General features: G+C 69.3%; 55 protein-coding genes, 2 tRNA genes and 1 pseudogene (1 of these 58 only partly in view). 44 read left to right on the top strand and 14 right to left on the bottom strand.

Annotated features, from left to right (window positions below; genetic code table 11):
• The 5 genes in view from ACLFRB_RS02730 to ACLFRB_RS02710 are tightly spaced (at most 19 nt apart) and all read left to right on the top strand, a layout consistent with a single transcriptional unit that may run on beyond the window.
• Positions 1-3,882, top strand: partial view of a pilus assembly protein gene (locus ACLFRB_RS02730; RefSeq protein WP_411067462.1) — the 3' portion only. 96 nt of this gene lie to the left of the window's left edge; 3,882 of the gene's 3,978 nt are visible here — the last part of the coding sequence; its start codon lies beyond the left edge, outside the window; the stop codon is at positions 3,880-3,882.
• Positions 3,883-4,482, top strand: coding sequence for a prepilin-type N-terminal cleavage/methylation domain-containing protein (locus ACLFRB_RS02725; protein ID WP_411067461.1), 600 nt, complete (start codon positions 3,883-3,885; stop codon positions 4,480-4,482).
• A 19-nt stretch (positions 4,483-4,501) separates the two neighbouring features.
• The gene (locus ACLFRB_RS02720) at positions 4,502-4,951 is read left to right on the top strand and encodes a type II secretion system protein (RefSeq protein WP_411067460.1); all 450 of its coding nucleotides are present in this window, start codon (positions 4,502-4,504) and stop codon (positions 4,949-4,951) included.
• Positions 4,948-5,913, top strand: a complete 966-nt coding sequence (locus ACLFRB_RS02715) for a prepilin-type N-terminal cleavage/methylation domain-containing protein (RefSeq protein ID WP_411067459.1) — start codon at positions 4,948-4,950, stop codon at positions 5,911-5,913. Before ACLFRB_RS02720 ends, ACLFRB_RS02715 begins: the two co-directional genes overlap by 4 nt.
• Positions 5,910-6,467, top strand: coding sequence for a hypothetical protein (locus ACLFRB_RS02710; RefSeq protein WP_411067458.1), 558 nt, complete (start codon positions 5,910-5,912; stop codon positions 6,465-6,467). Before ACLFRB_RS02715 ends, ACLFRB_RS02710 begins: the two co-directional genes overlap by 4 nt.
• Here the strand turns inward: ACLFRB_RS02710 and ACLFRB_RS02705 are convergent.
• The 4 genes from ACLFRB_RS02705 to ACLFRB_RS02690 form a co-directional block, all read right to left on the bottom strand.
• Entirely contained in the window at positions 6,464-7,123 is a 660-nt protein-coding gene (locus tag ACLFRB_RS02705; RefSeq protein WP_411067457.1) for a protein-L-isoaspartate O-methyltransferase family protein, read from the bottom strand. The two genes, ACLFRB_RS02710 and ACLFRB_RS02705, sit on opposite strands and share 4 nt — an antisense overlap.
• 157 nt (positions 7,124-7,280) lie before the next feature.
• A tRNA-Phe gene (locus ACLFRB_RS02700) sits at positions 7,281-7,356 on the bottom strand.
• A 36-nt stretch (positions 7,357-7,392) separates the two neighbouring features.
• Complete coding sequence (gene mutY, locus ACLFRB_RS02695) at positions 7,393-8,433, bottom strand: A/G-specific adenine glycosylase (protein WP_411067456.1); 1,041 nt, start codon at positions 8,431-8,433, stop codon at positions 7,393-7,395.
• A 54-nt stretch (positions 8,434-8,487) separates the two neighbouring features.
• Positions 8,488-8,561 (bottom strand) — tRNA-Gly (locus tag ACLFRB_RS02690).
• 217 nt (positions 8,562-8,778) lie between these two features.
• Here ACLFRB_RS02690 and thiS point away from each other — a divergent pair.
• Together thiS and ACLFRB_RS02680 are read left to right on the top strand one after the other, a co-directional pair.
• Entirely contained in the window at positions 8,779-8,985 is a 207-nt protein-coding gene (thiS, locus tag ACLFRB_RS02685) for a sulfur carrier protein ThiS (RefSeq protein WP_411067455.1), read from the top strand.
• 48 nt (positions 8,986-9,033) lie between these two features.
• Entirely contained in the window at positions 9,034-9,819 is a 786-nt protein-coding gene (locus tag ACLFRB_RS02680; RefSeq protein WP_411067454.1) for a thiazole synthase, read from the top strand.
• Positions 9,820-9,891: 72 nt separating this feature from the next.
• On the opposite strand, the gene ACLFRB_RS02675 is transcribed toward ACLFRB_RS02680, so the two are convergent.
• Positions 9,892-10,197: a hypothetical protein gene (locus ACLFRB_RS02675; protein WP_411067453.1), complete on the bottom strand. Its 306-nt coding sequence runs from the start codon at positions 10,195-10,197 to the stop codon at positions 9,892-9,894.
• A 143-nt stretch (positions 10,198-10,340) separates the two neighbouring features.
• Here ACLFRB_RS02675 and hemF point away from each other — a divergent pair, with 143 nt between their 5' ends.
• A complete protein-coding gene (gene hemF / locus ACLFRB_RS02670; protein ID WP_411067452.1) occupies positions 10,341-11,252 on the top strand; it encodes an oxygen-dependent coproporphyrinogen oxidase in 912 nt (303 codons plus the stop codon).
• Positions 11,253-11,521: 269 nt separating this feature from the next.
• Here hemF and ACLFRB_RS02665 read toward each other — a convergent pair whose 3' ends face one another.
• On the bottom strand, positions 11,522-11,800 hold the full coding sequence (locus ACLFRB_RS02665; protein WP_411067451.1) for an oxidative damage protection protein: 279 nt from the start codon (positions 11,798-11,800) through the stop codon (positions 11,522-11,524).
• Positions 11,801-12,003: 203 nt separating this feature from the next.
• Here ACLFRB_RS02665 and ACLFRB_RS02660 point away from each other — a divergent pair, with 203 nt between their 5' ends.
• Positions 12,004-12,936 (top strand): ATP-binding cassette domain-containing protein, encoded by a 933-nt coding sequence (locus tag ACLFRB_RS02660; RefSeq protein WP_411067450.1) that lies wholly within the window; start codon positions 12,004-12,006, stop codon positions 12,934-12,936.
• Positions 12,933-13,703 carry an ABC transporter permease gene (locus tag ACLFRB_RS02655; protein ID WP_411067449.1) on the top strand — a complete coding sequence of 257 codons (771 nt, stop codon included), beginning with the start codon at positions 12,933-12,935 and terminating at the stop codon, positions 13,701-13,703. Before ACLFRB_RS02660 ends, ACLFRB_RS02655 begins: the two co-directional genes overlap by 4 nt.
• Before the next feature lie 212 nt (positions 13,704-13,915).
• On the opposite strand, the gene ACLFRB_RS02650 is transcribed toward ACLFRB_RS02655, so the two are convergent.
• From ACLFRB_RS02650 to ACLFRB_RS02640, 3 genes are all read right to left on the bottom strand, one after another.
• Entirely contained in the window at positions 13,916-14,431 is a 516-nt protein-coding gene (locus ACLFRB_RS02650) for a hypothetical protein (protein WP_411067448.1), read from the bottom strand.
• A 2-nt stretch (positions 14,432-14,433) separates the two neighbouring features.
• Positions 14,434-15,000: an FMN-binding protein gene (locus ACLFRB_RS02645; RefSeq protein ID WP_411067447.1), complete on the bottom strand. Its 567-nt coding sequence runs from the start codon at positions 14,998-15,000 to the stop codon at positions 14,434-14,436.
• Positions 15,001-15,074: 74 nt separating this feature from the next.
• Positions 15,075-16,367, bottom strand: coding sequence for a hypothetical protein (locus ACLFRB_RS02640; RefSeq protein WP_411067446.1), 1,293 nt, complete (start codon positions 16,365-16,367; stop codon positions 15,075-15,077).
• A gap of 297 nt (positions 16,368-16,664) precedes the next feature.
• On the opposite strand from ACLFRB_RS02640, the gene ACLFRB_RS02635 reads away from it, so the two are divergent.
• The 17 genes from ACLFRB_RS02635 (at position 16,665) to ACLFRB_RS02555 (ending at position 29,837) form a co-directional block, all read left to right on the top strand.
• Positions 16,665-16,919, top strand: coding sequence for a BolA family protein (locus ACLFRB_RS02635; protein ID WP_411067445.1), 255 nt, complete (start codon positions 16,665-16,667; stop codon positions 16,917-16,919).
• 30 nt (positions 16,920-16,949) lie between these two features.
• The gene (gene grxD, locus ACLFRB_RS02630; protein WP_054965605.1) at positions 16,950-17,258 is read left to right on the top strand and encodes a Grx4 family monothiol glutaredoxin; all 309 of its coding nucleotides are present in this window, start codon (positions 16,950-16,952) and stop codon (positions 17,256-17,258) included.
• A 192-nt stretch (positions 17,259-17,450) separates the two neighbouring features.
• The gene (gene murA, locus ACLFRB_RS02625; RefSeq protein ID WP_411067444.1) at positions 17,451-18,707 is read left to right on the top strand and encodes a UDP-N-acetylglucosamine 1-carboxyvinyltransferase; all 1,257 of its coding nucleotides are present in this window, start codon (positions 17,451-17,453) and stop codon (positions 18,705-18,707) included.
• Between the two features lie 183 nt (positions 18,708-18,890).
• Positions 18,891-19,547 carry an ATP phosphoribosyltransferase gene (gene hisG, locus ACLFRB_RS02620; protein ID WP_411067443.1) on the top strand — a complete coding sequence of 219 codons (657 nt, stop codon included), beginning with the start codon at positions 18,891-18,893 and terminating at the stop codon, positions 19,545-19,547.
• A 44-nt stretch (positions 19,548-19,591) separates the two neighbouring features.
• Positions 19,592-20,926, top strand: a complete 1,335-nt coding sequence (hisD, locus tag ACLFRB_RS02615; protein WP_411067442.1) for a histidinol dehydrogenase — start codon at positions 19,592-19,594, stop codon at positions 20,924-20,926.
• Positions 20,923-21,516, top strand: coding sequence for an imidazoleglycerol-phosphate dehydratase HisB (gene hisB, locus ACLFRB_RS02610; RefSeq protein WP_411067441.1), 594 nt, complete (start codon positions 20,923-20,925; stop codon positions 21,514-21,516). Before hisD ends, hisB begins: the two co-directional genes overlap by 4 nt.
• Positions 21,516-22,187: an imidazole glycerol phosphate synthase subunit HisH gene (gene hisH / locus ACLFRB_RS02605; protein ID WP_411067440.1), complete on the top strand. Its 672-nt coding sequence runs from the start codon at positions 21,516-21,518 to the stop codon at positions 22,185-22,187. Before hisB ends, hisH begins: the two co-directional genes overlap by 1 nt.
• On the top strand, positions 22,178-22,915 hold the full coding sequence (gene hisA, locus ACLFRB_RS02600; RefSeq protein ID WP_411067439.1) for a 1-(5-phosphoribosyl)-5-[(5-phosphoribosylamino)methylideneamino]imidazole-4-carboxamide isomerase: 738 nt from the start codon (positions 22,178-22,180) through the stop codon (positions 22,913-22,915). The genes hisH and hisA overlap by 10 nt, the downstream gene beginning before the upstream one ends.
• The gene (gene hisF, locus ACLFRB_RS02595; protein WP_411067438.1) at positions 22,905-23,663 is read left to right on the top strand and encodes an imidazole glycerol phosphate synthase subunit HisF; all 759 of its coding nucleotides are present in this window, start codon (positions 22,905-22,907) and stop codon (positions 23,661-23,663) included. The genes hisA and hisF overlap by 11 nt, the downstream gene beginning before the upstream one ends.
• Positions 23,660-24,382 (top strand): bifunctional phosphoribosyl-AMP cyclohydrolase/phosphoribosyl-ATP diphosphatase HisIE, encoded by a 723-nt coding sequence (gene hisIE, locus ACLFRB_RS02590; RefSeq protein WP_411067437.1) that lies wholly within the window; start codon positions 23,660-23,662, stop codon positions 24,380-24,382. The genes hisF and hisIE overlap by 4 nt, the downstream gene beginning before the upstream one ends.
• A 43-nt stretch (positions 24,383-24,425) precedes the next feature.
• On the top strand, positions 24,426-24,674 hold the full coding sequence (gene tatA, locus ACLFRB_RS02585; RefSeq protein WP_411067436.1) for a twin-arginine translocase TatA/TatE family subunit: 249 nt from the start codon (positions 24,426-24,428) through the stop codon (positions 24,672-24,674).
• A 71-nt stretch (positions 24,675-24,745) separates the two neighbouring features.
• On the top strand, positions 24,746-25,243 hold the full coding sequence (gene tatB, locus ACLFRB_RS02580; protein WP_411067435.1) for a Sec-independent protein translocase protein TatB: 498 nt from the start codon (positions 24,746-24,748) through the stop codon (positions 25,241-25,243).
• Positions 25,236-25,997: a twin-arginine translocase subunit TatC gene (gene tatC, locus ACLFRB_RS02575; RefSeq protein ID WP_411067434.1), complete on the top strand. Its 762-nt coding sequence runs from the start codon at positions 25,236-25,238 to the stop codon at positions 25,995-25,997. Before tatB ends, tatC begins: the two co-directional genes overlap by 8 nt.
• A gap of 293 nt (positions 25,998-26,290) precedes the next feature.
• Entirely contained in the window at positions 26,291-27,052 is a 762-nt protein-coding gene (locus tag ACLFRB_RS02570) for a Nif3-like dinuclear metal center hexameric protein (RefSeq protein WP_411067433.1), read from the top strand.
• Between the two features lie 248 nt (positions 27,053-27,300).
• The gene (gene petA / locus ACLFRB_RS02565; RefSeq protein WP_411067432.1) at positions 27,301-27,891 is read left to right on the top strand and encodes a ubiquinol-cytochrome c reductase iron-sulfur subunit; all 591 of its coding nucleotides are present in this window, start codon (positions 27,301-27,303) and stop codon (positions 27,889-27,891) included.
• A gap of 54 nt (positions 27,892-27,945) precedes the next feature.
• Entirely contained in the window at positions 27,946-29,112 is a 1,167-nt protein-coding gene (locus tag ACLFRB_RS02560; protein ID WP_411067475.1) for a cytochrome b, read from the top strand.
• Complete coding sequence (locus ACLFRB_RS02555) at positions 29,112-29,837, top strand: cytochrome c1 (protein ID WP_411067431.1); 726 nt, start codon at positions 29,112-29,114, stop codon at positions 29,835-29,837. The genes ACLFRB_RS02560 and ACLFRB_RS02555 overlap by 1 nt, the downstream gene beginning before the upstream one ends.
• A gap of 84 nt (positions 29,838-29,921) precedes the next feature.
• Here ACLFRB_RS02555 and ACLFRB_RS02550 read toward each other — a convergent pair whose 3' ends face one another.
• Positions 29,922-31,277: a TrpB-like pyridoxal phosphate-dependent enzyme gene (locus tag ACLFRB_RS02550; protein ID WP_411067430.1), complete on the bottom strand. Its 1,356-nt coding sequence runs from the start codon at positions 31,275-31,277 to the stop codon at positions 29,922-29,924.
• Between the two features lie 119 nt (positions 31,278-31,396).
• On the opposite strand from ACLFRB_RS02550, the gene ACLFRB_RS02545 reads away from it, so the two are divergent.
• The 12 genes from ACLFRB_RS02545 to ACLFRB_RS02490 all read left to right on the top strand — a co-directional run bounded on the left by ACLFRB_RS02545 (position 31,397) and on the right by ACLFRB_RS02490 (position 44,580).
• Positions 31,397-32,725: a YihY/virulence factor BrkB family protein gene (locus ACLFRB_RS02545; RefSeq protein WP_411067429.1), complete on the top strand. Its 1,329-nt coding sequence runs from the start codon at positions 31,397-31,399 to the stop codon at positions 32,723-32,725.
• Positions 32,726-32,764: 39 nt separating this feature from the next.
• Positions 32,765-34,126: a YhjD/YihY/BrkB family envelope integrity protein gene (locus ACLFRB_RS02540; protein ID WP_411067428.1), complete on the top strand. Its 1,362-nt coding sequence runs from the start codon at positions 32,765-32,767 to the stop codon at positions 34,124-34,126.
• 118 nt (positions 34,127-34,244) lie between these two features.
• Entirely contained in the window at positions 34,245-35,105 is an 861-nt protein-coding gene (locus ACLFRB_RS02535) for a CbbQ/NirQ/NorQ/GpvN family protein (protein WP_411067427.1), read from the top strand.
• 192 nt (positions 35,106-35,297) lie between these two features.
• On the top strand, positions 35,298-37,814 hold the full coding sequence (locus ACLFRB_RS02530; protein ID WP_411067426.1) for a nitric oxide reductase activation protein NorD: 2,517 nt from the start codon (positions 35,298-35,300) through the stop codon (positions 37,812-37,814).
• A 102-nt stretch (positions 37,815-37,916) separates the two neighbouring features.
• Positions 37,917-38,162, top strand: a complete 246-nt coding sequence (locus ACLFRB_RS02525) for an FmdB family zinc ribbon protein (RefSeq protein WP_411067425.1) — start codon at positions 37,917-37,919, stop codon at positions 38,160-38,162.
• Positions 38,163-38,211: 49 nt separating this feature from the next.
• Complete coding sequence (locus ACLFRB_RS02520) at positions 38,212-38,712, top strand: hypothetical protein (protein ID WP_411067424.1); 501 nt, start codon at positions 38,212-38,214, stop codon at positions 38,710-38,712.
• Positions 38,713-38,818: 106 nt separating this feature from the next.
• Positions 38,819-41,653, top strand: coding sequence for a monovalent cation/H+ antiporter subunit A (locus ACLFRB_RS02515; protein WP_411067423.1), 2,835 nt, complete (start codon positions 38,819-38,821; stop codon positions 41,651-41,653).
• Entirely contained in the window at positions 41,641-41,976 is a 336-nt protein-coding gene (locus tag ACLFRB_RS02510; protein ID WP_411067422.1) for a Na+/H+ antiporter subunit C, read from the top strand. The genes ACLFRB_RS02515 and ACLFRB_RS02510 overlap by 13 nt, the downstream gene beginning before the upstream one ends.
• The gene (locus ACLFRB_RS02505) at positions 41,973-43,484 is read left to right on the top strand and encodes a monovalent cation/H+ antiporter subunit D (protein WP_411067421.1); all 1,512 of its coding nucleotides are present in this window, start codon (positions 41,973-41,975) and stop codon (positions 43,482-43,484) included. Before ACLFRB_RS02510 ends, ACLFRB_RS02505 begins: the two co-directional genes overlap by 4 nt.
• Entirely contained in the window at positions 43,481-43,978 is a 498-nt protein-coding gene (locus tag ACLFRB_RS02500) for a Na+/H+ antiporter subunit E (protein WP_411067420.1), read from the top strand. Before ACLFRB_RS02505 ends, ACLFRB_RS02500 begins: the two co-directional genes overlap by 4 nt.
• Positions 43,975-44,247 carry a K+/H+ antiporter subunit F gene (locus ACLFRB_RS02495; protein ID WP_054965581.1) on the top strand — a complete coding sequence of 91 codons (273 nt, stop codon included), beginning with the start codon at positions 43,975-43,977 and terminating at the stop codon, positions 44,245-44,247. The genes ACLFRB_RS02500 and ACLFRB_RS02495 overlap by 4 nt, the downstream gene beginning before the upstream one ends.
• 9 nt (positions 44,248-44,256) lie before the next feature.
• Positions 44,257-44,580 carry a Na+/H+ antiporter subunit G gene (locus ACLFRB_RS02490; protein ID WP_411067419.1) on the top strand — a complete coding sequence of 108 codons (324 nt, stop codon included), beginning with the start codon at positions 44,257-44,259 and terminating at the stop codon, positions 44,578-44,580.
• 51 nt (positions 44,581-44,631) lie between these two features.
• On the opposite strand, the gene ACLFRB_RS02485 is transcribed toward ACLFRB_RS02490, so the two are convergent.
• Positions 44,632-46,461, bottom strand: coding sequence for a cation:proton antiporter (locus ACLFRB_RS02485; protein WP_411067418.1), 1,830 nt, complete (start codon positions 46,459-46,461; stop codon positions 44,632-44,634).
• A gap of 342 nt (positions 46,462-46,803) precedes the next feature.
• On the opposite strand from ACLFRB_RS02485, the gene ACLFRB_RS02480 reads away from it, so the two are divergent.
• The 3 genes from ACLFRB_RS02480 (at position 46,804) to ACLFRB_RS02470 (ending at position 49,072) form a co-directional block, all read left to right on the top strand.
• The gene (locus ACLFRB_RS02480) at positions 46,804-47,997 is read left to right on the top strand and encodes a cation:proton antiporter (RefSeq protein ID WP_411067417.1); all 1,194 of its coding nucleotides are present in this window, start codon (positions 46,804-46,806) and stop codon (positions 47,995-47,997) included.
• Between the two features lie 28 nt (positions 47,998-48,025).
• Positions 48,026-48,781, top strand: coding sequence for a sulfate transporter CysZ (gene cysZ, locus ACLFRB_RS02475; protein WP_411067416.1), 756 nt, complete (start codon positions 48,026-48,028; stop codon positions 48,779-48,781).
• Positions 48,782-48,862: 81 nt separating this feature from the next.
• Positions 48,863-49,072 carry a DUF2970 domain-containing protein gene (locus ACLFRB_RS02470; RefSeq protein ID WP_411067415.1) on the top strand — a complete coding sequence of 70 codons (210 nt, stop codon included), beginning with the start codon at positions 48,863-48,865 and terminating at the stop codon, positions 49,070-49,072.
• Between the two features lie 28 nt (positions 49,073-49,100).
• Here the strand turns inward: ACLFRB_RS02470 and ACLFRB_RS02465 are convergent, their stop codons facing one another.
• The 3 genes from ACLFRB_RS02465 to metK all read right to left on the bottom strand — a co-directional run bounded on the left by ACLFRB_RS02465 (position 49,101) and on the right by metK (position 52,952).
• On the bottom strand, positions 49,101-50,609 hold the full coding sequence (locus ACLFRB_RS02465; protein WP_411067414.1) for a glycosyltransferase family 39 protein: 1,509 nt from the start codon (positions 50,607-50,609) through the stop codon (positions 49,101-49,103).
• An 81-nt stretch (positions 50,610-50,690) separates the two neighbouring features.
• Complete coding sequence (locus ACLFRB_RS02460) at positions 50,691-51,713, bottom strand: hydroxyacid dehydrogenase (RefSeq protein WP_411067413.1); 1,023 nt, start codon at positions 51,711-51,713, stop codon at positions 50,691-50,693.
• A gap of 90 nt (positions 51,714-51,803) precedes the next feature.
• Positions 51,804-52,952 carry a methionine adenosyltransferase gene (metK, locus tag ACLFRB_RS02455; protein WP_411067412.1) on the bottom strand — a complete coding sequence of 383 codons (1,149 nt, stop codon included), beginning with the start codon at positions 52,950-52,952 and terminating at the stop codon, positions 51,804-51,806.
• Between the two features lie 144 nt (positions 52,953-53,096).
• Here metK and lexA point away from each other — a divergent pair, with 144 nt between their 5' ends.
• Positions 53,097-53,699 (top strand): transcriptional repressor LexA, encoded by a 603-nt coding sequence (gene lexA, locus ACLFRB_RS02450; RefSeq protein ID WP_411067411.1) that lies wholly within the window; start codon positions 53,097-53,099, stop codon positions 53,697-53,699.
• 10 nt (positions 53,700-53,709) lie between these two features.
• Positions 53,710-53,886, top strand: a pseudogene (locus ACLFRB_RS02445) (DNA polymerase IV); the annotation flags it as partial.

The following is a 53,886-nucleotide window of genomic DNA, read 5'->3' as shown; positions in this document are numbered from 1 at the left end:
AATCCCGCCATCGCCTCCGATCTGAAGCCCAACATCGTGGTGCTGCTCGACACCTCGGAGAGCATGAAGCGGGCCGCCTACGCCGACTACGGTTCCTGTCCGGCGGACAACAAGTACGACTTCTGGGGCTGCTACAGGGACGACGAGCTGGTCAACTCCTACGATTCCAATCAGAAGTATCCCGGCTACGCCGACAACGACTACTGGTACAAGCAGGGGGACAAGGGCTGGGAGGTGGTCGAGAAATGTACGGACAGCGGCCACTGCGACCCCGAAGAGCCCTACTGGCGGGATCACCTCGGCCCGGACAACGACGACAACACCGGGGCCACCACCTGGTATTCGGGCAACTTCCTGAACTTCCTGCTCATGCCCCGCATGGACATGGCGAGGGTGGTTTTAGTCGGAGGCAAGGGTGCCTCCCGGCAAAAGGACACCAATAAGTACGAAACAGAGCACGGCGAGGTCTTCGAGCCTCCCGAATCCGAGGAGCGGACCGGCGTACTGCACGAGGTGGAAACCGACGCCCGCTGGGGGGTTGCCAGCACCAACAAGCAGGACGGCGCCTCCATCGACGAGCCCATCAACAACGACAACCTGACCAATGTGATAAGCGAGGTGCAGAACTGGTCCGCGGGCGGCGACGCCCCCCTGGCGGAGGCGCTGTGGACCGTGGCCGGGTATTACGCCCAGGAGACCGAGGCCAGTGCCATGCCCGGGGACATTTCCGGCGACGGCCCCGAGTACAACAACGGGGACATCCCCACCACGGACAACAAGGATCCCTTCAACTACGACGGCGAATACCCCGAGTGCGCCAACTCCTACGTGCTGCTGATCTCCGACGGCATGCCCAACGCCGACGACAATCTGCCCGATGACCTGACCGCGTACGGGGCCGAGGACCTGGATTACGATCTCGCGGACGACAATTGGGAAACCGGGGATTACGGCCTGGACAACGTGGCCTACTACATGTGGGCCAACGATTTCCGGCCGGAAATGGACGGCAACCAGACCATCCAGACCTTCCCGGTCTACGCGTTCGGCGACAATGAGGACGCCAAGACGATCATGCAGAATTCCGCCGTTAACGGCGCCTTCGAGGATCTGGCGGACAGCGACGGCGAGAAGGACGAGCTCCCGACCTACGTGGAAGGGGACTGCGACCTGGATCCCGATACCAACAACAAGGAAGGGGTTAACTGCGAGGAGTGGGACGAGAACCTCGACGACAGCCCCGACGCCTACTTCCAGGCGGGCAAGGGCACCAACCTGGAGAACCAGATCCGCAAGGCCATCAACGCCATCCTGGAGCGGGTCTCCACCGGCTCCACGGTGGCCACCATCTCCACCCAGACCCGAAGCGGCGGCGTTCTGCTCCAGGCCTACTACCAGCCGCAGAAGACGGTCATCGACCCGGAGGGGGACACCTACAACCTGTCCTGGCGGGGCCACCTGCGCACCCTGTGGACGGACCCCGCGGGGAACGTCCGGGACGACAACAGCCAGGACGATGAGCTGATCCTGGACGACGACCACATCCTGAGCTTCGAGTACGACTCGGAGGGCCGGGAGGTGGAGGTGGTCCACTATCCGGACGATGGCGAGATCGACGGCTCCGAGGCCAAGGACAACATCCCCGACACCTGCGCGGATCCATCGGATAGCTCCCAGGTGACCAAGACCACGAACACCGAGGTGCCGCCGGTGTGGGAGGCGGGGGTGCAGCTGGAGCAGCGTCCGCCCGGCACCGTCAACGACGGGGTGAGCACCAGCTCCCGGGAGATCTACTACAACGACGGCGACCCCGACGACCCGTCCGACGATTATCTACGGGATCTCGATGTGGACTCGGAGGTGGCGGACATCCTTGGGCCCTATTGGCAGGCCGATGACTCCGACTTGGTCCCCTCCGAGCTGATCAAGTTCATCCGGGGCCTGGACAATCCCGATGGAAACACGGAGGACTACCGGGTCCGCCAGGCCGACGACCTGACGGCAACGGACTACGGCGAGGACTCCGGCGAGGACGTGTGGAAGCTGGGGGCCATCATCACCTCCACGCCGCGGGTGCTGCGGCCGGGTCCGGTGTCCAGCTACGCCAACGAAGGGGCAATCGGTTACACCGACTACTACACCTCCGAAGACGTCGAGGATCGGGAACCGATGGTATTCGTCGGCGCCAACGACGGCATGCTGCACGCCTTCTACTCCGGCTCTGTTGAGGGTGCTTCCGACGACGAGGACGTGACGGCCACCCTGGAGGAGGACGGCGGCGCCTCGGCCAAGGAGGCTTGGGGCTTCATCCCGCAGAACGCGCTGCCGTACCTGCGCTGGTACGGGGAAATGGACGCCGAGTGCAACATCCCCACGGTGGACTACCGCTTCCAGCTTGTGGACGCGGCGGTCGCCGGCGAGGCGAGCGATTCCATGGACAACGCGGACGCCTGGCGGACCCTGCTGGTGGGAACCATGGGCTTCGGCGGCCAGGCCATCGAGTGCGATGACGTGGACGGGGACGACGATGCCGATACCCTCAGCTCGTCGGTCTTCGTGCTGGACGTGACCGACCCGGAGGAGCCCGAGCTCCTGTGGGAGCGCAACCTCCAAGACAGCTCCCTCACCCTGAGCACTCCGGCGGTGGTGCGCCGGGGCGATACGAGCACCCAAGGGGACTGGTACCTGGTCCTGGGCAGCGGCCCCCTGGATCCCGAGGCCGAGAGCTTCGTGGATACCCCGCAGCTCTATACCTTCAACCTCCGCTCGGGCGAGCTTGCCCGCACCATCGACCTGACGGATTCGGGAAATTTCCAGGACGACAATCCCGCCGCCAGTTCTGCGGCGGTGGGCGAGCCCCTGCCTTTCGACCCGGATCAGGACAACCTGACCGACGCGGTCTATGTCGGCACCTACGCCGGGCCGGAGGAGGAGAAGGGCCGCCTCTACCGCCTCCATCTGGATGATGAGGTGGAGGAATGGGACCTGACCCTGGCGGCCCAGGTCGGCTCCTCCACCGGCCGGCCCTTCTTCGCCGCGCCGGGGGGCGCCCTGGACCCGGATGGCGACCTGTGGATCTACGGGGGCACGGGCCGGTTCTTCAGCGAGAGCGACCAGACGGACGACCTCAGCCAGTACTTCTTCGGCTTTGTGGACCAGTGCTGGGGTGATGGTTCCGGCAGCGAGGAGGGGGACATCTACGGCGGGGAGAACTGCGCCGGCACGGTCACGGTGCTCGACGATCTGGCCGAGATGGACGACGTGGAGGTCCGGGCGGAGCCGGTTTCCTACGAATGCCGCTGCGGAAGCAGCTTCTTCCAGACCGCGAGCGACGGCGACTCCACCGAGTGCCCCGACAACTCGGAGCTGGTGGTCAAGGAAGCCGAGGCGGTGGAGTACAGCGGCTGCCCCTGGGCGGAGGATTGCGGTACCAACGACCCCTCCGAATTGCGAAACGAGGTGAAGGACCGGGGCGGCTGGTACTGGGAGCTCGCCGAGGGCGAGCGGATCTTCAGCCAGCCCGCGGTTCTCTCCGGCCTGGTGAACGCCGCCGGCTTCACTCCCGCGAGCGACATCTGCACGCCGGGAGGCGAAACTGTCTCCTACGCGGTGGACTACCGCACCGGAACGGCCCCGCCCAAGCCGACGTTCCTGAGCGCCGGGGGAACCTCGGAGAACGAGGACAGCGACAAGGTCACCATCGAGTCCGGGGTGGAGCTGGGCGAGGGTGTGCCGCCGGTGGGCGAGAGCTACGCCGGCTCCGCCGGCGGCCGGGAAGGCGAGATCAACACCCATACCCAGCCCAGCACCGGCGAGATCAAGCAGCTCAGGCAGCAGGTGGAGCAGCTGGAAAAGGGCATCCTCTACCGGCAGGAGCAGTAGGTGCACGGGCAGCGCGGGTTTACCCTGATCGAGCTCCTGGTGGCGCTGGCCATTATCGCCATCCTGGCGGCCATCGCCTGGCCGAGCTATACGGCCTGGCAGCAGCGGGAGGGCCTGACGGAGGGCACCATGTACCTCAAGTCGGCGCTGTCCGCGGCCCGCGCCCGCAGCATCCAGAGCGGCCTGACCTGCGGCTGCCCACCCGGCGTGGCGGAGGCAGGAGATTGCGATGCTTCCGCGGTATCAGGGGAATGCACGAGCCGGCTGTTCGGGGTGGAGCTGGACACAGCGGAAAACCGGGTCCGTCTGGTGCGCCTCTGCGACGACGACGGGGAGATCTGCCAGGGGGAAACCGCCACCGGGGCCAAGGCGGAAGACAACACGTCCGAGGAATGGCATCAGGAATTCAGCCGCTACGTGAGCGTGAACGAAACGAAGACCACCTTGGACGACGCGATCTTCTTTAACAAGGCGGGCCGGGTATCCGGAAACGCCGGCTCCGTTTTCCTGGAGGCGGGCGGCCAGGAGCGCTGCGTGGTGGTGTCCGATTCGGGCCGGATCCGCGAGGGGGTGCCGGATGGCTCCGGAAGCTGCGACTAAAGGGGCAGGCGTACAGTCCATGGGGAAGGAAGGGGGGTTCACCCTGATCGAGGCGCTGCTGGCCATGAGCGTGTTCGCCATCGGGGCCGCCATGCTGTTCCCGGCCATTTTCGCCTGGGTGGACGCCACTTCCCTGTCCCTCCAACGGGACGAGGCCATGCGGGTGCTGACCCGCTCCGAGGATACCCTGACCTACTCCACGGGATCGGTCTGGGATCCTCAGGCGACGGAGTCCCAATACGAAACCGCCCTGGAAACGCTGGATTCGGCCAGCTACTCCACCTGGAAGGAGTTTGCCGCCGCGGATCTGCCCACCAAGTACGAGGTGCAAACGGCGGTGGTGGGCGTCACCGACACCGACGGCAACGTGGCTAGCCGCGTGATGCGCATTCGGGTCCGGTGGGACCGCCCGGGTGGGGGAACGGAATCCGCCTCCCGCCTCCTGCAGCGCAACGGAGAGCTCCTGTGAGTCGTGGTGCCGCTTCCCGTTCCCGGGCCGCCGAGCGGGGCTTCTCGCTGGTGGAGCTGCTGGTGGCCATGGCCGTGGTGGGGCTGCTGCTCGGCGCGGTCTTCCTTACCTTTACCAACTTCCTCACCGAAAGCGCCAACCAGGCCTCCCTGAGCGCCCAGAGCCTTGACGTCCGCACGGGACTGAACCAGGTGCGCCGGGATCTCTCCTCCACCGGGATGGGGATCCCCGACGGGGACATGGACACGGCCGTGGCCGGAACGGCCTCCAGCGTCACCATCCGGTCCACGGGGGTCACGGGCCGGAATGACGACAACGAAAACCCGGCGGGGGCCGTGGCCGTCATACAGTCCGGGCCCAGCGCCAACGGCATCCCGGACGATGCCTCCGGGGTGGTGCTGACTCCGGCCCGGGAGTACGTGGACGATACCGGCAGCACCACCAACAACCGGTTCGATGAGCTCGATGAGCTGGAATTTAGCCTGAAGACCACCAAGCTCTTCTACGTGACCCGCACGAGCCCCAATTTCTACGAGCGGCAGTACCGCCTGGGCGCGGACTGCTCCGAGGCGGGCGGTGACTGCGGGGCGTGCGCCGACGGCACCCCGGACCTGATCCATAATGACACCAATGGCGGCTCCGGCCCGGCGGCGGAGTGCGTGGCCGATTTCCGGGTGCGCTACGGCTTCCAGACCAGCGACGGGGACATCGACTTCTCCAGCACCGACCCGGATGACGATGTGCCCTCGGGTGTGGACGATCGCCTTCCGGACGCCCTGAAGGTGGGCATGGTCGTGCAGGTGGGCAGCGAGTACCGCAACGAGGTGCGTACCGAGAGCCCGGTGACCTATACGGACGAGGACCTGGACCCCGACGACGGGGTGGACCTGAGCGAGGAACAGCAGCAATACCGATGGAAGGTTGTGGAATGGACCGTGCCCCTGCCCAACATCCCCCGATGAGCTCGGAGCGGGGGGTCGCCCTGGTCACCGTGCTGGTGGTCCTGGCGTCCATCGCCCTGCTGATGGCGGGGGTCTATTCCCTGGTCGTGGAGGGGACCCGCTCGGCCCGGGACAACATCCAGTTCCAGAGCACCCGGAGCCTATCCGATACCGGCCTGGAGCACGCGGCAAGCGTGGCGGACTCGGTGTGCCGACTGGGCTTCTTCCCAGACGCGCCGGAAGGGGCTGGCGTTCAGTGGAGCAGCAGGACAAGCTTTGCCGAATATCTGCGGGGGACGGAGACCCGTTCGGAGGGGGGCGGTCCCGAGCCCTGCACCGAGTCCGACCCGGACATCCGGTATGAGGATCCTGCCACTGGCATCGAGGTGCGGGCCTGCGTCCACCATGGGGACAAGAGCACCTTGGCGGGTAGCGGCTCGGGGCCGGTGTTCACCCAGGGGGCCCAGGGGAAGGAGGCCGTGCAGAACCTGTTCGAGATCACGGTCTGGGCGGAAGGGCCCCAGGAGGTGGTGGGGCAGTACCAGGCGGCGGCCCGGTACTTCACCAGCAACTAGAAGACGAATTCCTTCTTCTTCTCCACCCCGCGCAGGTGGGGGATCCCCTCCAGCTCGAACAGGGCCTCCTCGCTGAAGGCGTCCTCGCCGAGGCGGGTGATGCGGTAGGCCTCCTGGACCGGGGGGTCATTGTCGAGGATGCACACCAGCCGGCCTCCGTGGGTGAGCTGCTCCCTGATCTCCTCGGGCAGGTAGGGCATGGCCCCGGTGACCAGGATGGCGTCGTAGGGCGCCTGCCGCTCCCAGCCCCGGGAGCCGTCCCCCACCTCCACGCGGACGTTGTCGTAGCCCCGGGCGGCAAGGCGCTGCTCCGCCTCCACCTTGAAGCCCGGCGTCACCTCCACGCTCCAGACCTCCTTGGCCAGCTCGGCGAGCAGGGCGGTGACGTAGCCGGTGCCGGTCCCCACCTCCAGCACCTTGTCCTCGGGATTCAGGCGCAGCTCCTGGAGCAGGCGGGCCTCCACCAGGGGGGAGAGCATGTGCTCCCCGATCCCAAGCGGCACCTGGTAGTCGATGTAGGCCCACTCCTTGGACTCCTCGGGCACGAACTCGTGGCGGGGAACGCGGTCCAGGGCGTTCAGGATGCGGTCATCCAGCACCTCCCAGGTACGAATCTGGGATTCGATCATGTTCCGGCGTGCCTTATCGAAGTCCATGACTGCTGCACCTTTCCCGCGTTGAAGGGAGTCCGGGGGTTGTATCGAAGCCACGCGATTAAACCACCCCCCTGAAAGGGGTGTCAACGCGGGGGGACAGGACGCAAAAAAGCCCGGATCCCAGGGAGGGATCCGGGCCGATGCGGAGTCCGTCGGATGGTGCCCGGGGGCGGAATCGAACCACCGACACGAGGCTTTTCAGGCCACTGCTCTACCGACTGAGCTACCCGGGCGAAGGCCCCAAATTCAAACGCGATCCGGCTGCGAAGTCAAGGAGCGTTTTCCACCCAGGGGATGATGGCGGCCGGCAGGCCCAGCCGCTCGCGGTCCCGGGCCCGGGCGAAGGTCCGCTCGGCGTCGCCCAGGCTCGCCGTCCCGCCCCAGGCGAGGCGGAGGGGATGGAGGTCCAGGTGGAAGTGGCTGAAGGTGTGGCGGAAGGCCGGTAGCTGCCCCGCCGCCTCCAGCCGCGCCCCCAGCCGCTGTTCCAGCGTTGTACGGGCGTCCTCGGCGGTGTGGCCGTCCTTCTCTACCAGGGGCGGACACCAGAGCCCGCCCCAGAAGCCTGTGGGGGGGCGGCGCTCCAGCAGCAGGCCATGGTCCGACTCCACCAGGGCCAGCCAGGCCTCGCGCACGGGCTTCTCCTTGCGGGGGGCGCGGGCGGGCAGAACCTCGGCCAGCCCCTCCGCGACGGCGCCGCAGTGCCTCCGCACGGGGCACCGGTCGCAGCAGGGGCTTTTGGGCGTGCAGAGGGTGGCCCCCAGGTCCATGATGGCCTGGTTGTAGTCCCGGGCGTTGCGGGCCGGCGTGCGCCGCCGCGCCTCTTCCCAGAGGCGCCGCTCCACGGGGGAGCGGCCAGGGTGGTCCGTCTCCACCACCACCCGGGCGAGCACCCGCTTCACGTTGGCATCCAGGATGGGCAGGGAATGATTGCAGGCGCTCGACAGGATGGCCCCGGCGGTGGAGGGTCCGACGCCGGGCAGCGCCACCACGTCCGCGTAGTGCCGGGGGAAGGCCCCGCCGTGCTCGTCCCGGACGCGGCGGGCGGCGGCGTGCAGGTTGCGGGCCCGGCTGTAATAGCCCAGCCCGGACCACAGCGCCAGGACCTCGTCCTCGGTGGCGTCGGCGAGGTCCCGGATGGTGGGGAATCGCTCCAGGAAGCGGCGGTAATAGGGGCGCACCGTCTCCACCCGGGTCTGCTGGAGCATGATCTCCGAGACCCAGACGGGGTAGGGGTCGTCGAGGCCCCGCCACGGCAGGGACCGGCCATGGCGTCGGTACCATTCCAGGAGGTCCTGGGCGAAGGGGTGCATGGGCCACCGGGCGCAAAAAAAGCGGCCGGATGGCCGCTTTCAGGGTTTCGGAACTGGAGCGGGTGATGGGAATCGAACCCACATCACCAGCTTGGGAAGCTGGGGTTCTACCATTGAACTACACCCGCCGTGTCCTTCGGGAGGCGCCGGGGCGTCCTCCCTCCGAGACAACAACAATGTACCATGCTGCGCGCCAGACGCAACCGGCCGCCCTGCCGGCGGCCGGACGGGTCTGATATCCTTTCGGGTGGTCGCGGGCGCCGTCCCCGACTCGGTTCCCGGACGCCGGGGAAGCGGGCCGGGCGCGCGGCCGCGCCGCGAAACCGCCGCCGAGGGAGTGGATGCATGGAGATCTGGGTGAACGGAGAAGCCCGGACGGTGGAGGAGGGCAGCACCTTGCGTGTCCTGGTGGAGGAGCTGGGGCTGGACCCCCGGGGCGTGGCCGTGGAGGTGAACCGCGAGGTGGTGCCCCGCAGCACCCATGCCGAGCACGTCCTGCAGGAGGGGGACCGTGTGGAGGTGGTCCGGGCCATCGGGGGCGGGGACCGCTGAGCCCACCGCCAATACGCCTTTGAACCCAACATTCGAGCCAACCGCGCTATGACGCAGAGCAGCGACCCCCTGATCATCGCCGGCCGGGAGTTCTCCTCCCGGCTGCTGGTGGGAACCGGCAAATACGCCGACCTGGAGCAGACCCGGGCGGCCGTGGAGGCCAGCGGCGCCGAGATCGTCACGGTGGCCGTGCGCCGTACCAACATCGGCCAGCAGGCGGACGAGGCCAACCTCCTCGACTACCTCGACCCGGCCCGTTATACCATCTTGCCCAATACGGCGGGCTGCTTTACCGCCGAGGACGCCGTGCGCACCTGCCGGCTGGCCCGCGAGCTGGGCGGCTGGGACCTGGTAAAGCTGGAGGTCCTCGGCGACGAGAAGACCCTGTACCCCGACCTGTGGGAGACGGCCCGGGCTGCGGAGACCCTGATCGCGGAGGGCTTCCAGGTGATGGTCTACACCATGGACGACCCCATCGCCTGCAAGCGATTCGAGGAGATGGGCTGCGCCGCGGTGATGCCCCTGGCCGCCCCCATCGGCTCCGGCCTGGGAATCCAGAACAAATACAACCTGCGCATCATCCTGGAGCAGGCCAGCGTGCCCATCCTGGTGGACGCGGGGGTGGGCACCGCCTCGGACGTGGCGGTGGCCCTGGAGCTGGGCTGCGACGGGGTGCTGCTCAACACCGCCATCGCCGAGGCGGGGGACCCGGTGCGCATGGCCACGGCCATGCGCCAGGGCGTGGAGGCCGGCCGCAACGCCTACCTGGCGGGACGCATGAGCAAGCGGCTCTACGGCTCCGCCTCCTCGCCGCTGGACGGGACCTTTTTCTAGCGCTGCCTCCGGACGGCCTCGCCGGGGCCGGGGCCGCTCCTGCCCAAGGGGGGCTAACCGGCGGGGCGGCCCTCAGTGGGTGAAGCCGTTCCCGGAGCTGGAGCCGGAGGAGGATTGGTCCTCGGCGCGCTGCACCTCTCCCTGCAGATACTCCCAGATGCCGCCGATCTCCGCGGCGATGTTGGCGGCCCGGCCGAGGCGCCCGGAGGCCTCGTAGATGAGCCGCGCGTCGTCGTCCCACTGGCGCTCGTTCTGGGACTGGATGAGGGGCTCCAGGATCTCCTCCACCAGGAAGCGGAGATCGTCGGTGACGCCGGCCAGGTCCTCTTCGGCGCGCTTGGCCCACTCCGCGGCGGTGGGGCGGTCGTTCTCCGGCATAGGGATGCGGCTCCTTGGGTTGCGTCAACGGTCCCGGGGAAAAATGCCCGGGACCGAATGCGGCCGATTTCGAGCCCTTATTTTAGACCCCAAGGCGGGGCCTTGCATGGCTTTTACGGACTTCCACGGAACAGGAGGGGCGATTGGGCGAAGCGGACCGGACGCGGGCGGAGCTGGTGCAGGCGTACATGCGGGATCTTCAGGACCGCATCTGCGCCGATCTGGAGGCCCTGGACGGCGGGGCCGCCTTCCGCGAGGACGCCTGGGACCGCGAGGGCGGGGGCGGCGGCCGCACCCGGGTCCTGGAGGAGGGCAACCTCATCGAGCGCGGCGGGGTCAACTTCTCCGCCGTCCACGGCGACCGGCTGCCCGAGTCCGCCAGCGCCCGCCGGCCGGAGCTGGCCGGCCAGCCCTTCCTCGCTACCGGCGTCTCTCTGGTGCTCCATCCCCGCAACCCCTACGTGCCCACCGTGCACATGAACGTGCGCTTCTTCGACGCCGGCACCGCCTGGTGGTTCGGCGGCGGGGCGGACCTGACCCCGTATTACGGGTTCGAGGAGGACGCCGCGCACTTCCACCGCACCCTGAAGGACGCCTGCGACGGCTACGATCCCGACTACTACGGCCGCTTCAAGGCGTGGTGCGACGACTACTTCACCATCAAGCATCGCGGCGAGATGCGCGGCGTGGGCGGGATCTTCTACGACGACTTGAACGACGGCTGGGAGCAGACCTTCGGCTTCACCCGGGCGGTGGGGGACGCCTTCCTGCCCGCCTACCGGCCCATCGCCGAGCGGCGGCGGGACACGCCCTACGGCGAGCGCGAGCGGCGGTTCCAGCTCATGCGCCGGGGGCGCTACGTGGAGTTCAACCTGGTCTACGACCGGGGCACCCTGTTCGGTCTGCAGAGCGGCGGGCGCACGGAGAGCATCCTCATGTCCATGCCGCCCCTGGCCGCCTGGCAGTACGACTGGCACCCCGAGCCGGGCAGCCCCGAGGCGGAGCTGCAGGAGCAGTTCCTGCAGCCGCGGAACTGGGTGGGCGGGGAAGGGTAGGGCCGGCGCATCGGTCGCGACGCGGGCTTCGCTCCTACGGAGCGATAGCCCCGCGGAGGGTAACCCCGGCCTTTATCGGCATATGATTTGGCTGGTACGGCTTTGCCGGTCGTTCCGTGTCGGGTCGAATCCACGGCGGAACCGGGTATTGTGGGAGCGATCCTTGATCGCGACCGGCAAAAGGGGCCCCTTTGGTCGCGGTCCCGGACCGCTCCCACAAGCCCCCATGATCGCTTTTGGGCGAGCCCCGGGGGAATACCAGGGCCGTACTAGGACTTCTCGTCGGGCGGCACGTACCCTTCAGGCATCTCGGCGCCCTCGCCGAAGAAGAAGTGCTCCATCTGGGCCTGGAGGTACTGCTGGGCCTTGGGGTCCATGAGGTTCAGGCGCATCTCGTTCACCAGCATGGTCTGGTGCTGCAGCCACTGCTGCCAGGCCTCCTTGGAGACGTGGTTGTAGATGCGCTGGCCGAGCTCCCCCGGCAGGGGCGGGCGGTCCAGGCCCTCGGCCTCCCGTCCCAGGTAGACACAGTGCACCGTGCGCGCCATGAGCCGACTCCTTCCGTTACCGTTAGCCTGGAGATTCCCGCAGGCGATCGCTCGGGATTGACGGGGGTGCAACCATAAGGCGAAACCGGGTGGCCCGCAAGCCGGGCCCCGGTCCGCGTGGCAGGGTGGTCCCGTGCCCGCGGGGGCCCTAATGCGGTAGCATATCCGCTTTTTCTCGAACCGAAACCTCAGGGAGCGCCTGCATGAGCCAGGCAGCCATTAGCATCCAGGGCATCCGCAAGAGCTTCGGCAAGCTCCAGGCCCTGAAGGGCATCGACCTGGAGGTCCGGCAGGGCGAGTTCTTCGGCCTGCTCGGACCCAACGGGGCGGGCAAGTCCACCCTCATCAGCACCATCGCCGGCCTGGTGGTGCCCGACGGCGGCCGGGTGGAGGTGCTCGGCCACGACACCGTCCGGGACTTCCGCCACGCCCGCCGCAGCATCGGCGTGGTGCCCCAGGAGGTGGTCTACGATCCCTTCTTCACCGTGGAGGAGGTGATCCGCAACCAAGCCGGCTACTTCGGCGTGCGGAACATGGGCGGCTGGCTGGACGAGCTGCTGAATGCCCTGGAGCTGGACGACAAGCGGGAGGCCAACATGCGCCAGCTCTCCGGCGGCATGAAACGGCGGGTGCTCATCGCCCAGGCCCTGGCCCACCGGCCCTCCATCGCCATCCTCGACGAGCCCACCGCGGGCGTGGACGTGGAGCTGCGCCACAGCCTCTGGGAGTTCGCCCAGCGCCTGAACGACGAGGGCATGACCGTGGTGCTCACCACCCACTATCTGGAGGAGGCCGAGGAGCTCTGCGACCGCATCGCCATCATCCACCACGGCGAGGTGCAGGCCCTCGACACCAAGGACGCGCTGCTGGCCCGGGACACCACCCGCTCCCTGTGCGTGACCCTGGCCGACGCCGGCGCGGAGGTTCCGGAGACCCTGGCGCCCTTCGTGGCGGAGCGGGAGGGCAGGCAGGTGCGCCTGCGGTTCGACAAGGAGCAGCACAATCCCGTGGAGCTGCTCAACCGCTTCCAGGACGCCGGCATCGCCGTTACGGACCTGCAGACCAGTAGCCCCTCCCTGGAGGACGTCTTCCGCCGCCTCACCGGCGAGCAGCTCAGCCCCGAGGATGTCACATGATGGAGTTCAACCTCACCGGCTTCCTGACCCTGCTGCGCAAGGAGGTGATGCGCTTCTGGAAGGTGGGGGTGCAGACCGTGTTCTCCCCCATGGTCACTACCCTCCTGTACCTGCTCATCTTCAGCTACGTGCTGGAGGACCGGGTCAACGTCTACCCGGGGGTGTCGTACACGGAGTTCCTGGTGCCCGGGCTGATGATGATGTCCATCATCCAGAACGCCTTCGCCAACAGCTCGTCGAGCCTGATCCAGTCCAAGGTCACCGGCAACCTGGTGTTCATCCTGCTGCCGCCCCTGTCGAGCCTGGAGTTCTACCTGGCCTTCGTGCTGGCCGCCGCCATCCGGGGCATGCTGGTGGGGGTGAGCGTTTACATCGTGGCCATCTTCTTCGTGGACCTGAGCCTGGACCACCTGGGCGCCATCCTGCTGTTCGCGTTCCTGGCCAGCTCGGTGATGGGCGCGTTCGGCGTCATTGCCGGCATCTGGGCGGAGAAGTTCGACCAGATCGCCGCCTTCACCAACTTCTTCGTGGTGCCCCTGTCCTTCCTTTCCGGGGTGTTCTACTCCATCAACGACCTGCCCGCCTTCTGGCGCGGCGTCTCCCACCTGAATCCGTTCTTCTACATGATCGACGGCTTCCGGGCGGGCTTCATCGGCCACTCGGACGTCTCCCTGGCCTTCAGCTTTGCCTTCGTGCTGGGCTTTCTGATGCTGCTGTCGGCGGCGGCGCTGTGGATGCTGGGCACGGGCTACAAGATGCGGGGCTGAAAAGCGCCTAACCGCCAAGGACGCCAAGAAGACGGAGTAAGCACAAGGCTCTGTAGGAGCGGCGACCCGCTTCAGAGCCGAATGGTTATCGGGGGTCTTGGGGGTGGGGTTCCCTAGGGGCGTTCCGCTTTTGATGCCGTTGCGTAGTTTCTTTCTTGGCGCGCTTGGCGTCCTTGGCGGTTCCAGAGTCTTGGCGTTTCCTGTTCCGTTGTTCAGGCTTCCCCGGAGCTGGTCCGGACGCGGTAGCCGCCGCGCCGGTTGGTGGCCAGCGACCACAGGGTCACCCCCATCACCCACAGCAGGCTCAGCTCCAGGCCCAGGAAGGTGACGATCTTCAGGTAGGCGAACTCCGGGGCGGCGAAGCGCACCAGCCAGCCCGCGCCCTCGTTGCCCACGGCGAACAGGAAGGGCAGCCAGATCCCGGCCTGCTTGGCCCGGTCCGACAGCGGCGCGAACAGCATGAGGTGGACGAGGGTGATGAGCAGGATGCCCATGGCGAACAGGTGGAAATGGGCCACCTCCAGCATGCCCTCGTAGCTGCGGGGCTCGCTGAACTCGTCGGGGTTGCCCAGGTAGTACCCGACCACCGAGTCGTAGGTGAGGGTCATGTTGAGGAAGTACATGGCGCCGTTGCTCACCCAGTGCAGCAGGATGTAGCCCAGGAAAAGCAGGATCACGGTGCGCAGGAAGTCGTTCTTGCGCTGCTCGCCGGTAACGGTGAAGCGCATCCTCAGTCGTCCTCCGCCAGCTTGACCGCGTGGACCGCCAGTGCCCGGCGCACGCCGTCGGTGAGGGTCCGGGAGGTAAGGCTGGCGCCGCTCATGGACTGGATCTCGCCGCCCAGTCGGGTGTGCGGCTCCAGGCCGTGGCCCTCGAACTGGGCCAGCCAGCGTTCGCCGGGCTTGTATTCCGGCGGCTCCTTCCAGGCCAGCACCCGGGTCTGGCGGACCTTGCCCTCGGGGCTCAGGACCACCATGAAAGTGGCGGGCTTGGTGCGGATGGTGCGGGTGTCGATGAAGGCGTAGCCGGTGACGGTGTCGCCGTCCAGGCCCTTGTAGACGGTGAACAGCCGGCTCTCCAGCTCGGCGTCGGCGCGATCCTCGATCTGCTTACGCTCCTCCTCGGAGAGGTACAGGGTCTCCTTCTCCACTTCCGCCGCATCCGGCAGCCCGGCGTCCAGGGCCTCCTCCTTGCCCACCTTCTCCTCGGCGTGGCCCGCGGTCAGGCCGCCCACCAGCAGCGCCAGCACCAGGGGCATGATGCCCGGCAGCCGGATCCATCTATTTCGCTTCGCCATTGGCTCGGATCCTCCCAATAGGTACACGCCCGGCGGCGCCGGGCGTGCTCGCATTGCCCTCTATGCGACCGGGCTCAGAAGTTGTAGCCGATGCCCACCAGGTACTCGGTCTGGTTGTTCGCGTCCTCGGCCGATGCTTCGCTGTCGAACTGCTTGACCTCGGCCTTTATCGCCACGTTGGGGTGCGGCATGTAGTGCAGGCCCGCCTCGGTGATGGTGCGATCGTTGGCCGGGTCGGCGGTGTATCCGGAGGGCACGTCCGACTGGGTGTCCAGGTCGGTGTAGCGCACCCAGGGGTACAGCGACTGCTCGGGCAGGTTGGCGATGTGGGGCATGATGTCGTAGCCCGCCTCCGCGTACCAGCCGGTCATGGTATCGCTGACGCCCTCATCCAGCGAATCGGAAAGCTCCTGGGTATCGTCGATCCGGGCCTGCGCAAACATCCCGCGCAGCCACAGGCCGTTGCGCTTGTACTGGGCATGGGCTTCGTAGAGGTCCATGTGGACGTCCGGGGTGCCCAGAGACTCGCCGTCTCCATCTACGAAAAGCTCCTGCTCGTGACCCATGTCGCCGCTCCAGAAGGAGCCGCCGAGCATGACGCCGTCCACCGGGGTCCAGTCCAGGCGGCCCGTGACGGCCAGGTCGTCGGCCTGGGCGTTGGCGCCCTTCTGGCGAACGCCGCGCACGTTGGCGCCATCGATGTTGGAGGCGCCGTCCCCGATGGCGTTGAAGCTGTTCTGCACGTACAGCCGGTATTCCAGGGTGTCGGTGAGGTTGCCCCACAGGCCAACGCCGTTCTCCCGGGAGGTGGTGGGGATAATCTGCTTCTCCAACTCGGGGCGGATGTTGCCGAAGTACGTGGGCGGCTCGTGGATCTCGTTCACCAGGCCCAGCGGCGACAGCATCATGCCGGCGCGCAGGTTGGCCTTTTCGTGGAGCAGGAAGTCCAGGTAGGCGAACTCCACGTAGACCTCTTCAACGTGCTCGATCTCGATCTCGGTGTTCAGGAGGATCCAGTCGTTGAACCGGTAGCCCACGTAGAAGATCTGGCGGTAGAAGTCCGTCTCGTCGGCGCCGTCGACGGAGGAGTTCTTGTAGAACCCGTGTCCGTAACCGCCGATGGACAGGCCCTGATCCACCTCGTAGATCTTGGCGCCGGCCGGACCCACCCCGTAGGCGGGCTGGTATTCGTACTCCTCGGAGACCAGCCCCTCGCGGCGGCCACCCTCCAGCTCCTCGGAGAGGATGTCCACCTTCCGCTCCAGCTCCTCCAGGCGCTGCTGGTCGGCGCCTTCCTGGGCGTGGGCGGGCAGGGTCAGTCCCGAGGCGGCCAGGGCCGAGGCCAGGATCGCGGGTACCTTGCGCATGTGCGGTTCTCCTTTGTGGGGTTAAATGAGAACGCTTACCATTTAATTTAAGCGCAACTCTACTCGGCCTGCCCCGGGGTGTCAATACAAATGAGAATAATTCTCGAAATAGGGCGGGGAGGCTCCTCGGGCCCGGGGTGTGGACCCTCAGGGCGGATCGGCCGCAGCCGGGGGAGCATCCGCGACCAGGGGCTGTTTCCGGAAGGCATAAGAAGTCGGTAATATAAGGTTCCCCGGCCTGGGGGGAATCAGGTAGGATTGGAAAATCCGAGTAAATGACTCAAGGAATGCGAATCAATGGACGCGGAAACGGTTAAGGCCAAGATCCAGGCCGAGCTGCCGGCGGCCCAGGTGGTCGTCCAGGGCGAAGGGGACCGCTTCGGCGTGCTGGTGGTGGCCGAGGAATTCGAGGGCATGCCCCGGGTCAAACAGCACCGGAAGGTCTACGGCGCCCTGGGCGAGGAGCTCAAGGGCGAGCTTCACGCCCTGGAGGTGAAGACGTTCACCCCGGAGCAGTACCGGGCCATGGTCGAGGCCAACAATCCCAGCTAGATGGGAACCGGGTAAGGAGGAGAGCAGGCGATGGATACAGCGGTTAACGAGAAGATCGAGGGCTACGTCAACGGCCACAAGGTGGTCCTGTTCATGAAGGGCACCAAGGACTTCCCGCAGTGCGGCTTCTCCGGGCGTGCGGTGCAGATCCTCCAGAACCTGGGTGTGGACTTCCAGGACGTGAACGTGCTGGAGGACAACAGCGTCCGGGAGGGCATTAAGGAATACGCCGACTGGCCCACCATCCCGCAGCTCTACATCGACGGCGAGTTCGTCGGCGGCAGCGACCTGATGCTGGAGATGTACCAGAACGGCGAGCTGGAGACCATGCTGAAGTAGGCCTCCGGCCGCTCCGTTCCGGAGCCTTTCGGCCGCCCTCCCGGGCGGCCGAGCTGTTTGCGGACCGGCGGTGGCTGCCCCTCCCGGATGTGTGGTTTAATTGCCTCCTTGTGCAATCCGGTATCCAAAGCGGGTCCCTTTTTCCGGACAACGGGGGAAGGGGGTTGCGGAGCTAAGGTAGGCGAGAGGTTAGTGGATAAGATCATCCTACGGGGGGGTAACCGGCTGGAGGGCGAGACCCTGGTCAGCGGGGCGAAGAACGCCGCGCTGCCCTTGCTCTCGGCCTCCCTGCTGGCCGAGGCTCCGATGTATTTCGCGAACGTACCCCACCTCCGCGACGTGACCACCACCATCGAGCTGCTGGGCCAGCTCGGCGCGCGGGTGATCATCGGCGAGCGCATGAGCGTGGAGGTGGACGCCACGGACCTGACGTCCCTGCGGGCGCCCTACGAGCTGGTGAAGACCATGCGGGCGTCCATCCTGGTGCTCGGGCCCCTGCTGGCCCGCTACGGCGAGGCGGAGGTGAGCCTGCCGGGGGGCTGCGCCATCGGCACCCGGCCGGTGAACCTCCACCTCAAGGGACTGGAGGCCATGGGCGCCGAGATCGAGGTGGAGGAGGGCTACATCAAGGCCCGCGCCGCGCGCCTCAAGGGCACGCGCTTCTTCTTCGACCAGACCACGGTCACCGGCACCGAGAACCTCATGATGGCCGCCACCCTGGCCGAGGGCACCACGGTGCTGGAGAACGCCGCCCGCGAGCCGGAGGTCTCCGACCTCGCCGAGTGTCTGAACAAGATGGGCGCCCGGATCTCCGGCATCGGCACCGACGAGCTGGTCATCGAGGGGGTGGAGCGGCTGCACGGGGTGGAGCACCGCGTGCTGCCGGACCGCATCGAGGCCGGCACCTACATGGCCGCCGCCGCCCTGACCCGCGGCGACGTCACCCTGCGCAACGCCGAGCCGGAGCACGTGGAGGCGGTGAGCGAGAAGCTGCGGGAGATGGGCGCCGAGGTCACGGAGGGCGGCGACTGGGTGCGGGTGCAGATGGACCGCCGCCCGCGGGCGGTGAACCTGCGCACCCAGCCCTACCCGGGCTTCCCCACGGACATGCAGGCCCAGCTCATGGTCCTGGACGCCCTGGCGGAGGGCGGCTCCACGGTCACCGAGACCGTGTTCGAGAACCGCTTCATGCACGTCCAGGAGCTCCAGCGCATGGGCGCGGATATCGAGCTCTCCGGCAACACCGCCATCGTGCAGGGGGTGGAGTCCCTCACCGGCGCCCCGGTGATGGCCACCGATCTGCGCGCCTCGGCCAGCCTGGTTCTGGCCGGGCTGGTGGCGGAAGGGGAGTCGGTGGTGGAGCGCATCTACCACATCGACCGTGGCTACGAGCGCATCGAGGAGAAGCTGGCCCTGCTCGGCGCCGACGTGCGCCGCATGCCGGCCTGAAGACCAAAAACGCCAAGGCGCCAAGAAGCCAAGACCGGCGAAAAACCAAAATTTGAAGTCTATAATCGGGAGAGTGGCCCGATTGGCTCCAGCCTTCATTCTCGGGCCGGGAGGGGCTTTGCTTCTTGGTGCCTTGGCCTCTTGGCGCTTTCTGAATCCCGTTTAAGCGAAAGACCTGGCTCCATGCTCGATGCCAAGCTGACCATCGCCCTGTCCAAGGGCCGCATCCTGGAGGACACCCTGCCCCTGCTGGAGCGGGTGGGCATCCGCCCCAGCGAGGACCCCGACGCCTCGCGCAAGCTGGTGGTGGGCACCAACCGCCCCGGGGTGGAGCTGGTCATCGTGCGCGCCACCGACGTGCCCACCTACGTGGAGTTCGGCGCCGCCGATGTGGGCGTGGCGGGGCGGGACGTGCTCCTGGAGCAGGGCGCCGATCTCTACGAGCCCCTGGACCTGGGCATTGGCAAGTGCCGCATGGTGGTTGCCGAGCCCGAGGGGCTGGCTGCGGAGGACGACCCCAGTCGCTGGGACCGGGTGCGCATCGCCACCAAGTACCCGAACATCACCCGGGACTTCTTCGCCCGCCAGGGGGTCCAGACCCAGATCGTCAAGCTTTACGGCTCCATGGAGCTGGCGCCGCTGGTGGGGCTGGCCGACCGCATCGTGGACCTGGTGAGCACCGGACGCACCCTGGAGGAGAACGGCCTGGTGGAGGTGGAGACCCTGTTCGGCATCTCCAGCCGGCTGGTGGTGAACAAGGCCGCCCTCAAGCTCAAGCATCCCCTGGTCTCCGACCTGATCGACAGCCTGGCCGGGGTGCTGGAGGACAAGGCCTCCTGAGGCGTAGGCGCCCCTCCTACAACGGGAAACAGCCGGAGCAAGCCATGAACATCCGCCGCCTGGACAGCACGGACAGCACCTTCTCCCGCGACCTGGACGCCCTGCTGGCCTGGGAGGAGGAGGCGGACCGCGAGGTGGAGGCCACGGTCCGCGCCATCCTCGACCGGGTGCGCGCCGAGGGCGACGCGGCGGTGCTGGATTACACCCACCAGTTCGACCGGGTGGAGCACTCCACCATGGCCTCCCTGGAGATCGGCCGGGACCGCATGGAGGCGGCCCTGGAGCGGATCCCCGCGGAGCAGCGCGAGGCCCTGGAGGGCGCGGCGGGCCGCATTCGCGACTTCCACGCCCGGCAAAAGGATCGCGGCTGGTCCTACGTGGACGACTCGGGCACCCGCCTGGGGCAGCAGGTGACCCCCCTGGACAAGGTGGGGGTCTACATCCCCGGCGGCACCGCCGCCTACCCCTCCACGGTGCTGATGAACGTCCTCCCGGCCAAGGTGGCGGGGGTGGGCGAGATCGTCATGACCGTGCCCACCCCCGGCGGCGAGGTGCACGACCTGGTGCTGGCGGCCGCGGCGGTGGCCGGCGTGGACCTGGCCTTCACCATCGGCGGCGCCCAGGCCGTCGGGGCCCTCGCCTTCGGGACGGAGACCGTACCGGCGGTGGACAAGATCGTGGGGCCCGGCAACCGCTACGTGGCCACCGCCAAGCGGCTGGTGTTCGGGCGGGTGGGCATCGACATGATCGCCGGCCCCAGCGAGATCGTGGTGGTCAGCGACGGCCACACCGATCCCGACTGGGTGGCCATGGACCTGCTCTCCCAGGCCGAGCACGACGAGCACGCCCAGGCCATCCTCATCACTCCCGACGCCCAGCACCTGGACAAGGTGGCCGACAGCCTGCGCAGCCTGCTGGAGACCCTGAACCGGGCCGAGATCGCCCGGCGCTCCCTGGAGGACCGCGGCGCCCTGATCCGGGTGGCGGACCTGAAGGAAGCGGTGGCGGTGGCCAACCGCATTGCCCCCGAGCACCTGGAGCTGTCCGTGGCCGAGCCCGACACCCTGCTGGAGGAGGTGCGCCACGCCGGGGCGGTGTTCCTGGGCCGGCACACCGCCGAGGCCATGGGCGACTACGTGGCCGGGCCCAACCACGTGCTGCCCACCGAGGGCACCGCCCGTTTCAGCTCGCCGCTGGGCGTCTACGATTTCCAGAAGCGCACCAGCCTCATCGGCTGCAGCCCCGACGCCGCGCGCGAGCTGGGGGCCATGGCCGCCGTGCTGGCGCGCGCGGAAGGGCTCACCGCCCACGCCCACTCCGCGGAATACCGCGCGCGGGCGGGCGGGCCGGAGGGGAACGACGGGGAGAAGGACCAATGAGCGCGCGCCGCGCCGAGGTCTCCCGCGCCACCGCGGAGACGGACATCCGGATCACCCTGGAGCTGGACGGCACCGGCCGGTGCGACGTCGCCACCGGCGTGCCGTTCCTCGACCACATGCTCGACCAGATCGCCCGCCACGGCGCCATGGACCTCACCGTGCGCGCCGAGGGGGACCTGGAGATCGACGCCCACCACACCGTGGAGGACGTGGGCATCACCCTGGGCCAGGCGCTGACGCAGGCGGTGGGGGACAAGCGTGGCATCTACCGCTACGGCCACGCCTACTGCCCGCTGGACGAGTCCCTGTCGCGGGCGGTGGTGGACCTCTCCGGCCGGCCCGGCCTGGAGTACCACCTGGTGTTCGCGCGCGGCTGGATCGGCGATTTCGACGTGGACCTGCTGAAGGAGTTCTTCCAGGGCCTGGTGAACCACGCCGCCATGACCCTGCACCTGGACAACCTGCGGGGCGAGAACGCCCACCACATCGCCGAGTCCGCCTTCAAGGCCTTCGGCCGCGCCCTGCGCTTCGCCGTGGCCGAGGACCCGCGCGCCGGCGGCACGGTGCCCTCCACCAAGGGCAGCCTGTGATGGCGGGCCGCATCGCCGTCATCGACTACGGCATGGGCAACCTGCGCTCGGTGTCCAAGGCCCTGGAGCACGTTGGAGGCGAGGTCACCATCGCCACCACGGCCGCCGAGGTGGCGGCCGCCGACCGTGTCGTGCTTCCGGGCGTGGGGGCCATCCGCGACTGCCTGGCAGCCCTCGACGCGCAGGGGCTGCGCGAGGCAGTGACCGAGGCCGCCGCCAGCAAGCCCTTCCTGGGCATCTGCCTGGGCATGCAGGCCCTGGTGGAGACCTCCCTGGAGTACGGCGAGCACCCCGCCCTCGGCATCCTGCCCGGGCGGGCGGTGGCCTTCCCGGAGGAGGCCATGGTGGACGACGCCGGCAAGCGCCTGAAGGTCCCGCACATGGGGTGGAACCGGGTCTTCTTCATGGAGGCGGACCATCCCCTGTGGGCGGGCGTCGGGGACGGCAGCCGCTTCTACTTCGACCATTCCTACATCGTGGAGCCGGCGGGCCCGGAGATCATCGCGGGGGCCACCGTCTACGGCATCCAGTTCACCTCGGCGGTGGCCCGGGAGAACATCTTCGCCACCCAGTTCCACCCGGAGAAGAGCTCCGGGCACGGCCTGCAGCTGCTGGCCAACTTCATCGCCTGGGACCCCGCCAACAGCAAGGAGGCGGGCCAATGCTGCTGATCCCCGCCATCGACCTGAAGGATGGCGCCTGCGTGCGGCTGCGCCAGGGCGAGATGAGCGATTCCACGGTCTACTCCGAGGACCCCGCCGCCACCGCCCGGCGCTGGCTGGAGGCCGGGGCTCGGCGCCTGCACATCGTTGATCTGAACGGCGCCTTCGCCGGCCGGCCGGAGAACGAGCCGGCCATCCGGTCCATTACCAGCGAGGCCGGCAACGTCCCGGTGCAGCTGGGGGGCGGGATCCGCGACCTGGAGACCATCGAGGCCCACTTGAACGCCGGGGTCAGCTACGTGATCCTCGGCACCGCCGCAGTGCGCAACCCGGGCCTGGTGCGGCAGGCGGCCACCGAGTTCCCCGGCCATGTGATGGTGGGGCTGGATGCCCGGGACGGCAAGGTGGCCGTGGAGGGGTGGTCCAAGATGACCGGCCACGACGTGGCGGATCTGGCGCGGAAGTTCGAGGACTACGGCGTGGAGGCCATCGTCTACACGGACATCGGTCGCGACGGCATGCTCACCGGCCCCAACGTGGAGGCCACCGCCGCCCTAGCGCGCTCCCTGCGCATCCCGGTGATCGCCTCCGGGGGGATCCACACCCTGGAGGACATCCGCGCCCTGAAGGGCGTGGAGGGGGAGGGGGTCACCGGCGCCATCACCGGGCGGGCCATCTACGAGGGCACCCTGGACTTCGCCGAGGCCAACGAGGTGGCGGAAGACCATGCTGGCTAAGCGCGTGATTCCGTGCCTGGACGTGGACGCCGGCCGCGTGGTCAAGGGCGTGCGCTTCAAGGAGATCCGCGACGCCGGCGACCCCGTGGAGATCGCCCGCCGCTACGACGAGGCCGGCGCCGACGAGCTGGTGTTCCTCGACATCACGGCCAGCCACGAAGGCCGCGACACCATCGTGGAGGTGGTGGAGCAGGTGGCGGCGGAGGTGTTCATCCCGCTCACCGTGGGCGGCGGCGTGCGCACCAGCGACGACGTGCGCCGCTTGCTGCGGGCCGGCGCCGACAAGGTGGCCATCAACACCGCCGCGGTTAAGGACCCCGATGTGGTGACCGCCGCCGCGCAGCGCTTCGGCGCTTCCTGCATCGTGGTGGCCATCGACGCCAAGCGGGTGGGCGAGGGCGAGTGGCACGTGTTCACCCATGGCGGCCGCAACGACACGGGCATCGACGCCGTGGCCTGGGCCCGGGAAGTGGCCGAGCGCGGCGCCGGGGAGATCCTGCTCACCAGCATGGACCGCGACGGCACCAAGGACGGCTTCGACCTGGGACTGACGCGGGCGGTGGCCGATGCCGTCCCGGTGCCCGTGATCGCCTCCGGTGGCGTGGGCACCCTGGAGCACCTGGTGGAAGGGGTGCGGGACGGCGGCGCCGATGCGGTGCTGGCCGCCTCCATCTTCCACTTCGGCGAGCATTCCGTGGCCGATGCCAAGGAGGCCATGGCTGCCGCCGGCATCGAGGTGCGCCGATGAGCGAGGAAAGCTGGCTGGACGCGGTGCAGTGGGACGACAAGGGCCTGGTGGTGGCCGTCGCCCAGGAGGCGCGCTCGGGGGAGGTCCTCATGCAGGCCTACATGAACCGGGAGGCCCTGGCGGCCACGGTCCGTGACGGCTATGCAACCTATTGGTCCCGTTCCCGGTCCAAGCTGTGGCGAAAGGGCGAGAGCTCGGGCCACCTGCAGGCCGTGGAGGAGATCCGGCTGGACTGCGACAATGACGCCGTCCTCCTGCGCGTGCAACAGACCGGCCCGGCCTGCCATACCGGGCGCGCCAACTGCTTCTTCCAACGCCTGGAGGACGGTTCCTGGGTAAAGACGCAGCCCGCTCCCGGGGGCGGGAAGGAGGCCGGCCCGGACGGGGGCGAAGGCACCCTGCGGCGTATCGCGGCGGTCCTCGAGGAGCGGAAGGGGGCGACCCCCGACAGCTCCTACGTGGCTTCCCTGTACGCCAAGGGGCGCAACAAAATCCTGGAGAAGGTGGGGGAGGAGGCCACGGAGGTCCTGCTGGCCGCCAAGGACGGGGAGCAGGACCGGAACGCCGTGGTTTCGGAAACCGCCGATCTCTGGTTCCATTGCCTCGTCATGCTGGCCGAGCAGGGATTGGGGCCGGACGAGGTGCTGGCCGAGCTGGACCGCCGCTTCGGTACCCCGGGGCACACGGAAAAGGCGGCCCGGGGCGGGGCCGAAAGCTAGGCGCCCGCCCGCATTCGAAAACGAAACTTCATGAGGATGGGCCATGTTTGGTGGATTCGGTATTCCCGAGCTGTTGATCATTCTGGTGATCGTGCTGGTGTTCTTCGGTGCCGGCAAGCTGCCGGAGATCGGCAGCGCCCTGGGCAAGGGCATCCGTGGCTTCCGGCAGTCCATGGACGACGGTACCCCCAAGGACGAGAAGAAAGAGCCGGAGAGCCTGGAGCACAGCCAGGGCGAGACCATCGAGGGCAGCACGGTGGAGCAGAAGGAAGAAGAGAAAGAAAAGAAGTAACCCCTCCCTTGCACACCCCGACATCGGGGCCGCCGGCCCCGGTCCACGCCTATTGAGGTTCCCCTCGGGCCATGTTTGATATCGGCTTCATCGAGTTGCTGGTGATCGGGCTTATCCTCCTGCTGGTGGTGGGTCCCGAGCGCTTCCCGGAGGTGGCCCGGACGGTGGGCGGCTGGTTCCATCAGGCCAAGCGGTATCTGGACGGCATGAAGTCCGAGCTGGACCGGGACCTGCACCTGAGCGAGCTCCAGCGCGAGACGCGGGAATCCCTCGAGCGGACCAAGAAGTCCGTGCAGGAGGTGGACCGCGAGACCCGCGCGGCCACCGATCCTTCCCGCAAGGCCGAAAAGGGCTCCGCGTCCGCGGAGAATCGGGAAGCGGGCGGCGAGGAGCGGAAGGCGGAGGCCGCCGCGGGGGAGGACAGCGGGAACGAGGCTTCCGCAGCCCCCGAAACCCAAGGTGAGCGCCCGGATGCGGAGCCAGAGGCGGATCCGGAGCGGGAAGCCGCCGAGGCCATGGAGCGGGAGCTGGAGCAGGACCAACCGAAGAGTGACAAAGACCGTGGCTGATCCCGGCGAGCAATCGGATACCCTGGTCGGTCATCTCCTGGAGCTGAAGTCCCGGATGACCCGGGCTTTGGCGGGGGTGCTGGTAGGCTTTTTGGCTGCCTATCCGTTCAAGGAGCGGATCTTCAGCTTCTTCATCGAGCCCATGAACCGGACCCTGCCCGAGCAGTCCTCCTTCATCTTCACCAACCCCGGCGAGGCCTTCTTCACCTACCTCAAGGTCAGCCTGCTCACCGGCTTCCTGCTCGCCATCCCGGTGGTGCTGTACCAGTTCTGGGCCTTCGTGGCCCCGGGACTGTACAAGAACGAGCGCCGGGTGTTCTTCCCGGTCCTGATCCTGTCCATCTTCCTGTTCCTGTTCGGGGCGGCCTTCAGCTTCTTCCTGGTGTTCCCGCTGGCGTTCCAGTTCCTGGTGGGCTTCGCCAACGAAGAGATCATGGCCATGCCCACCATGAAGGAGTACCTGGGCTTCTCGCTGACCCTGATCCTGGCCTTCGGCGCCTCCTTCGAGATCCCCGTCGTCTGCATGGCCCTGGTGCGCCTGGGCATGGTGACGGTGGAGGGCATGCGGGCCAAGCGCCGCTATGTGTTCGCCGGCGCGTTCATTCTGGCCGCGCTCATCACCCCGCCTGACGTTATCTCCCAGGTCCTGCTGGGCTTCCCGGTATGGCTGCTCTATGAGCTGGGGATCGTGCTGTCGCGCTACGTGACCCCGCAGGAGGAGGCGGAAAGCGACTCGGCGGAGGAGGAATCCTGAGGGTCGGTGCTGCTCCGCAATCAATGGGGCCACGGAGGATCCGGGACGCACGCAGGGAAAGAACCCTTCCTTCCAGTTCCTGCAGGGAGAGCGGCCAGGGCACCCGCGACAAATGGGGCCCCGGACGGTGGCGGCCGATAGCCGCTTCCCCAGGGTTGGAGCCGGAACCGCCTTGCCGGCGGACCATGCCGGGGCGGCCCCGGCATGGTTGCGGAAGCTCTCTTTCCTCTTTCTCCGCGCGCTGCGTGCACTCCGCGGTTGTTTGGACGGTTACCTGATGCCCGGAGGCTGAGATGTCGGTGGATCTTCACGAGCTGGTGGCCTACTGCGACGAGTTCCTGGAAGTGGGCGCCGTGTCGGACTTCTCTCCCAACGGGCTGCAGGTGGAGGGCCGCGCCCGGGTACAGCGGATCGTCTCCGGGGTCACCGCCTGCCAGGCGCTGCTGGACGTGGCGGTGGCGGACGGGGCCGATCTGGTGCTGGTCCACCATGGGTATTTCTGGAAGGGAGAGGATCCCAGGGTGGTGGGGATGAAGGGCAACCGCCTCCGCACCCTTCTGAAGAACGACCTTTCCCTGCTGGCCTACCACCTGCCCCTTGACCGCCACCCAACCGTGGGCAACAACGCCGGTCTGATGGAGGTCCTGGAGGTGCGGGGCGCCGAGCCCTTTGGCGCCCTGGGCGGTATCACCATCGGCCTGGGGGGAAGCCTGGCGACTCCCCTGGAGCCCACCGCCTTCCTGGAACGGGTGGGGGAGCGGCTGGAGACCCGGACCCTGCACGTGGCCGGCCCCCAGAAGCGGATCGAGCGGGTGGCGGTGTGCAGCGGCGGCGCACCGGACCTTGTGGAGGAGGCCGCGGCCGCGGGCTACGACTGCTATCTGACCGGGGAGTCCAACGAGCGCGCTACCCACATGGCCCGCGAGCTCGGCATCCACTTCGTGGCTGCAGGCCACCACGCTACCGAACGGGCCGGGGCAGGATCCCTGGGCCGGCACCTGGCGGAGCGCTTCGGCCTGGAACATCGCTTCGTCGACATTCCGAATCCAGCATAGGCTTATTCCTGTCCTGCAATTTTAAAAAATCATTAAATTCTTTTATGGATGGACAGAAAGGGCTGGCCTTGACCGGACGGCCTTGCATGCAGGAACCTATGCCGGCCGGGGAGCCGGCTTTCGTTTTTTGTTCCTGATCAGGCCCGATTTCTGCGGATTCCGGAGATCAATAGCGTCTCCGTTCTCCGCGCCAAACATTTCGAAGTCCCGTTCCCGCGATTGATGCCTTTCCCGTCCTAGGAGGAGCTATGAGTACGGACAGTGTGAACCCCAACCGCCGACGGTTCCTGAACTGGACCGCCGGCGTGGTTGGGGCGGTTGGCGTGGGCTACGCGGCTGTCCCCTTCATCCGGAGCATGTCGCCGAGCGCGGCGGTCATGGCCGAGGCCACCACCACGGTGGACCTGTCAAAGGTCGACAAGGGCCAGCGCATCACCGTCATGTGGCAAGGCAAACCGGTGTGGGTGGTGCGGCGGACCGACGAGATGCTGGAGACCCTGGAGGATCCGGAGGTCACGGACCAGCTCAAGGACCCGGACTCCGAGAAGTCCGAGCAGCCCGAGTTCGCGGCCAACGAGTACCGGTCCCGTGAACCCGAATGGCTGGTCATGATTGCCATCTGCACCCACCTTGGCTGCATCCCCTCCTACAATCCAGAATCCGGCGGCGACTTCTGGTCGGGGGCCTGGAAGGGCGGCTTCTTCTGTCCGTGTCACGGTTCCGGCTACGACCTGGCCGGACGGGTCATGGAAGGCAGTCCCGCGCCGCGGAACATGGAAGTTCCTTACTATGAATTCCTCTCCGATAGCGAGCTTCGCATCGGCGAGCCGATGGGCTAAGGGGGAGCGAACGTGAACCGAGTAATCGATTGGGTCGATGCCCGCTATCCGCTCATGCGGAACATCCGCGAGCATCTGACCGAGTACTACGCGCCGAAGAATTTCAACTTCATGTATTATTTCGGCTCGCTGGCGCTGCTGGTGCTGGTGGTGCAGATCGTCTCCGGCATCTTCCTCACCATGCACTACAAGCCGGACGCCGAGCTGGCCTTCGCCTCCGTCGAGCACATCATGCGCGATGTGAACTACGGCTGGCTGATCCGGTATATGCACTCCACGGGCGCCTCGGCCTTTTTCATCGTAATCTACCTCCACATGTTCCGCGCCCTCATGTACGGCTCGTACAAGCAGCCAAGGGAGCTGGTGTGGCTGGTGGGCATGCTGATCTTCCTGGTGCTCATGGCCGAGGCCTTCATGGGCTACGTGCTGCCCTGGGGCCAGATGTCCTACTGGGGCGCCCAGGTGATCATCAACCTGTTCACTCCCATCCCCTACATCGGTCCGGACCTGGCGGAATGGATTCGCGGTGGGTTCTCCATCGACGACCCCACCCTGAACCGCCTGTTCGCCCTGCATGTGGTGGCCCTGCCCATCGTGCTGCTGGCCCTGGTGGCCGTGCACCTGATCGCTCTGCACGAGGTGGGGTCCAACAACCCGGACGGGGTGGAGATCAAGAAGAACAAGGATGAAACCGGCAAGCCGGTGGATGGCATTCCTTTCCATCCCTACTACACGGTGAAGGATATTTTTGGCGCGGTTGTCTTCCTGTTCGTTGCCGCGGTGATCATCTTCTATCTGCCGACGGCGGGCGGGTACTTCCTGGAGCACGACAACTTCATGGAATCCGATCCGCTGCAGACTCCCGAGCACATCAAGCCGGTGTGGTACTTCGGCACCTTCTACGCCATCCTGCGCGCGGTGCCCGACAAGCTAACCGGCGTGGTGCTGATGTTCCTGGCCATCGCCTTCCTGTTCCTGCTGCCCTGGCTCGACCGCTCCAAGGTCAAGTCCTGGCGGTTCCGGCCCATCTACAAGCAGATGGTCATCCTGTTCGGCATCAGCTTCGTGGTGCTCATGTGGCTGGGCGGGCAACCGGCGACCGCGACCTACACCATGTTCGCGCGGATCTTCACGGTGATCTACTTCGCGTTCTTTATCGCGCTGCCGTTCGTGTCCAAGTGGGAAAAGCCGAAACCGGTTCCGGAAAGGGTGACCAAGTGATGAAGAACTGGATCGCAGCTATCGTGACGGGCCTTGTCGCCCTTCCGGGTCTCGCCCTGGGGGCGGGCGGCGAGGCGGATCTCATGCACATGGAGGTGGACTACTCCGACGAGGCCCTGCGCGACGGGGCGGAGACCTTCATCGACAATTGCATGGGCTGCCACTCCGCCGAGTTCTTCCGCCTCAAGAACCTGGAGGAGGATCTCGGCATGGCCAAGGAGGAGGTCGAGGACGAGCTGATGTATGGGCTCGCCAGCGTCAACGACCACCTGGAATCGGCCATGACGGAGGATCAGGGTGACCGGTGGTTCGGTGCCTCGGCGCCGGACCTCTCCCTGACCTCGCGGGTCCGCGGGGAGGACTGGATCTACACCTACCTCCTGCGCTTCCACAGCGACGAAGATGCGGCCAACGGCTGGAACAACCATGTGTTCCCGGAGGTCAGCATGCCCAACGTCCTCTACAGCATGACCGAAGAGGCCCCGGAGTACTACGACGCCATGCCCCAGCCCCACCACGACGGGGAGGAGGGGGACCTGGAGTACCCGGAGGTGCCGGAGAAGCTGGATCAAAAGGTTCAGAACCTAGTGTCCTTCATGTCCTATGTGGGCGATCCCTCGGTGAAGGCGCGCCACTCCATGGGTCCCTGGGTCCTGCTGTTCCTGGTGATCCTCGGTTTGGTCACCTACCTGGTGAAGAAGGAGTATTGGCGGGATATCCACTGACCCGTCCGTAGCCTTCGCCGCAGCAAGAAAAACCCCGCTCCTTCTGGAGCGGGGTTTTTTGCGGCCTCGTCCCGGAGCGCCCGGTCAGGTCCCGGCGACCCTGGGCAGCCGGTGCAGGGCGGCCTCGATCTCCTCGGCGGGGTACTCGTAGTTCTCCAGCTCGCCGGAGAAGTACTTGTCGTAGGCGGCCATGTCGAAGTGGCCGTGCCCGGAGAGGTTGAAGAACAGGGTCTTCTCCTCGCCGCTCTCCTTGCAGCGCAGCGCCTCGTCCATGCAGGCGCGGATGGCGTGGTTGGTCTCGGGGGCGGGAATGATGCCCTCGGCGCGGGCGAAAGTGACGCCGGCCTGGAAGGTCTCCACCTGGGGCACGGCCACCGCCTCCAGGATGCCCTCGTGGTAGAGCTGGGAGACCAGGGCCGAGTCGCCGTGGTAGCGCAGGCCGCCGGCGTGGATGGAGGGCGGCATGAAGTCGTGGCCCAGGGTGTACATGAGGGAGAGGGGCGTGAGGCCCTGGGAGTCGCCGAAGTCGTAGGCGTAGTGGCCGCGGGTGAGTGTGGGGCAGGAGGTGGGCTCCACCGCCACCAGGCGTACCTCCTTGCCCGCCGCCTTGTCCGCCAGGAAGGGGAAGGCGGCGCCGCCGAAGTTGGAGCCGCCGCCGCAGGGGGCGAACACCATGTCCGGGTAGTCGCCCACCTGGTCGAACTGCTTCTTGGCCTCCAGGCCGATCACGGTCTGGTGCAGCAGCACGTGGTTGAGCACCGAGCCCAGGGCGTAGTTGGTGTCGTCGCGGCCGGCGGCGTCCTCCACCGCCTCGGAGATGGCCAGGCCCAGGGAGCCAGGGTTGGTCGGATCCTCCACGAGGGCCTTGCGGCCGGCCTCGGTCTGGTCGGTGGGGCTGGGCAGCACCTCGGCGCCCCAGGTCTGCATCATGGAGCGGCGGAAGGGCTTCTGCTCGTAGCTCACCTTCACCATGTAGACGCGCACGTCGAGGCCGAACATCTCCCCGGCGAAGGCCAGGGAGGAGCCCCACTGGCCGGCGCCGGTCTCGGTGGCCAGCCGCGTGAAGCCCTCCCGCTTGTTGTAGTAGGCCTGGGCGATGGCGGAGTTGGGCTTGTGCGAGCCGGCGGGGCTCACCCCCTCGTACTTGTAGTAGATGCGCGCCGGGGTCCCCAGGGCCGCTTCAAGCCGGTGGGCGCGGTACAGGGGGGCGGGGCGCCACAGGGCGTAGGCCGCCCGCACCGGCTCGGGGATCTCGATCCAGCGGTCCGTGGCCATCTCCTGCTCGATGATCCCTTGCGGGAAGATCGCCGACAGGGCCTCGGGACCCACCGGCTGGCCGTCGGGCCCGAGCGGTGGCGCAGGGGGATTGGGCATGTCCGCCACCACGTTGTACCAATGCCGGGGGATCTCCGACTCGTCGAGGAGGATCTTGGTTTCCACTGCGCGCTCCTTGTGTCGGGGGCATGCGGGGGCCCGGATGGGGATGGGGCGTGCCGAAGGTATTGTAGGGTGGAATGAGGGCGGGACGAAGCCCCCGCAAAAAGAAAGGCTGGACGGAAATGGGCCACCTCTTCCGATCCCTGGTCCGGTTCGCCTGGGAGTCCGACCCCCGCGAGAGCCGGTTTCGCCGGGCCGCCGTCCGCGTCCTGCGCGTGCTGCACGTGCTGGGGCGGGAGCTGGTCTGGGAGGGGCGGATCCCGGACCAGGCCACCAGCCTGGTCTACACCACCCTGCTGGCCCTCATTCCCCTTTTGGCGGTGGGCTTTTCCGTGCTCAAGGGGTTCGGCCTCCACGAGGAGCTCTTCCCGTTGCTGGCGGGGGCCTTCGACCCCCTTGGCGAGGCGGGCGAGCGCATGGCCCAGCGTTTGCTGGGCTTCGTGGAGGGAGTGAATACCGGCGTGCTGGGGGCGGCGGGCGTGGTGTTCCTGCTCTACACGGCCCTCTCCCTGGCGCAGAAGGTGGAGGGCGCCCTCAACGAGCTCTGGGCGGTGCGCCGCCTGCGCGGTCTGGGCCAGCGGATCGTCGGCTACCTGGCCATCATCGCTGTGGGGCCCCTGCTGGTGGTGGGAGCCCTGGCCCTGACCGCCTCCCTGTTCGCCAGCGAGCGCGTGCAGGCCGTTCTGGCGCTCGGCCCCTTGGGCACCGTCGTCGCCGCGGTTCTGGCCCTCCTCCCCTACGTCCTGGTGATCCTGGCCTTCGCCTTCGTCTACTTCATCATCCCCCACGCCCGGGTCCAGGTGCGGGCCGCGCTGGTGGGCGGGCTGGTGGCGGGCATCCTGTGGGAGACGGTGGGCTGGATCTTCGGTGCGGTAGCGGTGGGCTCGACGCGCTACGCGGCAGTCTATTCGGGGCTGGCCATCCTGGTGGTGTTCATGATCTGGGTGTACCAGAGCTGGCTGATCCTGCTGCTGGGGGCCCGGCTGGCCTTCTACCTGCAGCACCCCGAGTCTCTGCGGCGGGCCGGGGGTGGAGCGCGGGTGAGCGCCCGCCTCGCCGAGCGCCTGGCGCTGCTGGTGATGGCGCCCATCGTCCGGGACTACTTGGTCGGGGGCCAGGAGCCCTGGACCGCGGACCGGCTGGCCCGATGGCTGGAGGTGCCGGTGGAGGTGGTAGAGCGGGTGGTGGAGGACCTCCAGGAGGCGGGGCTCCTGCTGCCCACCCGGGGCGAGCCCCCGGGCCTGGTCCCGGGGCGCAGCCCGGAGCGGGTGCCACTGGAGGACCTGCTGGGTGCCGTTCGGGCCGCCGGCGGCTATGAGGTGGTGCCGCCGTACCGCCTCCCCGAGGATCCGCGGGTGGACCGCTACATGGTGGCCTGCGAGCAGGCCTGCGGGGAAAGCCTGGCCGGGGCCACGCTGGTGGACCTGGCGGGCGATTCGGGCCCATCCTGAACCCGCCGCAAGGGATCGGGCCAGAAACCGGGAGGGACCATGGCGAGTCGCTGGGAACGGGCAGCCCGTTGGCTGAATCGGGCCCTTTGGGGCCAGGAGGTGAGCGCCCTTCCCTGGCGGCGCCGGGTCCTGGTCCGCACCGGCCAGATCCTCTGGGCCCTCGCCCTGGACCTCTACGATGGCGCCCTTACCCGCCACACCACCAGCCTGGTCTACACCACCCTGCTTTCCCTGGCGCCCCTGCTGGCCTTTGGGTTCTCGGTGCTCACGGCCCTGGGCATGCAGAACCGTCTGGAGCCGGTTCTCCTGGGGTTTCTCGCCCCGCTGGGGCCCGAGGGGCGGGGCTTCGCCGAGCGCATCCTGGAATTCGTGGACAACATCGAGGTGGGGGTGCTGGGCACCGTGGGCCTGGCCTTTTTGCTGTTCACCGTGGGCTCCCTGATCTATAAGATCGAGACCAGCTTCAACTTCATCTGGGACATCCGGGAGGCCCGCAGCTGGCCGCAGAGCGTGAGCGGCTACCTGAGCGTGATCTTCGGCGGTCCCATCCTGCTCTTTACCACCGCCGGCATGACCGCTCGGGCCCTGGAATCTCCATGGCTCCGGGCCATCTGGGGCTTGGAGCCCCTGGGCACGGTGCTGGGATTGCTGTCCCAGTTGGTGCCCGTGGCCCTGGTGGTGGGGGCCTTCACCCTGGTTTATCTCCTGGTGCCCAATACCCGGGTGCCTTTCGGCAACGCGCTCACCGGCGGACTGGTGGCCGGCGTCCTCTGGCAGCTTTCCGGCTGGATCTTCGGGACCTTCGTGGCCAGCTCGGCACGGTACGCGGCCATTTACTCGGGCTTCGCCATCGGCCTGCTGTTCATGATCTGGCTCTACCTGAGCTGGCTGATCATGCTGGTGGGGGCGCGGATCACCTTCTTCTTCCAGCACCCCGAGTACCTGGGCCAGCCCGAGCCGGGCACGCCCCTGCGCGGCAAGCCCCGGCAGCGGGCGGCGCTCACCGCAATGCTCCTGGTGGCGCGGGCCTTCGAGCGGGGCCAGGCCCCCTGGACCCTGGAGACCCTGCAGGCCCGCCTGGGGGTCCCCGGCAATCCCCTTCTCGGGGTGCTGGAGGACCTGCACGGGGCCGGCCTGGTCGCCCCCACTCAAGGCCGGCCCCCCGCCTACCTGCCGGCGCGGGATCCCCATTCCCTTCCGGTCAAGGAGGTGATCGACGCCGTGACCCGCTCCTCCGGAGGCGCCGGGCCGCCCCGCTATCGGCTGCGGGCCGACCCCGTGGCGGACCGGCTCATGGAGCGCATGGACCGGCTCCTGGAACAGGAGCTCGGTTCGGTGACGGTGGGCGCCCTGGCCGCGACGGCCAAGGAGGAGACCGGGGCCGTGGAAGCCGGGGAATAGCCCCGAAACGCGTTTCGCCCCCCGAGGTCCGGACTGGTATATTAGCGCGTTTCCTGATACTGAAGCTCGGAAATCCGCGGGCGTTGGTCCGGCGCGGGGCGAGACGAGGAGCCCGATCATGGTCAAGAAGTTCATCGATAGATTGCGGGGCGTGGAGCGGGACGTGATCCAGGCCCCCGAGGACGGCGACGCGCCCTTCTACGCCGCCCAGGGCGGCGAGATCGAATTCTTCCAGGCCGCCTACGACGAGCGCCTGCCGGTGATGCTCAAGGGGCCCACGGGCTGCGGCAAGACCCGCTTCCTGGAGCATGTGGCCCACAAGCTGGGCCGGCCGCTGGTGACCGTCTCCTGCCACGAGGACCTCACCAGCTCCGACCTGGTGGGCCGCTTCCTGCTGCAGGGCGAGGAGACAGTGTGGCAGGACGGCCCGCTCACCAAGGCGGTGAAGGAGGGCGCCATCTGCTACCTGGACGAGATCGTCGAGGCGCGCACGGACACCACGGTGGTGATCCACCCCCTCACCGACCACCGCCGCCAGCTGCCCCTGGACAAGAAGGGCCAGATCATCGACGCCCACGAGGACTTCATGCTGGTGATCTCCTACAACCCGGGCTACCAGACCGTCCTCAAGGACCTGAAGCCCTCCACCAAGCAGCGCTTCGTGGCCTACAACTTCGACTACCCCTCCGAGGAGGTGGAGCGCGAGATCGTGGCCAAGGAGTCCGAGGGCCTCGACGGCGAGCTGCTGGACAAGCTGGTGGCCGCCGGCCGCCAGGCCCGCAACCTCAAGGACCACGGCCTCGACGAGGTGACCTCCACCCGCGCCCTGGTGTACGCCGGCCAGCTCATCCACGCCGGCATGGCGCCCCTGGAGGCCTGCCGCGCCGCCATGGTCGCCCCCATCACCGACGATCCGGAGCTGGCCGAGGCGCTGATGGAGATCATGCGCACCCACTTCGGCGCCGAGGCCACGGCGTAGACGGCAGGAATGCAACCGCCAAGGACGCCAAGGACGCCAAGGACGGCGAAACGACAAATAAGAAGACCTTGAAAAGGCAGGGTGGTTGGCCGCCTCCGGATTACGGGGAAGGTTCTTCCGTATCGCCTTTCTTTGAGTCGTTTTGTTGACGCCCTTGGCGTACTTGGCGGTTCAATAATCCGTGAAGAAGCCATGACCGAGAACGAAGCCCTCCTCGAGATCGAGGAGATCCGCCAGCACCTGGAAGGGGTGAGCTTCGTCGCCCACCGCGACTCCACCCAGGTCCTGCCCACGGTCCAGGAGCGGTTCGGCGCCGAGGCGGCGCTGCACTGGCTGGAGCACGCCCGCGACCTGTTCTTCCACGACCGCGAGGCGGGCAAGGCCTTCATCCGCAATACGGAGCAGGCCGTCGCCGCCTGCGACTGCCTGGACTGGGTGGAGCAGGCGGCGGAGTTCCTGCGCTGGCGGGGCTCCTACAAGGCCCTGGAGGCCTTCATGCCCCAGGTGGGCGAGGTCTACGCCGAGCTGGGCCCGGAGGGCGAGCGCACCTGGTTCGAGCTCGGCATCCGCTGGCTGGAGCGGCATCTGGACTCCGGCACCAGCTACTTCCGCACCCCCTGGCGCGACCTCGCCGGCGGCAAGGGGGCCGCGGGCATGGAGGAGCTCCTGGCCCCCGCCGAGAAGCTGTTCCAGGAACGCCGCGTGGCCCTGGGCAGCTACGTCACCGGCGCCATGCGGGTGCGCGACCTGGTGGGTCCCGAGGGCCTGGACCAGTGGGCCCGGCGCGGCGCGGACATCCTGCAGGCCTCCCGCCAGCGCGGCGAGGCCTACTTCCGCCTGGAAAGCGCCGAGAGCGTGGGCCTGCTGCTGGAGGCGGTGCCCGGCTACCGCGTGCGGGAGCACGCCCGGCTGCTGCAGATGCTGCAGGCGGCCTGGTTCGGCCGCGCCCATCCCTTCGCCGAGAGCGAGTGGATCCCGGGCGAGGGCCGGCCCCTGGCGGACACGGACGGCGAGGCCATCTATCTGCCGGCGGTATTCCCCAGCCGCGAGGAGGCGCTGCTCGCCGTCTTCCACGTGGCCGGCCACCTGGAGCAGGGCACCTACGACCGGGAGGCCATCGAGGCCCTGTTCGCCGAGGCGGGCATGGCCCATCCCCCCCTGGAGGACGGCCAGCGGATCACCTGGCGGCCGCTCTACGCCGCCTACGGCGACGAGCTGTTCCGTTTCCAGCTGCTGTTCGACCTGTGCGAGGACCTGCGCGTGGACGCGGCCCTGGACGGCATCATCCCGGGCCACCTGCACCGCCTCCTGCGGCTGGCCGAGGCCGGGGGCGAGCCCGAGGGCAACGCTGCCCCCTATTGGCGCCTGGCGCGGGACAGCGTGCGCGGCGCCCTCGGCGAGGCGGAGCTGGACGCGCGCCTGCAGCCGTTGCTGGAGCCCGGCGCCACCCTGGTGGATGCCTTTCGCATCGCCAACCGGCTGTACGAGGAGGAAGGGGACCTGCCGACGCCGGACATGGCCGACCGGGACCGGGCCTACCTGCCGGGGCGCGGCCCCAACGCCTCCCGGCCCGTGTATCCCCGCAGCTACGGGGGAGAGGACGAGGAGGCCTCGGGCGCCGACGACCTGGAGGAGAGCCGCGGCGAGGAGGCGGCCAGCCAGGAGGAGCAGGAGGGCGGCGAGACCCAGGAGGATCCCGACTGGTCCATGCCGCCGGAGGAGACCGGGGGCAGCGGCGGCCGCATCGGCGCCGGCATCAACACCGCCACGGCGGTGTCCGGGAAGCGCCGCCAGCGCCGGGCCGACCAGGTGGGCGTGGGCTACCCGGAATGGGACTACCGCGACCGGGACTACAAGCCCGACTGGGCCTGGATCCAGGAGAAGCCCCTGGACGGCGCCGACCCGTCCGCCGCCGCGGAGATGCTGGCCGCCCAGGGCGACACCCTGACCCGCCTCAAGCGCGCCCTGCAGATGCAGAAGCCCCAGCGTCCGGCGCCGCTGCGCCGCCAGCTTGACGGCGAGGAGCTGGACGTGGAGGCGGCCATGGACTTCGTCACCGAGAAGCGCGCCGGCAACGCCCCGGAGCCCTACGTCTATCAGCACCGTGCCCGGGTGGAGCGCGACACGGCGGTGCTCCTGCTGGCGGACCTGTCCACTTCCATCATGGCCCCCTGCGAGTCGGGCGAGGGCCGGGTGGTGGACCGCCTGCGGGCGGGCATGCTGCTGTTCGCCGAGGCCCTGGACACCCTGGGCGACCCCTACGCCCTGGCCGGGTTCGCCTCCAAGTACCGCGACAGCGTAAGCTACTACCCCATCAAGGAGTTCGGGCAGGCCCTGGACGCGCAGGTGCGCGGCACCATCGCCGGCATCAACGGCCGCCTGGCCACCCGCATGGGGGCGGCCATCCGCCACGCCAGCGGGCGCTTCGCGGGGGTGAGCGCCGAGCGCCGCCTGCTGCTGATCCTGTCGGACGGCCGGCCCGCGGACTACGACGACGGCGGCGACCCCCGCTACCTGCACGAGGACACCCGCATGGCGGTGAAGGAGGCGGTGGACCGGGGCATCCACCCCTTCTGCCTGACCCTGGACCCCTCCGGCTCCGACTACCTGCCGGCCATCTTCGGCCCGGGCCACTACCTGGTCCTGGACCGGGTGGACGAGCTGCCGCAGCGGCTGCCGGAGGTGTACCTGCGCCTGCGGGCGGGATGAACTCCACCCGGTCCCGACGGTCCGAGGCTTGTAATCGGGCCCCACAGCCCCTATATAGACACCGGTTACCCAACGCCATCGCCCAACGGAGGACAGTGATCCATGCCGACCTACGAGTACGCCTGCGCGTCGTGCGGCCACCAGCTGGAGGTGAAGCAGCGCATCAGCGAGGATCCCCTCACCGAATGCCCCGAATGCAAGGAGCCCTCCCTGCGCAAGCAGCTCAACAACGCCGGCTCCTTCGTGCTCAAGGGTGGCGGGTGGTACAAGGACGGCTACTCCAGCGCCAAGGAGCGCGAGAACGCCTCCTCCTGCTCCACCGGGACCTGCCCGGCGGCCGACTCCTGACAACGGCGCCCGGGCCGGGCGTCCAACCGCCGACGGAGTAGATGGGGCCATGGTCACCGCATGGATGCGCCGGGCGTGGGACCGCCTCGCCCCGGTGCCCGACTTGCAGGCCCGGAAGCGGGCCTTCTTCGACCGCTACGCGGGGCGGACCTTGATCGTGCACGAGGGCTTTCCCGAGGGCTGGCTGGGCAAGCTGGTGCATGAGCCCGGCGGCGGCGGGCACTTCCGCATCGACGCCAGGCAGCCGGCCTTCCGGCCGGACACTCCCGCGCGGCGGCTGTATCCCGTCCAGTGGCTGGTGCGCGAGCACATCCTGCCGCTGGAGCTGCCGCGGCCGGTGCTGGTGCGGGTGGAGGGGCGCGACCACCTGCGGGTCCGCCACCTGCGCCGCCACGGCGGCGTCTGCGACCCCGCCGAGGTGGGCATGATTCTGGAGGACATGACCGAGCGCCCCCACGTCTTGCTCTACCCCGAGGAGGACGGCTTCTCCGTGGACTGGGTCCTGGACCCCGCGGACAATCTGGTGGACACACCCTACGGCCTCATCTAGCGTGGTAGACGCCTGTTCCCTGCGCCTCCGCCTCCCCCGGGCGGGGGCGTTTTAGGCTCCGGCGCCAACCCCCTGACGGCCCAAGTGGTGGTGGGAGTGCGATGGAATGAGCCTGCTCGCCGTGGTCCTTCTGCCCCTGCTGGGGGCCCTGCTGCCCATGATCGGCGGCCACCGGCGGCTGCGCGCCACCGCCGGCTGGGCGGCGGCGGTGCTGGGGGCGACCGTGGTGGCGACCCTGTCCGTCGCCGGTGCGGCCCGGGACGGCGGGGTCCTGGTGGAGCGCTGGTCCTGGCTACCCGCCGCCGGGCTCGACTTGGCCCTGCGCCTGGACGGGCTGAGCCTGCTGTTCGTCCTCCTGGTGCTGGGCATCGGGCTCCTGATCGTGCTCTACGCCTTCTACTACCTGCCCGAGCGGGCCCCCCTCCACCGCTTCTACGTCCTGTTCCTGCTCTTCGCCGCCTCCATGCTGGGGGTGGTGCTGTCGGAGAACCTGCTCCTGCTGGTGCTGTTCTGGGAGCTCACCAGCCTCAGCTCCTTCCTCCTCATCGGCTTCTGGAACCTCGACCCAAGCGCCCGCCAGTCGGCGCGCATGGCCCTGGTGGTGACGGGCGGCGGCGGGCTGGCCCTGCTGGCGGGGGTGCTGCTGCTGGGGTCGGTGGCCGGCGGCTACGACCTCACCACGGTGCTGGCGGCGGGGGAGGCGGTGCGGGCCGACCCCGCCTACCCCTGGATCCTGGGGCTGATCCTGCTGGGGGTGTTCACGAAGTCGGCCCAGTTCCCCTTCCACTTCTGGCTGCCCCGGGCCATGTCGGCGCCTACCCCGGTGAGCGCCTACCTCCACTCGGCCACCATGGTGAAGGCCGGGGTCTTCCTGCTGGCGCGGCTGTTTCCCGCCCTGGCGGGGACCGACCTGTGGTTCGTCCTGGTGACCGGGGCGGGCCTGCTGACCCTGCTGTTCGGCGCCTTCTTCGCCCTGTTCCGGCACGACCTCAAGGGCCTGTTGGCCTACTCCACCGTAAGCCACCTGGGCCTGATCACCATGCTGTTCGGGCTGGGCACGCCGCTGGGGGCGGTGGCCGGGGTCTTCCACATCATCAACCACGCCATCTTCAAGGCCTCGCTGTTCATGGCCGCGGGCATCGTCGAGCACGAGACCGGCAGCCGCGACATGCGCAAGCTCAACGGCCTGTTCGGCTACATGCCGCACACCGCCCTGCTGGCCATGGTGGCCGCCGCCGCCATGGCCGGGGTGCCCCTGCTGAACGGCTTCCTGAGCAAGGAGATGTTCTTCGCCGAGACCCTGGAGACGGGGCTGCATGCCGCCTGGGGACTGCTCCTCCCGGCGGGGGCGGTGCTGTCCGGGGTGTTCGCGCTGGCCTACTCCCTGCGCTTCATCCACGACGTGTTCTTCAACGGCGAGCCGGTGGGGCTTTCCAAGACGCCCCACGAGCCACCGCGCTACATGCGGGTGCCCATCGAGGTGCTGGTGGCCCTCTGCCTGCTGGTGGGCATCCTGCCCGGACTGACCGTGGCCCCCTGGCTGGCCATGGCCGCCGAGCAGGTGGTGCCGGGCCGGCTACCGGATTTCGACCTGGCCATCTGGCACGGTCTCACCCCGCCCTTCTTCATGAGCCTGGCGGCGCTGGTGGGCGGGGTCCTGCTCTACACGGCCCGGCAGCGGGTCTACCGCTGGCACGACCGCCTGGTCCCGCAGCTCGACATGCAGGCCTGGTTCGTGCGCGCCGAGGCCGCGGCGGTGCGGGGCGGAGGGCGCGTGACCCGTTGGCTGGAGAACGGCTCCCTGCAGCGCTACCAGCTCCTGTTCCTGCTGGCCGTGCTGGCGCTGGTGGGGGCGGGGTGGGCGGCGGCCACGCGGCCCTTTCTGGTTCCGGAAGCGGGGCCGGGCACCGGCCCCTCCGCGGTGCTGATCGCCCTGGGCCTGGCGCTGGGCGCGGGGGCCACCGTGGTCCTGCGGCGGCGACGCTTCCTGGCGGTGCTCTGGCTGGGAGTGGTGGGCCTGGGAGTGGCCCTGCTCTTCGTGCGCTTCGCCGCCCCGGACCTGGCCCTCACCATGCTCACGGTGGAGCTGGTGACCGGCGTGCTCCTGCTGCTGGCGCTGTACTTCCTGCCCCAGCGCAGCCCCGTGGACTCGACCCCGCCGCGCCGGCTGCGGGACGCGGCCGTGGCCGGGCTGGCGGGGATCGCCGTGGGCGGGCTGCTGTGGCGCGCCCTGGCTTCCGACCCGGGGCGGATCGGCCCGGAGTTTCTGGAGCGCAGCCTTCCCGATGCCGGGGGCGCCAACGTGGTCAACACCATCCTGGTGGATTTCCGGGGCTTCGATACCCTCGGCGAGATCACGGTGCTGGCCATCGCCGCGGTGGGTGTTCTCACCATGCTGCGCGGCTTCCTGATCCCGCCGGGGCCGGACCTGCGCGGCAGGCGCTGGGACCCGGACGTCCATCCCCTGGTCCTGGTGACCATCTCGCGCGGCCTCCTGCCCCTGGCGCTGGTGGTGTCGCTGTTCCTCCTGGTGCGCGGCCATCACGAGCCCGGGGGGGGCTTCGTGGCCGGCCTGGTCACGGGGATGGCCCTGATCCTGCAGTACCTGGCCAGCGGCAGCCGCTGGACGCGGGACCGCCTGCGGCTGCGCTATCGCCCCGTCCTGGCCGCCGGCCTGGGAGTGGCCACGGCCACCGGGGTGCTGGCCTGGACCTGGGGGGAGCCGTTCCTGACCGCCGCCCACGCCCACCTGCATCCGCCCCTGCTCGGCGACCTCGGCCTGACCACCACGCTGCTGTTCGACATCGGCGTGTACCTGACCGTGGTGGGGGCGGTGACCCTGATCCTGGCCGAGCTGGGCCGGCTCGGCCAGAAGCTGGAGGGTCGCTTCTTCCCCGCCCACGACCAACCGGAAGACGAGGGTAGGGAATGGCCCTGGTAGTGGCGCTGACGGTGGGCTGGCTGACGGCCTGCGGGGTCTACCTCGTGCTGCGGGCCCGGACCTTCTCGGTGATCCTGGGGATCACCCTGCTCTCCCACGCCGCCAACCTGACGCTGTTCTTCTCCGGCGGCCTCCCTCTGGAGGTGGCGCCGCCCCTGGTGGGCGGCGAGGCGGAGGCTCACGCCGATCCCCTGCCGCAGGCGCTGGTGCTCACGGCCATCGTCATCAGCTTCGCCATGACCGCCTTCGTCCTGATTCTGGCCCTGCGCAACCGGCGCGCCCTGAAGAGCGACCATGTGGATGGCCGCCGGGAGGGGGCATGAGCGAGCACCTGATCATCGCGCCGGTGGTCCTGCCTCTGGCCGTGGCCGCCCTGCAGCTGGCGTTTCGGGAGATGCGGGTCCTGCGTGGCCTCGGCATCGCCGCCACGCTCGTGCTGGTGGCGGTGTGCGCCTGGCTGCTGCAGGCCGCCGCCCAGGAACCGCAGGTGTACCAGGTGGGGGGCTGGACCCCGCCGCTGGGCATCGTCCTGGTCCTGGATCGGCTGAGCGCCTCGCTGCTGGGGGTGACGGCGGTCATCGGCCTGGGCAGCCTGATCTACGCCACGGCCGGCGCGGACACCCACAGCCGGGCCTTCCATCCGCTGTTCCAGTTCCAGCTCATGGGGCTCAACGGCGCCTTCCTCAGCGGCGATTTCTTCAATCTGTTCGTCTTCTTCGAGATCCTGCTGATCGCCTCCTACGGGCTGCTGCTCCATGGGGGCGGGGGGCGGCGGAGCAAGGCGGCCTTCCACTACGTCACCCTGAACCTGGTGGCCTCGCTGATGTTCCTGGTGGGGCTGGCGGTGCTCTACGGCGCCGTCGGGACCCTGAACATGGCCGACGTGGCAAGGAGGGTGCCGGAGCTGGCGCCGGAGGGGGCCGACCTGGCCCGGGCGGGCGGCATGGTGCTGCTCGCCGTGTTCGCCCTGAAGGCGGCGGTCTTCCCCGTCTATATGTGGCTGCCGGCCGCCTACGGGGCCGCCATGGCACCGGTGGCGGCCCTGTTCGCGGTGATGACCAAGGTGGGCATCTACGCCATCCTCCGCCTGGACAGCCTCCTGTTCGGCTCGCTGGAGGGCCCCGGCCTGGAGACCATGCTCCTGTACGCCGGCCTGGCCACCCTGTTGGTGGGGGCGCTCGGCACCCTGGGCGCCGCCCGCCTCAACACCATGGTGGGCTACCTGATGCTGGTCTCCATCGGCACCCTGCTGCTGGGCTTCGGCGGCCGGGAAGGGCAGGGCACGGGGCCCGCCCTGTACTACCTGTTCCACACCACCCTGCTCAGCGCGGGGCTGTTCCTGCTGGTGGGGGTGATCGCCCGGCAGCGCGCCCCGCTGGGGGACCGCCTGCAGGCGGGGGCCGCCCTGGCCCAGCCCACCGCCCTGGGTCTGCTGTTCTTCGTGGCGGCCATCGGGGTGGCCGGGCTGCCGCCCTTCAGCGGATTCCTCGGCAAGCTGCTGATCCTGCAAGCCTTCGTCGAGCAGCCGCACATGGTCGCGGTCTTCGTCGGAGTGCTGGTGGGCGGCCTGCTGGTTATCGTGCCCCTGGCGCGAGCCGGCTCCACGCTGTTCTGGAAGCAGGGGCTGGATCCCGGCCCGGTGCGGGCGGCGGGCCCGCGCTCTCTGGGGCCCACCGTGGCCCTGGTCTTCACCACTTTGATCCTGGCCCTGGCGGCCGGCCCGACGGCCCAATGGGCGGAGCGGGCGGCGGAGGATCTCCGCCAGCCCGCCGCCTACGTGGGGGCAGTGCTGGGCGAGGAGAACGCTACCGTGGAGGGGAGCCGGCCGTGAGCGTGGTGGAGCGTCTGCTGCCCCGGCCCTGGCTGGTGCTGGTGCTGGCCGGGTTCTGGGTCCTGCTGCACAATCACCTGAGCCTCGGGGTGGTGGCGGCGGGACTGGTGGTGGGCTGGCTGGTGGCCCTGTTCACGGATGGCTTCTGGTCCCGGCCCGCCGCCTACCCGCGCCGTCCCCTGCTGGTGGCGCGGCTGCTGGGGCGCCTGCTGACGGACATCGTGGTGGCCAACCTGTCGGTGGCGGCGCTGATCCTGCGCTTCGGCCGGCGGCCGCGCTCCGCCTTCGTCGCCTACCCCCTGCGGGTGCGCGGGGAGGTGCCGGTGACGGTCCTCTCCAGCCTCCTGTCCCTGACCCCCGGTACCGTGACCGTGGACGTGGATCGCGCCGGGGGCCGCCTGTGGATCCACTGCCTGGACCTGGAGGACGAGGCGGCCCTCGTCGAACGCATCCGGCAACGGTACGAGACGCTGATCGAGGAGATCTTCCCATGATCCTGGTGTATGCCGGCTGGACGGCGGCGGCCCTCATGGTGGTGGCCATGGTCCTGAGCCTGTGGCGGATCCTGCGGGGGCCTACCCTGCCGGACCGCATCCTGGGGCTGGACACCATGTTCATCAACACCATCTCCCTGCTTATCCTGCTGGGCGTCCTGCGCGGCGGGACGGCCTTCTTCGAGGCCTCCCTGCTGATCGCCCTGCTGGGCTTCGTGACCACCATCTCCTTCAGCAAGTACCTGCTGCGCGGCGACATCATCGAATAGGAGGGGCTAATGGTCATCGAGCTCATCGTGGCGGCCTTTCTGCTGATCGGGGCGGGCTTCGCCTTCATCGGCTCCCTGGGACTGGCCCGGCTTCCCGACTTCTACGCCCGCCTCCACGGCCCCACCAAGGCCACCACCCTGGGGGTGGGCGGCATGCTCATCGCCTCCATGGTCCACTTCAGCGCCGCTTCCGGGTGGAGCCTCCACGAGCTGCTGGTGATCCTGTTCCTGTTCCTGACCGCGCCGGTGAGCGCCCACCTCATGGCCAAGGCGGCACTCCACCTGGAGGGGCGGAGCCCCGGGGCGGGGGAGGGGAAAGGGCGCGAACGGTAGAACGCCCCCCGCGCGGCGGGGGGCGTTGCCCGACGGCGGCCGCCTGCCGTCCTACTGGGCGCCCAGGGCCGCCTGCTCCGGGGTTTCCTCCTCCTCGGGAGCCGGGATGTAGCAGAACACCCGGTCGCCCAGGCGGGGCTCGCCGGTCCAGCCGGGCGAGTGCAGGGTCAGGTCGCCGTTGCGCCGCAGGATGAGGAGCGTCTCGCTTCCCTCCGGACACTGCGGGCCGGAGCGGGTGCCGGTGACGTGGAGCTCGTCGAAGTGCCAGCCCAGGTAGTAGCGCCGCGTCATCTCGTCGTAGGTGGCGTCGTCGCTGAAGGCGGTCCGGCCGCGCACCTCGTGGCTGAACTCCGGGGTCTCCTCCTCGGTGCCCTTGCCCGCGGGCAGCTGGAAGACGTGGTTGCGGCCCAGCTCGTGGGCGAAGCGGGTGCAGACCAGGGCGTTGTAGGCGGAGTTGTCCGTGGCCGCCAGCAGGTTGCCGATCCCGGCCAAATCCAGCTGCTGCCGGCCGAGGTCGGACAGGACCTCGCCCACGTGGGTGGGGACGCCCACCGCGTCCGCGGCGCTCAGGCGATGGGACGAGGGGTCCGCCAGGATCACCCGCACCCCCTCCTCGTGCAGCCGCTGGGCCAGCTGGATGGACCAGGGACTGGCCCCCACCAGCAGCAGGCCATTGGGACTGCCCGCGGTCAGTCCCAGGCGGTTGGCCAGCGGCCGGATGGTGAGGCCGTGGAGGAGGACGGTGGTGAGGATGATGGCGAACACCAGGGGGAAGATCAGATCCGCGTGCTGGTAGCCCGCGTGGGAGAGGCTTTCGCCCAGGATCCCGGCCATGGCCGCCGCCACCACGCCGCGCGGGGCGACCCAGGCGAGGAGGACGCGCTCGCCGCCGCGGATGCTCGAGCCCACGGTGGACAGCAGCACGGCCAGGGGCCGCACCACGAACAGCATGGCGGCGACGAAGGCCAGGGCGCGCCAGTCCAGCCGGGCCAGGGTATCGGGGTCGATGTCGGCGGTGAGGAGCACGAACAGCAGCGTCACCAGGAAGACGACGATGTTTTCCTTGAAGCGCCGCAGGTCGAGGGCATCGGCCAGTTCCATGTTGCCCATGACCAGCCCCATGGCGGTGGCGGCCAGGAGGCCGGCCTCGTGCAGCAGGGTATTGGCCACCACGTAGACCAGCATGACAAAGGCCAGCAGGCCCGGGGCCTTGAGGAACTCCGGTACCAGGCCGGTGCGGAACAGCCGGCCCAGCGCCAGGCCCGCCCCGCCCCCCAGCACGGAGGCGAAGACCAGCGCCCCCAGGAGCTGGATGGACAGCTCCCAGATGGTGCCCTCCCCGCTGCCAGTGCCCAGGCCCAGGGCGTACTCGAAGCTGAGAATGGCCAGCAGGGCGCCCAGGGGGTCGTTGATGATGCCCTCCCATTTCACCAGGGAGGCGGGTCGCGGTTGCAGCTTGGCGTGGCGCAGCAGCGGCCCGACCACCGTGGGGCCGGTGACCACCAGGATGGCGCCGATGGTGATGGCCAGGGGCCAAGCCAGCCCGGCGATGTAGTGGGCGGCGAGGGAGCCCAGGATCCAGGCCAGCACCACCCCCACGGAGATGAGGCGGATCACCCCCCGGGTAACGCCCTCGATCTCCTTGCGCTTGAGGCTGAACCCGCCCTCGAAGAGGATGATGGCCACCGCGAGGCCCACCAGCGTGTGGTAGAGGGGCCCGAAGTCGGAGGTGGGGTTCAGGACGCCCAGCCCCGGGCCGAGCAGGAGCCCGCAGGCCGCCAGCAAGACGATGGCCGGGAAGCCGAAGCGCCAGGCAACCCACTGGGCGAAGATGCCGAGGACCACGGCCAGGGTGATGCCAACTTCTAGGGTTTGGACCATGTCCGCTTCCTTGGATGAGGGGCGAAACGTGGGTGGTGGGCGGTGTCCCGGGCGGCGGCACTGGCCGGCCCCCGGGCGTTCGCCAGCCGTGGCGCGGAGGTCCCCCACGGAGGGCCTCGGAAAAAGAACGGGGACTATAACAAGCCCGAGGTCCTTACGGCACCGGGTAATCCCTTAGGAATGCGTATGGGGTGTACCATCGCCCCGAGCGCCGGGAATGGGCGGTTACGGCCACTCGGATTTCGGCTGCCGCAGTTTTCCCGGAGCTCCCCGGCTCCCGGGCCGGGGCGAGGGCCCCTGGGATAGGGGGAACCGCTGGTCTTCGAGGTCCGGAGGCACGTAATGGAAAGCCCCGGTCTGGTAATCACTACCCTCGGCGCCCTCCTGCTGCTGGGGCTGTGCGGGGACCTACTCGCGCGCTGGCTGCCCCTGCCGCGCGTGACCCTACTGGTGGTCTTCGGGGTCGCCATCGGCCCGGCGGGCCTGTCGTTGCTGCCGGAGGCTGCCGAGACGTGGTATCCCTTCGTCAGCGACCTGGCCCTGCTCATGGTGGGGTTCCTCCTGGGCGGCAAGCTGTCCCTGGCCAATCTGCGGGAAGTGGGTCGCCCGGTGCTGGCGATCTCCCTGTTCGAGGTCGTGGGGGCCTCCCTCCTGGTCCTGTTCGCCCTGCTCCTGGTGGGCGCCCCCTTGCCGCTGGCCCTGGTGCTGGCCGGGGTCGCCCCGGCCTCGGCGCCGGCGGCGGTGAGCAACGTGGTGGAGGAGCTGGAGGCCCGGGGCCGGTTCTCCGATACCCTGCTGGGGATCGTGGCCATCGACGACGCCTGGGGCCTGATCCTGTTCTCCCTGCTGCTGGCCGTGGCCCAGTCCGTCGCGGCGGGAGGCGGGGTGCCGGCGGTGGAGGTGGCCTGGCGTGGGCTCCGGGAGGTGGGGGGCGCCCTGCTGCTGGGTCTGTTGGTGGGCATCCCCGCCGCCTACCTCACGGGGCGGCTGAGTCCCGGACGCCCCACCCAGGCGGAGGCGCTCGGCGTCGTGCTGCTGGCCGGCGGAATGGCCCTGTGGCTGGAGGTCTCCTTCCTGCTCACGGCCCTGGTGGTCGGGGCCACCATCGTCAACCTGGCCTCCCATCACGACCGGCCGTTCGCGGAGATCGAGCACATCGAATGGCCCTTCATGATCCTGTTCTTCCTGCTGGCCGGGGCCTCCCTGCAGCTGGGCGAGCTGGCCCACATCGGCCTGGCGGGCCTGGCCTACATCGGCGGGCGGGTCCTGGGCTTGCTCGGGGGCGCCTATCTGGGGGGAAGCCTGGCCGGCGCCGCGCCCCCCATCCGGCGCTGGATGGGCCCGGCCATCATGCCGCAGGCCGGGGTGGCTCTGGGCATGGCCCTGGTGGCCGGCAACGCCTTTCCCCAGCTGCGGGAGGCCATCCTGCCCCTGGTGATCGGCTCCACGGTGGTCTTCGAGCTGGCCGGGCCGGTTTTGACGCGCCTGGCCCTGATCCGCGCCGGGGAAGCGGGGGCCGGGGAGGGCAACGGGTGAGGGTTTGGGTACACCAACGGGAGGCAGCATGATTCGCGATTTCTTCGCGGGAATGGGCTACCTGTGGGGCGGCTTCCGCACCATCGCCCGCCCCGGCATGCGCCGCTACGCGGCGGCCCCGGTCCTGGTCAGCCTGGTGGTCTTCGTGGCCCTGGCCGCGCTGCTCGGCTGGGGCTTCGATGCCTGGATGGCAGCCCTCCTGCCGGGTGGCTGGGACTGGCTGGAGTGGCTGCTGTGGCCACTGTTCGCCCTCGGGATCCTGCTTGTGTGGGTGTTCACCTACGTCCACCTCACCAACCTCATCGGCGCTCCCTTCAACGACCTGCTCGCCGAGCGGGTGCTGGTGGAGTCGGGCGGGGCGCCCCCACCGGAGGGGGGCTGGTCCCAGATCCTGCGCGAGGGGGTCCGGGCCGTAGGCAACACCGTGGCCGTGCTGGTCTACTCCCTGCGCTGGGCGGTGCCCCTCCTGCTGCTCACCTTCATCCCGGGCCTGAACGTGGCGGCGCCCGTGCTCTGGCTGGTCTTCAACGCCTGGCTCCTGGCCCTGGAGTACGCCGACTACCCCCTGGCGGCGCGCGGGTTGGCCTTCCGCGAGCAGCGGGCGGTGGTGGCCGGGGAGCGCCCCGCCGCCCTCGGCTTCGGGCTGGCGGCCCTCCTGGTCACCAGCATCCCCGTGGTCAATCTGGTGGCCATGCCCGCCGCGGTGGCCGGGGCCACCCGGCTGTTTGCCGAGCGCGGCGGGTCCATCGCTCCGCGGGCCGAGGCCCCTCAGGGGGCGGGCTGAATGGCCTTGCGCTGTCCGGGGGCAGGGGGGTAGAAACGGAAGAGGCCTACCACCGTTCGAGCCCAGCGAAGGGGAATTCCCATGGAGGAAAGCCGGAAGCGACCCAGCCTCCCCCAGGTGATCGGCAGCGTCCTGGCTGCCATGTTCGGCGTCCAGAGCCGGCGCAACCAGGAACGGGATTTCGGCAGCGGCCGGGCCGCGCCCTACATCGTGGCGGGGCTGGTGATGACCCTGCTGTTCGTGCTGGTGATCTGGTCCGTGGTGCAGCTGGTGCTGGGGCTGGCCGCCTGAGGGCGGCGGCAGGCCCCGGGGCCGGTTCCTAGGAGCCGGCCTCGTAGCCGCGGAACCCCTGCAGGATCCAGAAGTAGTAGCCCTCCCGCTCCTCGGCGCTGCGGCGCACGTGGGCCAGGCCCGCGGGCCCGGTCTCCTCGAAATAGGGCGCCAGCCGTTCCCCCGCCCGTTCGTCCTCCGTCACCAGCAGGAAGTCCTCGCCCCGGCGTCCGCGGATGTCGGCGGTGAGGGCGTAGTGGTCCTTGATGGGGCCCCGGGGGTTCCAGTAGCCGTAGCCCTCCGGCCGGGGCCGCAGGTGGAACAGCAGCTCGGCCAGGACGAAGCGGTTGTCGGCCAGCAGGCGGGCCTCGGGATGGCGCTGGCGGGCGCCCTCCACCGCCGTTGCCAGCTCGTCCCAGCCGCGGATGCGGGCCCGCGGGTCGAGGGGCTCGGGGACCTCCTCCACCCCCATGGCCCGGGCCGCGTCCTGGTAGTGGTACAGGACCCCGCCCAGGGCGAGGTTCACCGCCAGCCCCGCCGCCAGCAGGCGCCGGTGCTGGCCCCGGACCAGCCAGCCCACCACCAGGACCGTGGCCGACAGGTAGGCCGGGGCCGCCCAGTTGGCGTTGGCCTTGGCGAGGAAGGCCTGCAGGGCGATCGCCGCCAGCAGCGGCACGGCGAAGGCCAGCAGCATCCGCTCCGGCTCCCGGCGGTAGCCTCCGCCCCGGCCCGCGACGAGCGCCACCAGCACCCCCAGGAGCACGGGCCCGAAGACCCCGAACTGGCCGCCGACGAAGGCGGCCAGCTCCTCGGGGTGGAACAGGGGGGCGTCCAGGCGGGAGATCTCGCCGGTGTGGACGAAGGAGATGAAGCCGTGGCGGGCGTTCCAGAGCAGGTTGGGCAGGAACAGCAACAGGCCCGCGCCCAGGGCCAGGTAGGGGCCGGGCCGGGCCAGGCGGCCGCGCAGTCCGGGCACCGCCAGGAGGTAGAGGAAGGCGCTGCCGGCGAAGGCGGCCATGGTGTACTTGCTGAGCAGCCCCAGCCCCAGGGCCGCCCCCGCGCCGAGCCAGTTCCGATGGGCGTCCGTCTCCAGGGCGCGCAGGAAGAACCACAGGCCCAGGGCCCAGAAGAACAGCAGGGGGACGTCGGTGTTGATGACCATGGAGCCGAAGGAGACCCCCGGCAGGGTGGCGAAGGCCACCCCGGCGAGCAGGCCCGCCACGGGCCCGTAGAGCCGGTTGGCGAGGGCGAACACCACCAGGGACGTGGCGGGGTAGAGCAGCAGCGAGCCCGCCTTCACGCCCAGAGCGGTGTCCCCCACCACCGCCGTGGTGGCCTGGATGAGCCAGGCCACCATGGGCGGCTTGGAGTAGTAGCCCCAGTCCGGCTCCCGGGACCAGGTGTAGTAGTAGGCCTCGTCGCCGTACAGGCCCAGGTCCAGGCCGAGCAGGACCAGGAGGCGGTAGGCGGTGAGGCCGGTGAGGACGAGGAGCAGCAGCCCCAGGGAGACGGGCGTGGTCAGCGCCGGGGCGGAGCGGGATGCGGTTGAAGCTTCCATGTCCCCTGCGTACCAGGGCCTGCCGCCTCCGCCAATTAGGAGCTTCCCCGTAGGTGTCCGCGCTGTCCGGGGGCGCTCCGCTCATCCCTCCGAGCGCGGCTCGGCCACCACGCTCCGCGGCTGGTCCCGGGCGAAGCCGCGCAGGTTGGCCACGGTCACGTCGAGGATGCGCTGCAGGGCCTCGCGGGTGTTGAAGGCGGAATGGGGGGTGATGAAGACATTGCGCATCCGCAGCAGGACGTGGTCGGCCAGCAGGGTGCGGTAGTCGTACTCCTGCTGGAACAGGGTGCGCAGGACCTCCAGCTCCTCCCGGACCACCGGCTCCTCGGGGAGCACATCCAGGCCCGCGGCGCGCACCTTGCCCGTCGCGAGGGCCCGCAGCAGGGCGTGGACGTCCACCAGACTGCCCCGGGCCGTGTTGATCAGCACCACGCCCTCCCGCATCCGGCCGAACGCCGCCTCGTCGATCATCCCCCGGGTTTCCGGCGTCTCCGGGACGTGCAGGCTGATCACGTCGGCCTGCCGCAGGAGGGTGTCGAGGTCGCAGTAGTGGAAATCCAGGCGCTCCGCGGCCGCCGCGTCGGGGTATTTGTCGTGGGCCAGGCGCTCCATGCCGAAGCCGCGGGCGATCTCCAGGACGTGCCGGCCGATGGCGCCCGTGCCGATGACGCCCAGGGTGCGTCCGCGGAGATCGAAGCCCTCCAGGCCCTGGGGCGAGAAGTCGCCGCGGCGGGTGCGGTCGATGGCCTCGGTGAGGTTGTGGCCGATGGTCAGCAGCAGACCGAAGACGTGCTCGGCCACGGTGTTCTCGCCGTAGCTGGGCACGTTGCAGACGGTGATCCCGCGCGCGCGACAGGCCGGCAGGTCGATGTGGTCGTAGCCGGTGGAACGGGTGGCCACCAGGCGCAATCGGGGCAGGGCGTCGAGGACGCCGGCGTCCACCGTCGAGTAGATGAAGATGCAGACGGCCTCCGCGTCCGCGAAGTCGGCGGCGTTGGCCGCTTCCAGGGGCTCTTTGTGGTAGGTGATCCGGTGGCCCTCCGCCTCCAGGTCGGCGAAGGCCGTCCTCTCCCAGGATTCCGCCTCGAGCACCGCGATGCGCATGGCCCCTCCCCCGTACCGGATGGTTACCGGTGAACCGTAACGCGGCGGGGTCCCGCGGAAAATTAGGGAAACGGCGGGTCCGCCCGGGCCTCAGGCCAGGGCCGCCCGCAGGTCCTCCGTCCGGTCGGTGCGCTCCCAGGGGAAGGCCGGCTCGTCGCGTCCGAAGTGCCCGAAGCGGGCGGTGTCCGTGTAGAGGGGCCGGCGCAGGTCGAGGGCGTCGATGCAGCCGCGCGGGGTGAAGTCGAAGACCTCCCGGAGGACCGCCTCCAGACGCCGGTCGTCCGCGACCCCCGTGCCGAGGGTGTCCACCGCCACCATAACGGGCTCGGCCACGCCGATGGCGTAAGCCAGGCGCACCTCGGCCCGGCGGGCGAGGCCGGCGGCCACCACGTTCTTGGCGGCGTAGCGGGCCATGTAGGCGGCGGCGCGGTCCACCTTGGTGGGGTCCTTGCCGGAGAAGCCGCCGCCGCCGTGGGGGCGCTGCGGCCCGTAGGCGTCCTGGACGATCTTGCGGCCGGTGACGCCGGCGTCCCCCTTGGGCCCGCCCACCACGAAGCGGCCCGTGGGGTTGATGAGGAGGTCTCCGGCGGCCGGCAGCCAGCCCTCCGGCAGGGCGGGGCGCAGCAGCTCCTCCACCACCGCCTCCCGCTCGGAGGCGGGATCGGCCTCCGGTGCGTGCTGCAGGGAGACCACGAGCTTGTCCAGGCCCACGGGCCGGCCGTCGCGGTAGCGCACCGAGAGCTGGCACTTGCCGTCGGGGCGCAGCCAGGGCAGGCGGCCCGCGTCCAGCGCCTCCGCCTGGCGGGCCATGAGGCGGTGGGCGTAATGCTGGGGGGCGGGCATCAGGGCCGCGGTCTCGTCGCAGGCGTAGCCCACCATGATCCCCTGGTCCCCGGCGCCGAGCGCGCCGCCCTCCCGGTCCACCCCGCGGGCGATGTCCGGGCTCTGGGCCTCGATGGCGTCCACCACGCCCGCGGCCTCGGCGCTGAAGCCCAGGCCCTCGCGGTGGTAGCCGATCTCGTCGAGGATCTCCCGCGTCCAGGCGGAGAGCTCGGTGCGGGCGTCGGCGGTCACCTCGCCGAGCAGCACCACCAGCCCCGTCTTCACCGCCGCCTCCACCGCCACCCGGGCCCCGGGGTCCCGCTCCAGCAGGCGGTCGAGGATCCGGTCGGAGATCTGGTCGCAGACCTTGTCGGGGTGGCCCCGGGCCACCGACTCGGCGGTATGGATGGTCTCCATGGCGCCCTCCGGGAGGATAGAGCCCTTCAGGGTAGGGCCGGCCGGGGGGCGTGTCCATTGGCGGCCCGCCGCGCCCTTGCCGTTCGCCTCCTGTTTGCCTATATTGAGAACACATAGAGAACGAACGGAACGGGAGCGCCGGCCATGACGCCACGCCAGCGGGAGATCCTCGAGCTGATCCGCGCCGCCGTCGCCCGCGACGGGGTGGCGCCCACCCTGGAGGAGTTGGCCCGGGACGCGGGGCTGGCCTCCAAGGCCACGGTGCACAAGCACCTCGCCGCCCTGGAGGCGGCGGGGGCGATCCGTACCCGGCCCGGCCGGGCGCGCGGCCTGGAGCTGGTGGACGGAGCGCCCCCCGGCCTGGCCACCGTGCCGCTGCTGGGGCGGGTGGCCGCGGGGCGGCCCATCGACGCCGTGGAGGACCCGGAGGCCATCCAGATCCCCGAGGCCTTCCTCGGCAGCGGCGAGACCTACGCCCTCGAGGTGCGGGGCGACTCCATGGCCGAGGACGGCATCCTCGACGGCGACTGGGTGATCGTGGAGCGCCGCGACACCGCCGAGGACGGCGAGGTGGTGGTGGCCCTGGTGGACGGCGCGGAGGCCACCCTCAAGCGCATCCACCACCGCGGCGCCACCGTGGTGCTGGAGCCCGCCAACGCCGCCTACGCGCCCCTGGAGTACGCCGCCGAGCGGGTGCGCGTGCGGGGCGTGGTCATCGGCCAGATGCGCTCCTACCGCAAGCGTTGAGGAGATCGCCGTGACCGCCGCCCGCGACATCGCCGCCCTGGTGCTGCCCGATCTGCCCGTGGCCCTGGCGCGCCGCGCCGACCCCGCCCTGCGCGGTCGGCCGGTGGCCGTGGCGCGCGGCGCCACGGTGGTGGCGGCCTCGGCGGAGGCCCGGGAGGCGGGGGTGGGCCCCGGCACCCCCGCGGGG

Origin of the sequence: Thiohalorhabdus sp., from assembly GCF_046545655.1 — a bacterium.
Classification (GTDB): domain Bacteria; phylum Pseudomonadota; class Gammaproteobacteria; order Thiohalorhabdales; family Thiohalorhabdaceae; genus Thiohalorhabdus.
Note: the sequence above shows the minus strand (reverse complement) of the source record. Positions and strands in the feature narration are given on the sequence as shown.

Excerpts from the sequence above, each read along its gene's own strand:
- ACLFRB_RS02655 (WP_411067449.1), top strand. The coding sequence starts at position 12,933 with ATGATGGAGTTCAACCTCACCGGCTTCCTGACCCTGCTGCGCAAGGAG.
- ACLFRB_RS02705 (WP_411067457.1), bottom strand. The coding sequence starts at position 7,123 with ATGGACTTCGATAAGGCACGCCGGAACATGATCGAATCCCAGATTCGT.
- ACLFRB_RS02645 (WP_411067447.1), bottom strand. The coding sequence starts at position 15,000 with ATGGCGAAGCGAAATAGATGGATCCGGCTGCCGGGCATCATGCCCCTG.
- ACLFRB_RS02470 (WP_411067415.1), top strand. The coding sequence starts at position 48,863 with ATGGAGGAAAGCCGGAAGCGACCCAGCCTCCCCCAGGTGATCGGCAGC.
- cysZ (WP_411067416.1), top strand. The coding sequence starts at position 48,026 with ATGATTCGCGATTTCTTCGCGGGAATGGGCTACCTGTGGGGCGGCTTC.
- ACLFRB_RS02460 (WP_411067413.1), bottom strand. The coding sequence starts at position 51,713 with ATGCGCATCGCGGTGCTCGAGGCGGAATCCTGGGAGAGGACGGCCTTC.
- grxD (WP_054965605.1), top strand. The coding sequence starts at position 16,950 with ATGGATACAGCGGTTAACGAGAAGATCGAGGGCTACGTCAACGGCCAC.
- ACLFRB_RS02665 (WP_411067451.1), bottom strand. The coding sequence starts at position 11,800 with ATGGCGCGCACGGTGCACTGTGTCTACCTGGGACGGGAGGCCGAGGGC.
- ACLFRB_RS02485 (WP_411067418.1), bottom strand. The coding sequence starts at position 46,461 with ATGGTCCAAACCCTAGAAGTTGGCATCACCCTGGCCGTGGTCCTCGGC.
- hisH (WP_411067440.1), top strand. The coding sequence starts at position 21,516 with ATGGCGGGCCGCATCGCCGTCATCGACTACGGCATGGGCAACCTGCGC.
- ACLFRB_RS02660 (WP_411067450.1), top strand. The coding sequence starts at position 12,004 with ATGAGCCAGGCAGCCATTAGCATCCAGGGCATCCGCAAGAGCTTCGGC.
- ACLFRB_RS02675 (WP_411067453.1), bottom strand. The coding sequence starts at position 10,197 with ATGCCGGAGAACGACCGCCCCACCGCCGCGGAGTGGGCCAAGCGCGCC.
- ACLFRB_RS02720 (WP_411067460.1), top strand. The coding sequence starts at position 4,502 with ATGGGGAAGGAAGGGGGGTTCACCCTGATCGAGGCGCTGCTGGCCATG.
- hisG (WP_411067443.1), top strand. The coding sequence starts at position 18,891 with ATGCTCGATGCCAAGCTGACCATCGCCCTGTCCAAGGGCCGCATCCTG.
- ACLFRB_RS02555 (WP_411067431.1), top strand. The coding sequence starts at position 29,112 with ATGAAGAACTGGATCGCAGCTATCGTGACGGGCCTTGTCGCCCTTCCG.
- lexA (WP_411067411.1), top strand. The coding sequence starts at position 53,097 with ATGACGCCACGCCAGCGGGAGATCCTCGAGCTGATCCGCGCCGCCGTC.
- hisF (WP_411067438.1), top strand. The coding sequence starts at position 22,905 with ATGCTGGCTAAGCGCGTGATTCCGTGCCTGGACGTGGACGCCGGCCGC.
- ACLFRB_RS02710 (WP_411067458.1), top strand. The coding sequence starts at position 5,910 with ATGAGCTCGGAGCGGGGGGTCGCCCTGGTCACCGTGCTGGTGGTCCTG.
- ACLFRB_RS02495 (WP_054965581.1), top strand. The coding sequence starts at position 43,975 with ATGATCCTGGTGTATGCCGGCTGGACGGCGGCGGCCCTCATGGTGGTG.
- petA (WP_411067432.1), top strand. The coding sequence starts at position 27,301 with ATGAGTACGGACAGTGTGAACCCCAACCGCCGACGGTTCCTGAACTGG.
- tatA (WP_411067436.1), top strand. The coding sequence starts at position 24,426 with ATGTTTGGTGGATTCGGTATTCCCGAGCTGTTGATCATTCTGGTGATC.
- hisIE (WP_411067437.1), top strand. The coding sequence starts at position 23,660 with ATGAGCGAGGAAAGCTGGCTGGACGCGGTGCAGTGGGACGACAAGGGC.
- ACLFRB_RS02530 (WP_411067426.1), top strand. The coding sequence starts at position 35,298 with ATGACCGAGAACGAAGCCCTCCTCGAGATCGAGGAGATCCGCCAGCAC.
- ACLFRB_RS02510 (WP_411067422.1), top strand. The coding sequence starts at position 41,641 with ATGGCCCTGGTAGTGGCGCTGACGGTGGGCTGGCTGACGGCCTGCGGG.
- ACLFRB_RS02525 (WP_411067425.1), top strand. The coding sequence starts at position 37,917 with ATGCCGACCTACGAGTACGCCTGCGCGTCGTGCGGCCACCAGCTGGAG.
- ACLFRB_RS02635 (WP_411067445.1), top strand. The coding sequence starts at position 16,665 with ATGGACGCGGAAACGGTTAAGGCCAAGATCCAGGCCGAGCTGCCGGCG.
- ACLFRB_RS02520 (WP_411067424.1), top strand. The coding sequence starts at position 38,212 with ATGGTCACCGCATGGATGCGCCGGGCGTGGGACCGCCTCGCCCCGGTG.
- ACLFRB_RS02465 (WP_411067414.1), bottom strand. The coding sequence starts at position 50,609 with ATGGAAGCTTCAACCGCATCCCGCTCCGCCCCGGCGCTGACCACGCCC.
- hisB (WP_411067441.1), top strand. The coding sequence starts at position 20,923 with ATGAGCGCGCGCCGCGCCGAGGTCTCCCGCGCCACCGCGGAGACGGAC.
- ACLFRB_RS02490 (WP_411067419.1), top strand. The coding sequence starts at position 44,257 with ATGGTCATCGAGCTCATCGTGGCGGCCTTTCTGCTGATCGGGGCGGGC.
- ACLFRB_RS02650 (WP_411067448.1), bottom strand. The coding sequence starts at position 14,431 with ATGCGCTTCACCGTTACCGGCGAGCAGCGCAAGAACGACTTCCTGCGC.
- ACLFRB_RS02640 (WP_411067446.1), bottom strand. The coding sequence starts at position 16,367 with ATGCGCAAGGTACCCGCGATCCTGGCCTCGGCCCTGGCCGCCTCGGGA.
- tatB (WP_411067435.1), top strand. The coding sequence starts at position 24,746 with ATGTTTGATATCGGCTTCATCGAGTTGCTGGTGATCGGGCTTATCCTC.
- mutY (WP_411067456.1), bottom strand. The coding sequence starts at position 8,433 with ATGCACCCCTTCGCCCAGGACCTCCTGGAATGGTACCGACGCCATGGC.
- thiS (WP_411067455.1), top strand. The coding sequence starts at position 8,779 with ATGGAGATCTGGGTGAACGGAGAAGCCCGGACGGTGGAGGAGGGCAGC.
- ACLFRB_RS02570 (WP_411067433.1), top strand. The coding sequence starts at position 26,291 with ATGTCGGTGGATCTTCACGAGCTGGTGGCCTACTGCGACGAGTTCCTG.
- metK (WP_411067412.1), bottom strand. The coding sequence starts at position 52,952 with ATGGAGACCATCCATACCGCCGAGTCGGTGGCCCGGGGCCACCCCGAC.
- hisD (WP_411067442.1), top strand. The coding sequence starts at position 19,592 with ATGAACATCCGCCGCCTGGACAGCACGGACAGCACCTTCTCCCGCGAC.
- ACLFRB_RS02560 (WP_411067475.1), top strand. The coding sequence starts at position 27,946 with ATGCGGAACATCCGCGAGCATCTGACCGAGTACTACGCGCCGAAGAAT.
- ACLFRB_RS02480 (WP_411067417.1), top strand. The coding sequence starts at position 46,804 with ATGGAAAGCCCCGGTCTGGTAATCACTACCCTCGGCGCCCTCCTGCTG.
- ACLFRB_RS02535 (WP_411067427.1), top strand. The coding sequence starts at position 34,245 with ATGGTCAAGAAGTTCATCGATAGATTGCGGGGCGTGGAGCGGGACGTG.
- hisA (WP_411067439.1), top strand. The coding sequence starts at position 22,178 with ATGCTGCTGATCCCCGCCATCGACCTGAAGGATGGCGCCTGCGTGCGG.
- ACLFRB_RS02540 (WP_411067428.1), top strand. The coding sequence starts at position 32,765 with ATGGCGAGTCGCTGGGAACGGGCAGCCCGTTGGCTGAATCGGGCCCTT.
- ACLFRB_RS02515 (WP_411067423.1), top strand. The coding sequence starts at position 38,819 with ATGAGCCTGCTCGCCGTGGTCCTTCTGCCCCTGCTGGGGGCCCTGCTG.
- ACLFRB_RS02505 (WP_411067421.1), top strand. The coding sequence starts at position 41,973 with ATGAGCGAGCACCTGATCATCGCGCCGGTGGTCCTGCCTCTGGCCGTG.
- ACLFRB_RS02545 (WP_411067429.1), top strand. The coding sequence starts at position 31,397 with ATGGGCCACCTCTTCCGATCCCTGGTCCGGTTCGCCTGGGAGTCCGAC.
- ACLFRB_RS02680 (WP_411067454.1), top strand. The coding sequence starts at position 9,034 with ATGACGCAGAGCAGCGACCCCCTGATCATCGCCGGCCGGGAGTTCTCC.